This is a genomic window from Bradyrhizobium sp. B117 (assembly GCF_038969555.1).
Classification (GTDB): Bacteria; Pseudomonadota; Alphaproteobacteria; order Rhizobiales; family Xanthobacteraceae; genus Bradyrhizobium.
In genome coordinates, this window is the sequence record NZ_CP152414.1 from 3,793,672 (window position 1) to 3,851,342 (window position 57,671).

A 57,671-nucleotide genomic window follows, 5' to 3' on the forward strand; every position below is an offset into this window, starting at 1 on the left:
TTCGTGGGTGACATCTATTGGCCCTTTGTCGGTGATCGCGAACGGACTGATTTGATAGAGTATTTTGAACGGCATGGCGGGGAACGGGGCATTCGATGTGATATACGAGCCGGTCGATCTTCGCGAATGCCGCGCGGGGAATGGGCTGCGTTCCTCAACCGGTGCCGCACTTTGATAGGGGCGGAATCCGGCACATACTATCTCAATGAAAAAGGAGCATTGCTCGATCGCGCCAGAAGCTACAATTTGAAACAAAACCAGGCTGCCAGCTTTGAAGACGTGTTTGAAAAATTCTTCGCCGGCGTCCCGCGTGGAGTTTCAGGGAAGAGCATCTCGTCAAGGCACTTTGAGGCAATCGGCACGAAAACCTGTCAGATTCTGATCGAAGGAAGCTATAACGGGATACTCAAGGCAAACGAGCATTACATTCCCGTGCGGTCTGACCTCTCGAATCTAGACGAAGCAATCCGCGCTCTCCGCGACGAGGCGTTCTGCAGCGAAGTTGCGGAACGCGCTTTCGGCTTGGCGATGTCGGGACACACCTATGACCATCGCGTGGCCGGCATTGTGTCACGCGTCCTGTAGTTGACGAGCAAATAGTTCGAGATGTGTGGAATCGCAGGAACGCTGAACTTCGATCGGCAAAAACCGGTTGATCGCGAACTCGTTGTGGCGATGACAAGAGCCCTCGCCCATCGTGGCCCGGATGCAGAAGGCGTGTGGGTGAGTGGCTCGGTTGGATTAGGTCATCGCCGTCTTTCGGTTATCGATCTATCCGCGGCTGCCGAGCAGCCAATGATCTCCGACGATGGCCAGGTCTGCATCGTCTACAACGGAGAAGTCTACAACTTCCTGGAATTGAAGCGCGAACTGCAGGGAAGGGGCTTTACATTTCGAACCTCGTCCGACACCGAGGTCATCCTCCAGGCCTATCGATGCTATGGTCAGGATTTTGTGAAGCACCTACGAGGAATGTTTGCGCTTGCGATCTGGGATTCGGCACAAGGAACGCTGCTCCTCGCTCGCGATCGGGTTGGGATCAAGCCGCTCTACTATTATGTCGGTCGGGAGCACATACTATTCGCTTCGGAGTTGAAGTCTCTCCTGGCAGATCGCCGAATGCCGCGTGAAGTTGATCAGGCGTCATTGACAAATTTCCTTCATCTTCTCAGCATTCCGGACCCGCAATCAATTCTGAAGGGAGTTCGAAGGCTCGATGCCGGTCACATACTTCTAGTCAGCGGTCGTGACGTGCGAGACCGCCAGTACTGGAACGTGCCGCTGCCGGCCGCACCGCGATCGCTGTCGCTGGCCGACGCTTGTGCAGAGTTTGATGATCGGTTTGGTGATGCCGTTCGAACTCACCTTGTTGCAGACGTCCCAGTTGGGGCTTTCCTGAGTGGTGGTGTCGACTCGAGCGCGGTCGTGGCGCTGGTGGGCCCTCAGGCCAGTGCGGGGATGCGCACGTTCTCGATTGTATTTAGAGGCGACAACGTCTTTGACGAAGGGCCTTATGCGCGGCTCGTAGCTGAACGCTACGGTACGATACACCGGGAGATCGATCTCGGCGCCGAGGCGGGTGATTTTCTTCCAGAGATGGCCTGGCATTGTGACGAACCCTTTGCTGTTTCGTCAGCGCTCGGTATCTACTTTCTCGCCAAAGCGGCGCGAGAGGATGGAATCAAGGTCGTTCTGACGGGCGATGGGGGAGATGAAGTCTTTGCCGGCTATCCTTGGCGGCATCAGGACTTTCCTCCGCTGCTTGCTGCCGGAGCAAAGCCGCTGCGCCGCCTGCTTTCGCACGTTGGTGCGATCGGACATCGCCTCGCCCCAGAACTCCGGTTGTGGCGGGCGATGACGAGGGGCGAGAAAGAAGCAGAACGCTATATCGACAGCTATGCTTGCCTTCGAGACATCGACCTCGCCAATCTTGTTCAGCCCGACATTTGGACGAACCTAAAGAATGAATGGTCTCGCAACGTTACGGCCTCACACTATGAGTCCGCGGTCGGCCAGCCGGAACTGACGCGCAAGCTGTACACCGACATGAAATCTTCGCTGATCAGCGAGATGTTAACAAAGGTTGACAGGCTTACAATGGCAGCTGGTGTTGAAGCGCGCGTACCGTTCCTGGATCATGAGCTAGTCGAATGGGCATTCTCTTTGCCTGGTGACATAAAGCTAAAGGGCGGCGAGGGCAAATTGGTTGTGAAGAGAGCGATGGAGTCTCGCCTGCCCGCTGACATTCTCTACCGGCCCAAGGCGGGTTTCAATTTGCCGCTCGGCAAGTGGCTGCGCACAGGATTGAAGGAAATGGTGCACGATCTCCTCTCGCCGACGAGTGTTCGGCGAAGAGGCTATTTTAGACCGGAAGTCGTCTCGAGCATGGTGGATCGACACATGAAAGGCGGCGACGACATAGGTAATCGGTTGTTCGTGTTGCTCATGCTCGAGCTCTGGCACCGGCAAGTTCTGGATCGGTCTGCTTCTGCCATCACTATTGGCTCGGCGGTCTAATAAGGCGATCACTGCAATCACTATGGGCCGTCCACTGAAGATATTGGCGATTGGTTATGCTACCAGCACGCATGTCGTGAACAGAGTGCGTTGCTTTGGTGACTTGGGGCACGAGATTTATCTGCTTAGCACGCCTTCGGCCGGGCTCACCGAGATCAGCGAGCTCATGCCTTCAGTGCGTCCCGGAAAGGATGAATGGGTCTCGCGCCTTGCGCGTTGGGGCAGCAAGTTAGCCCGACGGGATTTGAGTGGTCTCTCAGATATGATGCGAATGTTTCTTGATTTTCGTCGTCTCGTCAAAACGACGAACCCGGACATCATCCACGTGCACTACGCATACAGCACTTGGGCCTGGCTGGCTGGAGCCTTAGGTTTTCGTCCGCTGGTGGTCAGTGTCATGGGCGGCGACGTGCTGTTTGAAGAGCAAGGAGCTCCAACGCCACGCGGAATTGCGCTAACCAAGAGGCTCTTTGCGGTAGCAGATTGTATAACTGCGAAATCAGATTTCCTGATTACCAAGCTCAATGAATTGGGTGGTTATGGCGTCAAAGCGACTCGCGTGGTCTGGGGGGTTGATCCCCAACAATTCCGTCCCTTGGATGCGTCAATGCTCCGGGCCGAATTAAAAATTCCGAATGGCGCTCGGGTGGTGCTAAGTCCGAAGATACTGCAGCCTTTTTACAACATTGACGTGCTCGTTGAGGCCATGGCCTTGGTGGTCAAGAAAGTTTCGACGGCCCATCTTGTCGTTACGGAATATGGAGCCGATCCGCAGTATCGCAGGGAACTCATGGAGCGGATTGAAACGCTAGGTCTCAAGGAACATGTCAGCTTTGTTGGCCGTATCCCGTATGATCGAATGCCGATATTCTATTGTCTTGCCGAAGTTGCGGTTGGCATTCCGCGCTCGGACGGCTTGCCGCAAACTCTACTTGAAGCAATGGCCTGCGGGGTTCCCAGTGTAATCGGCAGGCTCGATCGCTATGGAGAAATCGTAAAAGACGGCGATAGCGTTCTGTTTGCCGATGTGGATCCCGACGGAGTTGCTCGTGCCATTCTTCGACTGCTTGACGATGAGGAGCTACGTGGACGTATCGCCGCCAAGGGACGGGATATTGTGGTCCGAGTCGCAAACTTTCCCAACGATGTAAGGCGCGTCGAGGCGATCTATCGGGAACTGGCGTCTAAGCCCAAAAGACATGTCCGATATCGTCCTCTGATGCTCGTTGATGTGGCCCGCTATTGGCTGCGGATCTGATGTCAGTGCCTGAGGTCGCTCCCGTTCTTTCATTCGAAACCTTACTTTCCGTGGATACCTGCCAGCATGAAGTCGTTCGTCCCGCTCATCAGCCCGGAGACGGCTGAAACTTTGCAGCCGTCGCCGATCTCTGACGAAATCTCCGACCAAACAACGTCGCTACAAGCGAGTAGCGGACTCTCCTATCCCGTTGTGGGAGGAATTCCTCGATTCGTTCCCCCAGAGAACTACGCGGCGGCTTTTGGGCTTCAATGGAAGACATTCCGTAAGACCCAACTCGACTCGTATACGGGGACGTCAATCAGTCGAGATCGGCTGGAGCGTTGCCTCGGCGGCTTCGATGCTGTTCGCGGCAAGCGTGTGCTGGAAGCCGGCTGCGGCGCCGGGCGGTTTACCGAGGTGTTGTTGGCCGAAGGAGCGCAGGTTTTTGCCTGCGACCTCTCGACCGCGGTGGAAGCTAACCTGGAAAATTGCAGCGCGCACACTGGGTATTTCGTCTGCCAAGCCGACATCCGTGCACTCCCGGTTGCGCCTCGTTCCTTCGATGTAGTGATCTGTCTTGGTGTGATCCAGCACACGCCCAATCCCGAAGAAACCATTGAAGCCCTTGCCCGCTACGTTGCACCAGGAGGGCTACTGGTGATTGACCATTATCGCTATGGTCACGAAGACATGACGAAGATCCGACAGCGCCTACGAAGCTTGCTCATCAAGCAAAAGACCAGGTTCTCCATGGCTTTCATCAGAGCCATGGTTGCCGCCATCTGGCCTCTGCACAAGCTCGCTTGGGCGCGCCGTAATTCGCCGTTTGGGAGCAGCCTTCGACGTATGTTGCTTCGCGCCTCGCCAGTGTTGGACTATCACGATCAGTACGGAGAATTAGGTCCCGATTTGCTTTACGCGTGGGCAGTTCTTGACACTCACGATGCGCTCACTGACCGGTACAAACATAAGAGGTCGACCGATCAAATCGCGCAAGATTTACAAGCTTGCGGCCTTGTTCAAATCAGGGCGGAATACGGCGGCAATGGTGTCGAAGCCAGTGCTCGTGCACCGGAATGACTTCTCGCCTGCATCATTTCGTGCGTGGAGAAGCGTCTTCAACGCGGCCGGTACCAATGACCCGGCCTCGTGCGGGCGTCTGAGTGGGTTCCTCGAAAACTGAAAGGCATGCGGCAGCCACATGTGTGGAATTGCAGGTTTCGTATCCCTGACGTCTGAGCCTTGTCCTCAGAGAAATGCGGTGCTGCGTGCGATGTCTTCGCTGATCAGCCATCGTGGTCCCGACGGGAGCGGCGAATGGTCATCGAAAGACGGATGCGTCGGTTTCGTTCATCGACGGCTTGCGATCATTGATCTGTCGACGAGTGGTAAGCAGCCTATGACTGCGCCGAACGGCACAGCTATCACGTATAACGGCGAGATCTACAATTATATCGAACTGCGCAAGGAACTGTCGGCGCAATGGGTGTTCCGCTCGACTTCAGATACGGAAGTAATCCTGGCCGCTTACGATAGATGGGGTGATGACTGCGTATCGCACCTGCGAGGAATGTTCGCGTTCGCGATCTGGGACGAGAAAAAGAAAAAACTATTTATCGCGCGAGACCGCTTCGGCATCAAGCCACTCTACTACACGAGGCAGAACGGAAGATTATTCTTTGCATCGGAAGCGAAGGCTCTGCTGCCTCTGCTTCCCGACATTCGTACCGATTCGACCGCGCTCGCGGAGTACTTGACCTTCCAGTATACGATTGGCGCCAAAACGCTCTTTGAACAAGTCGATGCATTGCTGCCCGGACATTCGCTCACGGTGCAGGACGGAAATGTTCGCGTTCGTCGTTACTGGGATGTGCAATATGTCGTCGATTTCGACCACAGTCCTAGTTATTTCGAGGGGCGTTTCAAGGAATTGATCGCTGACTCGATGAACATTCATTTGCGGGCAGATGTTCCGATCGGGGGATATGTCTCAGGAGGGCTCGATTCGAGTCTCATCGCGTTGCTGGCTTCGCGTCATGATCACCGTAATCGCCTCGCGTTCCACGGCCGATTTTTGGAATTCCCTGGGTACGATGAGAGTCGATATGCTCAGGAGGTCGGAGACCTTGCCGATATGACCTTGCATATCGCCGATATCAATGCGGAAGACTTCAAGAACTCAATCAACGATGTCATCTACCATCTTGATTTTCCGGTTGCCGGCCCAGGTTCATTCCCGCAGTTTATGGTCTCGGCGCTCGCGGCGAAGCATGTGAAGGTCGTTCTTGGCGGACAGGGCGGGGATGAGTTGCTTGGCGGTTATGCACGATACCTGGTGGCCTACTTCGAGCAATCCATCAAGGCTGCAATGGACGGCACGTACCAACAAGGAAATTACGTCGTTACGATCGAGTCCATTGTGCCGAACCTTGGCTTGTTGCGTGAATACAAGCCCATGATCAAAGAGTTCTGGCGCGAGGGGCTATTCGAAGATCTGGATAAGCGATATTTCAGGCTCATTGACCGGTCCACCGACATGGTCGGCGAAATCGACTGGAGCTCACTGGACAAAGATCGCGTCTTCGACGCATTCCGCGAGATCTTCAACAATCAGGAGAACGTTAGAAAGGAGGCGTATTTTGACAAGATGACTCATTTCGACTTCAAATGCCTTTTGCCGGCGTTGCTCCAGGTCGAAGATCGGATGAGTATGGCGCACGGGCTTGAAAGCCGAGTGCCTCTCCTCGATCATCCTCTTGTCGAATTCCTGGCCACGGTGCCCGCCGACGTCAAATTCAAGGGCGGACAAATGAAGCAACTGATGAAAACCGCTTATCGTGACGTCTTGCCGGCTGATTTGCTGAAACGACGGGACAAGATGGGGTTTCCAGTTCCCGTCAAGGAATGGTTCGACGGATCGCTTCGTGACTTTATAACGGATATCTTTGGTCAACAGCGTGCGCGTGCGCGAGACTACTTCAACAGCGGTGTTGTGCTCGCTAACTTCCAAGCGGCTTCCCGGTTCTCGCGCAAGACTTGGGGGCTCCTATCCCTCGAGTTATGGCACCAACGCTTCCATGATCGTGCGGCCGAGTTCAGGGCCATGGTGCGATCGTAGATCCTGCGGGGGCTCCGGCGGTGGGCTGACGCTTCGCTCCAGAGTTTTGATAGTGCTCTTCAAAGTCGCTCCCGACGTGGCCTCGGACGGCTGGAGCAGAAGTAGTAAGGTTCAGATGTCGGACCGCATGGCACCCCGATGGCTCGGTCCGCATGGGCCGGTCCGGCAACCGAATCCGGAGGATGTCTTAATTGGCGTAATCCGGGGCCTCGGCCGATATTTGACAACGGCGGCTGCCATGTTATCTCCGCCGCTTCTTGAATTAGTTTTCACAAGTTGGGCCCGCGCCAAACCAAAACGGGACTGAAAATGGAACACGGACGCAACATCGCTGTAATTGGGTTGGGCTATGTCGGCTTGCCTGTTGCTGTGTCGTTCGCGCGATCGGGGGCGACGGTGGTCGGCTTTGATATCGACCAAAGGAGAGTCGCCGAACTCAAGGACGGGAATGATCGTACGCGAGAGGTTGAACAGAGTGATCTGCACCGGCCCTCGCTCATCTTTTCGTCCGATCCCGAGGCGATGGCGAGGTCCGACTTCTATATTGTCACGGTACCGACGCCGATCGACGAGGCAAGGCGACCAGACCTGAGCGCCATGATCTCTGCATCGCGGTCAGTTGGCGCGGTGCTGAAAAAGGGCGACATCGTTGTCTACGAGTCGACGGTCTATCCCGGTGCCGTTGAGGAAGAGTGCATTCCGATTTTGAATAAGACTTCGGGACTCAAGGCAGGGGAAGATTATTCGGTTGGCTATTCGCCTGAACGCATCAACCCGGGCGACAAGCAGCATCGGTTTGAAACGATCGCCAAGGTAGTTTCGGCGCAGGATGCGCACACCCTCGATATCGTGGCCGAGGTTTACGGATCTGTCGTCACCGCAGGCATTCATCGTGCGCCTTCCATCAAGGTCGCAGAGGCGGCGAAGGTCATTGAGAACACGCAGCGCGATTTAAACATCGCCTTCATGAATGAATTATCGCTGATTTTTCAGGCTCTCAACATCGACACCGTAGACGTGCTGGCAGCGGCGCGCACGAAGTGGAACTTCCTCCCATTCCAACCAGGGCTCGTCGGCGGCCATTGCATTGGTGTTGACCCCTACTACCTGACCTATCGCGCCGAGAAGGCAGGCTATCATCCGGAGGTCATCCTTGCGGGCCGACGCATCAACGATGGCATGGGGCAACGCGTAGCGCGGGAATGCGTCAGGGGTGTGTTGCGGCGCAAGGCACAAAGCGGCGTTGTCACGATCCTCGGTTTGACATTCAAGGAGGACGTTCCCGACACGCGCAATTCGCGCGTCATCGACATCGTGCGCGAATTGCAATCATTTGGTCTGACCGTACAGATGCATGATCCGCTCGCGGATGTGGTCGATGCCGAAGAAGAATACGGAGTGAGGCTCCTGCCGTACGATAAATTGCGACCTGCTGACGCGGTGGTCCTCGCGGTGGCGCATGAGGAATACGCCAGCGGTGGATGGCCGCTGATCCAGCGGCTTCTGGTCGGCGGCAGCGGCCTGGTCTTTGACGTAAAGTCGAAACTCGACCGCAGCTCGAAGCCCATCGGCATCGAACTGTTACGACTCTGAGTTCGAGCATGGCGAGCAACACGGTTCTTGTCACCGGAGCGGCCGGCTTTATTGGCTTCCATGTCAGTCAGCGTCTTCTCTCGGAAGGTTGCGGCGTCGTCGGCGTCGATAGCGTCAATCACTATTACGACCCGAAGCTGAAAGAAGCTCGTCTAGCTCTACTCAAGGGGGATCGAAAGTTCAGCTTCGAAAAGCTCGATCTTGCCGATCGGGAGGCGATGGAGGCGTTGTTTGCCCGGCATCGCTTCACCAAGGTGATCCACTTGGCTGCGCAGGCTGGCGTCCGATATTCAATCCAAGATCCGCACGCCTATGTCGACGCGAATATGCAGGGCTTTGTCAATGTCTTGGAAGGATGTCGACACAATGGATGTGAGCATCTCGTCTATGCCTCCTCATCGTCAGTTTATGGCGCCAATACCAAGCTGCCGTTCTCGACCGCTGATGCTGTAGATCATCCGATCAGCCTCTATGCTGCGTCAAAACGGGCAAATGAACTGATGGCTCATGCCTACAGTCACCTCTATCGCCTTCCTACGACAGGCCTGAGATTTTTTACGGTCTACGGTCCGTGGGGCCGCCCTGACATGGCGATGTTTATTTTTGCCAGATGCATTATGGCCGGTAAGCCAATCCAGCTCTTCAATCACGGCAAGATGCGCAGGGATTTCACTTACGTCGACGACGTCAGCCAAGGGATTGTCCGTCTCATCGATCGACCGCCACAAGGCCGCCTCAACGCATCGAATAACGCCGACCTTGATCCGGCGAGAAGCAGCGCGCCCTGGAAAATATACAACATTGGGAACAATAATCCGGAGGATCTGACTCACGTCGTTTCCTTGCTCGAAAAGGAGTTGGGCAGGAGGGCCGTGACGGAAATGTTGCCGATGCAGCCGGGCGACGTCGAAGCAACTTACGCCGATGTCAGGGATCTCGAGCAGGACATCGGCTTTCGTCCTGCAACGCCGATCGATCAGGGAATCGCTCGCTTCGTGAAGTGGTACCGGGACTATTACCGAATCTAGACGGTAGAGCCCACAACAGGTTTCGACACTGGATGGTCACATGAGAATCTTTGTCACCGGCGGAGCCGGACAAGTCGGATCAACCGTTATCGACATGCTTTTGTCGCGCGGCGACAAGGTGGTTGCGATCGACAACTATGCGACCGGCCGGGCCGACAACCTGACCAAACACGATAACCTGACGCTGATCGAGGACACGATCGCAAACGCGGAGGTGATCGACGGGCTGTTCTCGGATTTTCGTCCCGAGGTCGTGGTCCATACCGCGGCTTCCTATAAAGATCCGGATGACTGGGGGACCGATGCGCTGGTCAATGCGGTCGGCACGGCCAATATCGCCAAGGCCTGCAGGACCTTTGGCGTGTCGCGGCTGATCTATTTTCAGACCGCACTCTGTTATGGCACTAAGCCGCTGCAGTCGCCGATCTCCCTCGATCATCCGATCAATCCGGTGAACTCGAGCTATGCGATCTCAAAGACCGCCGGCGAGAACTACGTGCAGTTCTCCGGAGTGGAATGGGTAACGTTCCGCCTCGCCAATGTAATCGGTCCACGTAACGTGTCTGGCCCGCTACCGATTTTCTATGGTCGCCTCGCCAAGGGGCAGAAATGCTTCGTCACGCCGGCGCGGCGCGACTTCTGCTACGCCGGCGATCTCGCCCGCGTCGTGGTCAAGGCTGCCGACGGAGTCGGACGAGGCACGTACCATTTTTCGTCGGGCCAGGACGTCGCAATTAAAGAGTTGTACGACGCTGTAGTTCGGGCGATGAAGCTCAACGACTATCCTGAGGCGGAGGTGAAGCCGCTCGGTCCGGACGATGCAGCCTCCATTCTTCTCGATCCCGAGCGCACGTTCAACGACTTCGGTGCGATCGAGTTCACGCCGCTTGACGAGATCGCCCGCCTGTCCGTCGAACGCTGGCAAAGGGAAGGCGTCGTGGGGGGATACACGCACCTGAAGGAGGCGCGTGCAGAAATTCGCACCACCTGATCGGACGCTTTCGATGCGCATCATCATCACCGGCGGAGCTGGCTGTCTCGGCTCGAACCTTATCGAGCACTGGTTGCCGCGCGGTCACGAGATTCTCGTCATCGACAACTTTGCGACCGGCAAGCGAGAGGTCGTGCCTGCCGTCCCGGGTCTGGCGCTGATCGAAGGGTCGATTGCGGACCGCGACCTTGTAGCGCGTGCGTTCGCAGGCTTTCGCCCCACTCACGTCGTTCATTCCGCGGCATCCTACAAGGACCCTGCCAATTGGGGCGAAGATATCGCGACGAACGTGCAGGGGACCGCCAACGTAATCGAGGCCGCACGAAATGCTGGCGTCCGCCGCATCGTCAATTTCCAGACCGTCCTATGTTATGGGCGGCCGGAGGGCACGCCGATTCCGGTCGAACATCCGCTGCGTCCGTTCACGAGCTACGGCATTTCGAAGGTCGCCGGCGAGCAATACCTGGCATTGAGCGGACTGCCTTTTGTGTCGCTGCGGCTCGCAAACGTGACCGGGCCGCGCCTTGCGATCGGCCCAATTCCGACGTTCTACAAGCGGCTGAAGGCAGGGCAGGCGTGCTTCTGCACGGACGCTTACCGCGATTTCCTGGATATGTCCGATTTTATCGCGGCGGTTGACCTGGCGATGATGGATGGCGCTCCGACCGGAATCTTCAACGTGTCGAGCGGAACGGGACATTCGATCAGGGAGCTCTATGACTCGGTGCGCTCGCACCTTGGCCTGCCGCCCGACCCGGACGTCAAGGTGGTGCCTGTTGGCGATGATGACGTCCCGTCCGTCGTCCCAGATCCGACCTGGACGGACAATGTTCTCAGCTGGCAAGCGAAAGTGCCGTTCGATGAGACGATCCGGCGACTGCTAGCCTGGTATGACGCGCACGGTGTGACCGACGTTTACAGTCACCTGGCTGTACCCAAAGGTTAAAGATGAACTCTTTCAACGGATCGACCATACTCGTGGTCGGAGGAGCCGGCTTCGTCGGCTCGAACCTTGTCAAAAAGCTGCTGGAGGAGGGGCCCGCGCGTATTGTCGTGGTCGACAATCTGCTCTCGGCGGATGTCTCCAATGTGCCGGATGATGGGCGAATCGAATTCATCGCGCGGTCCATCACCGACGACGACGTGCTTGCGGCGTTGCCGGAAAACCTCGACTATGCGTTTCATCTCGCCTGCTATCACGGCAATCAGTCGTCGATCGCCGATCCCATCGCCGATCACGACAACAATACTCTCACCAGCCTCAAACTGTTCGACAGACTCAAGGACATTCGCTCGCTACGCAAGGTGGTATACGCGGCCGCCGGCTGCGCCGTTGCGGAGAAGACATTCGACGGAGCGAGCGCCACCAAGGAGGACGCTCCGGTTTCGCTGTTCCACGACAGCCCGTATTCCATTTCGAAACTGGTCGGCGAGATGTACGGCAACTACTACTTTGCCAGGTACAAATTGCCATTCGTGAAGGCGCGCTTTCAGAACGTTTACGGTCCCGGGGAGATCCTCGGAGCCGGCCATTGGCGTGGAACTGTCCACACAGTGTGGCGAAATGTTACTCCGACCTTCATATGGAAGGCACTACACGGCGAGGCGTTGCCCGTCGAAAACGGCGGCATCGCATCTCGCGACTTCATCTATGTCGAGGACATGGCGAAGGGATTGATGGCGTGTGCGCTATCAGGCGAGACCGGAGAGATCTACAACCTGGCCTCCGGCGTCGAAACGACGGTGCTGGAACTTGCAACGCGCGTGAATTCCATTGTCGGTAACAAGACGCCGATCGCGTTGAAGCCGGCGCGCGACTGGGACCGGTCGGGGCAGCGCTTCGGCGATCCGGCCAAAGCGCGCGAAAAGCTCGGTTTCACCGCAACCGTCGCCCACGAGGATGGACTGAAGCGAACCATCGACTGGACGCGACAAAACCAGGTGCGCATCGCTTCATGCATGCGAAATCACCTCGCGTATGTCCCCGATGTCGGAAAGTATTCCTGATGCTGAAGATTCTGACTGTCGTCGGCGCCCGACCTCAGTTCATCAAGGCGGCCGCCGTCAGCCGCGCCATCCGCGAGACCGAAGGTCTCTCCGAGGTGATGGTCCATACCGGACAGCATTTCGATTCGAATATGTCGGCCGTCTTCTTCGAAGAGCTGGGCATTCCGGAGCCGCAGCACCACCTCGATATCCACAGCGGCGGCCATGGTGATATGACGGGGCGGATGCTGATGGCGGTCGAGCCCATCTTGATCGAGGAAAAGCCGGACTGGGTCGTCGTCTATGGCGATACGAATTCGACGCTGGCGGGATCGCTGGCTGCGTCAAAACTGCACATCCCTGTCGCACATGTCGAGGCCGGGCTTCGTTCGTTCAATCGCCGTATGCCTGAGGAAATCAATCGGCTTGTCACCGACCATTTGTCTACACTGCAATTCTGTCCGACGACGACGGCGGTCGCCAATCTCGCTGCCGAGGGGATCAGAAAGGGCGTCCATCATGTTGGTGACGTGATGTACGACGCGACCTTGTTCGCGATCAAGAGGGCGGCGGAGAGTTCGAATCTCCTTTCAAATCTCGGCCTTGAGCCGAACGGTTATGCGCTCGCAACCGTTCACCGTGCCGAGAACACCAACACGCCGGGTCAATTACGCTCAGTCATCGAGTTCTTGCAGGAGAAGGCGCAACGGCGACCGGTCGTTCTGCCGCTGCACCCGCGCACTGGTCAGGCCGCATCTCGAATGGGTATCCGACTGGACGGATTGCAGGTGATCGATCCAGTGGGATATCTTGATATGGCGAAACTCCTGCACCATGCCGCCGCCGTTTACACGGATTCGGGAGGGCTTCAGAAGGAGGCCTATTTCCATCGGGTGCCCTGCGTCACTCTACGGGACGAAACAGAGTGGACCGAGACGATTGCCCATGGCTGGAACAAACTCTGGAAGGGGCCGGACTACGCCGCTCGCGGAGAAATAAGCGAATACGGAAACGGTCGCGCAGCGTTCATGATCGCCGATCTGCTGAAGGCCGCGAGCGTGACTGCATAGCCGTCGTGAGGCTTTGACGCGCGCGGCCGTGGCAAGCGCGTTGGCCTGGCGGTGAGGATCATGCACCTTTTGCAAGGTGCAGATGACCGATCCCCTGCCCAAGGTAGAAGATTGTGCCGTCTGCTTCAAACCTGGAAAGCATGCCCCAAAGACTGAGGCGGCCCGGGATGGGCTCGCCCACAGTCGTTGCCGTGACTAACGCGCCTGTCTTGCTGTCCGGACCGGAAAACGTCCAACTGTTTTTTTCACGTTCGTACCGTCCGTGATAGTTGGTGCCGCATGCGATCGAGCCCAAATTGAACACTACGCAAGTTTCAGGATAAAGCTTGATGACAACCTGCTTGCCTGCAAGGACCTCCGCTTCCAGCGGATTAGTCTTGGCGTAATCCACCTGATACTCGGCCTTGAAGATATCGACCGCAGCGGTGATAACAAGGATTGTCGCGAGCACCGCGGGCAAGATACCCCACCAGGCGCTCCTTCTCGCGATTCCGCGCATATCACTGAGGAGCAAGGGGCTAACTAACAGCCCCAGGAAGCATAGCTGACAGAAGACGAAAGTCACGCTCATGACGAGATCGCGCATCATCTAGCCTCGGAGGGATCTGCCGGTTTTGTATCCAGAAAGCGGATCTCGCGCACGGCGACCAGTCGGTTCGTCAATTCGTGGAAGACAATGCGCCACAGCCGATGATCACCCGCTCCTGATGGCAGGGTAAATTCGCTGGTCAGCGAAGATGCCGAATTCGCGGTGTCAATCGGGAAAAGGCCGGCAGAACGCCATTCCTGTCCCCAATCGGCGTATTCAATTTCGACCTGAGGGGCGACCAAGTCCGACTTGAGCCATTCGATTTTTACTCGAACTGGACTCTTTGTGACGCCGCCCCCGAAATCAAAACCAACCCACGGTTCTGGGTCAGCGCCATTCGGACTAGGCATCCAGTAGCTCTGCGTGTCACCGTCGAATGCATTCAGCGGACTGAGACCATCCCAGGATGAGCTGGCTAGGGGTTGAGAAAAGCCCTGTTCGGTTCCGGGCGGAATGACGCGAAAAACATGAATCGTCGGCCCATAGCTGGCGCAGATCTTCCCACGAATTGAATCGATCATGCGTCCCGCATGATTAGCGTACTGCGCCTGCGCGGAGATGCCTGCCGCGAACCATACACCGATCGGATTGGCTCCGAGCAACCCGATCACACTGCGGTAAAGCCGCTGCGGCACAGCCTCACCAAACCATGGCTCGTACATTTTTGGTTGGGACGGCTCCGTACAATCCCGAGCGCCTTCCGAGAAGCTCCGAACGTATTGGATACCCGATTTCGCAATAGGCTCGGAGGTCTCGCTGTTGAGGAGATCTTGATACAGCCTGACCGAAAACGGTCCTTCGTTCTGCATCGTGAACCGTTGGGTTTTGCGCATTTGGGCAAAATGCGGCGACCCGAACACCGAGGATGAGAGTATGACGTAGTCAGGCCGGTAGGCGTAAAGCTCGTTATATGTGAGTAGACCGTACATATAGCCATTTGGAAACTTGTTAAGGTCGAAGAACGCCGAGTCATCCCAGATTATTCGAGCATCGCGCGGAATGTTTCCTGCTTCCGCCCAACGCCCGATCTCGATTGAGGTCATCAATTCCGTCGCGCGCCAGGTGAGCGCCAGCGCAGCCGGGCTCCACCATCGCCCCACGATCACAGCGCCAATGGCAAGTGCGCAAACAATCTGCGCGCCGGCTCGGCCCGTCCCCTTGACGCGGGCCAGGAGCCGACCGAGCGCTTCCACCAGTTCGCCCGCGAACAGGGCCACCGCGACAAAAGTCCCCAGCATGTAGCCGAGCTCGACCCAGAGTTTGCCGTTTACCGAGTACCAAAGCAGTTGCGACAGCCCAAAAATGAGAAGCACGAACATGGGCCAGCGCACGGATCCGCGGATGGCGTTAATGCAAATGAGAATGGCGGCGGTCAATGCCATCGCCATGACAACCGCGCCGAAGTTCGTCCAAAGACCGGATATCCAGCTCAGTGCGTTCGTTGGTGTAAGCCAACTCTGGGACATCAGACCAAGTACAATCTTTGTCATGTAATAGAAGTCAGCGCTGAGGAACGCGTACGGTGTTGAAATGAAATACGTAACCAACGAAATGCCAGCAAGCAGGAGCACGCGTTTGACCAATTCACGAGCTGCTTGCAGAGTGAACAGATTCCCGCGTTCAAGCATGAGCCCCTTCACCGTCACCAGCGCGACCATGGGAATCATCCATGGGCCGCCCAATTTAGTTCCCTGTACGAGGCCGCTGATAAGCGCGAGGCCGCCGAGGCTTTCGAGGTCTCCCTTGCGCAGGTGACGAACCGCTACTGCCAATCCCAATATGGCCAGCATGAGCTGGGTCGTGTCGGGGTGAATGATGCTGCTGTAGTAGTTGAAATAGTGATCCGTTAGAAGGATCGCGGCGCCAACGGAAGCGCCGAACCGGCCGATGTGATAACGCCCGAAATTGTAGATCATCATCAGGGCGAGCAGGCCGGCCAAAAGGCTTAGTGAGCGCAAGATGATGGGAGCGGTTGGAAAGGGAGGAAGTCCCAGAGCTTGGAGCGGCGCATAGATCAGAAAAGCGAGCCCCATGTACACGCCGCCGTAGTAGTACCCGACACCGGCGTAATTGATTTTTCCCCAATAGGGGGGGAGCCGCTTCCCTTTGGAGGGCGCGAGGACGAAATTGAAGGGATCGCCGTAGGGAACATCGCGCATCCCGTCAAGCGCCATCGAAAGCGGAGCCTCATCGCTGATGCAGCATCTTAGAATGTAGGGGGTCTCTGTTACTCGGGAAATTACGGGCGCGAATGCCGCGAGATAGACGATCGCCATGATGGCCAGCGGGACATCGAGGCGCAGATGTCCTCGGGCTTCCTCAACGATGATGCGAATGCATGCCGAGAAGAAATGCCGGAAGGCCGAGAGCCAGCCGAGAGGAGTGTGGATGACAGCAACTAATGTTGGTTGTTTGATAGGCAACCGAATATTCTGAAGAAGTAACTTCAAGTTCATGCCACGTTTGGGTCCATCGCGCCCTCTCCAGCACCGCATCGTTAAGCCCAGCCCGCTATTTCGGACCCTACATTCAATGCGCCGTAATCCCGATATTTGGCTTTTACACGAAGAGGATCGGCCTTTCATGGCTTTTTTGAAATAGCGATAACCTCCAGCATCTCGGCAAACCCGAAGTTGCTTTTTTCGACCCAAGTGCGTCTTCGGGGTGCAAAATTGAATGGTCCGGTCCTGCCAACCGGACAGGGCGATGTGCCAATTCCACTTTAGTACCGGTGCTCTGGTTGTGTGCTTGACTGTAGGCTCTCTTCCTTCGAAGGTCCGGTAGATCAGTCAAATCCTTGCCGGCGAGGGCAGGCTCCTGTTGGAGAGGGATTTTGCAAGCTGATTGAACGCCGGTTGATACCCATGCTACGGTCCGCAGCGTGCTCGAAACTAGTAGTTTGTACCCCGATCAGCACGGAAGCATTGGCCTCGAAACCTGGGCGAGATTCGCTGGAAGCCCGACGGAGGCTGGGACGATGCATTGTGCGCGAGAAATGAGCCGGCAATTGAGGAGCAACGGGCAGAGTGAACGATATTACTGTCGGGCAGAATATTAAGGTTGTCATTTTGGCTGGTGGTCTGGGCAGCCGTCTTTCTGAGGAGACGGTTCTCAAGCCGAAGCCGATGGTCGAGATCGGAGGCCGCCCGATTCTCTGGCACATCATGAAGATCTACAGTCACTACGGATTTTCAGATTTCATCATTTGCCTCGGATACAAGGGCTACGTGATCAAGGAGTATTTCGCCAACTATTTCTTGCATACTTCTGACGTTACGTTCCATCTGGCGGAGGACCGCATCGATATTCACCGAAACACAGCGGAGCCCTGGCGCGTCACGCTGGTCGATACGGGAGATGCCACACAAACCGGCGGCCGCATCAAACGCATAATCCCCTACGTCGCCAATGATCCCTTCTTTGCCCTGACCTATGGCGATGGCCTTGCGGACGTTGATCTCGGCCAACAGGTCGCTTTCCACCGGAAGCATGGCCGGATGGCGACGATTACAGCGGTTCGGCCCGCCGCCCGCTTTGGTGCGATGCGCCTAGAGGGCGAGAGGGTTGTCAATTTCGCCGAGAAGCCGGCGAGCGACGGTGGCTGGATCAATGGCGGCTTCTTCCTGCTTTCACCCTCGGTGGCCGATTTGATTTCAGGCGACGATACGGTCTGGGAACACGGGCCGGTCGAGTCAATCGTTCGACAGGATCAGCTACGCGCATTTTATCACCATGGCTTTTGGCATCCCATGGATACTCTGCGTGAACGCAACTTCCTGGAAGAAGAGTGGGCACGCGGCACTGCGAGCTGGAGGATTTGGTGATAAACCGGAGCTTCTGGGTCGGCAAGCGCGTCTTTTTAACCGGGCATACCGGTTTCAAGGGAGCGTGGCTCTGCCTTTTGCTCTCGCAGCTTGGCGCAGAGGTCTATGGTCTCGCACTTGAGCCCGAGAGCGAGGACGGTCTCTTCGTGTCGGCTGCTGTGAAGGACATTGTTCATCATACGATCGGCGATATTCGTGAAGTCGATGCGGTGGGAAAAGCGGTCGATGCAGCACAGCCGGATATCGTCATCCACATGGCCGCGCAACCACTCGTGCGCCGCTCTTATCAAGCGCCCGTTGAGACGTACGCCACGAATGTGATGGGCACCGTCCATCTGCTGGAGTGCGTAAGATCGGTCCCAACGGTTCAGGCCGTTGTCATCGTGACCAGCGACAAGTGCTACGAGAACAGGGAATGGCCATGGTCTTATCGCGAAGCGGACCAGCTCGGAGGTCGGGATCCCTATAGCAACAGCAAGGGCTGCGCCGAAATGGTCACGGCCGCGTACCGCGACAGTTTCTTCCAGACCAAGACGGCTGCGCGGGTCGCGACTGTCCGCGCCGGTAACGTGATCGGTGGTGGAGATTGGTCGACGGACCGATTGGTTCCCGATGCAATGCGCGCGTTCATTTCAAAGCAGCCTCTTCGCATCCGCAATCCTTCATCAGTCCGACCCTGGCAGCATGTGCTGGACCCGCTCATTGGCTATCTGGTTCTGACGGAACGTCTGGTCAACGAAGGCAAGCGGTTTGAGGGGGGATGGAATTTCGGTCCTCAAATGGATGGCGAGGTTTCCGTTGCCGTGCTCGCGGATGCTCTGGTGCGCCATTGGGGCGAAGGATGCAGCTGGGAGCGGGAACACGGCGAGCAGCCCCACGAAGCCAACTATCTCAAGCTTGATTGTTCGAAGGCACGCAATCTGCTCGGATGGCGTCCTCTGATCGAGTTTGAAGATGTCTTGCGGCTTACTGTGGATTGGTATCGTGCACATCAACGAGGCGAGGATATGCGCCGTTTTTCGCTTGAGCAGAGCGCTCTAATGATCACAGTACCACGGATGTCGTCCTGACCCGAGGATAGATCCGTAGCGGTCGGAATACCCAAAGACAGCAGCAGTTAGCGCGGCCATCTCGGAGAGAATTACGATGTCACAGGAGTTGCACGAGATTACGCGATGTGAGGTGTGTGGCGATAGCAAGCTTGATCGCGTGATCGATCTGGGCAATCACCCCATGTGCGACGACCTTGTTCAGATCGGCGAAGCCCGTGTTTGCAAAGAATACCCGATCGATATTCTTTTTTGCAGCCGCTGCATTACGGCTCATCAGCGCTTTCAAGTCCCGAAACAAGATCTGTTTCCCCAGACCTATCACTACAGATCGCGCCATACCGCGGACGTTCTTAATGGAATGCGGCAATTGGTCGATGCAACTGAGCAGATGCTGGGAGACCTGCGGGGCAAGAAAGTTCTGGATGTCGGGTGCAACGACGGCAGCTTGCTCGCCATCTTTGCCGAGCGCGGTGCGGCGACGTTCGGTGTTGAACCGACGGGCGCGGCGAAGGACGCCTTGGAACGTGGGCACCGCGTCGTAGAAGCGTTTTTTGGCGAGGCCGTTGCCGCTTCTTTCGTAAAGGACTGCGGTCGGCCGGACGTGATCACGTTTACGAATGTCTTCGCTCATATCGAAGATCTTGCCCATGTGATCAGGGCCTTGAAGCTGCTGTCGGGGCCGGACACCATGATCGTGATTGAAAATCACTACATCGGCGCCATTTTGGAAAAGAATCAATTTGACACCTTTTATCATGAGCATCCCCGTACCTACAGTTACACATCGTTCGCATTCATTGCGAATGCTCTTGGAATGCGGATTGCCAAGGTTGAATTTCCCCAGCGCTATGGCGGCAACATTCGGATCTTTCTGACGGGGGCAACCGGTGAACATAGCGGCCACGATCGCTGGCAAGAACTGAGCGCGAAAGAAAAGGACCTTGGAGATGGATTCCGGCGTCTTTCGAAGCGGGTCGAGATCTGGAAGGCGAATAAGTCTGCGAAGCTGCTGAGAGAAATCGAGCGACACGGCAGGCTGGTTGCCAAAGCCTTCCCAGGGCGCGCGGCAATTCCGATCAAGATTCTCGGATTTGACGTGGATCAGATTTCGGCGGTTTACGAAAAACCAGGATCGGGAAAGATTGGACACTACGTGCCAGGTACCCGCATTCCCATTCTCTCGGATGACGACTTCGTTGAAGGGAAGGGGCCGCTTTTGAACTTGGCGTGGCACATTGCGCCTGAAATCCATGCCTACATGCGCGGTCGTGGCTTCAGCGGCGATATCATCGACATCATTTCTCCTGCGGACTTCGTGGACGGCGGCAAATGAAGGTCGGCATTCTCGGTTCCGGCTTCGGCCTCTACGGATATTTTCCTGCGATGCTGGCCTGCGGAAGCGAACCGATTTTTTTGCCGGAACGATACCGAGCGATTCTGCTGAAACGAGACGACGTCGGCCATCTGGTCGATAAGGTGCAGTGGTGCGCTGACGAGGAGACGTTATTGGATCGTGTGGACGCGATCATCATCGCCAGGCGTCCAGCGGACCAGGTCGAACTCGTGGCCGACTGTTGCCGGCGCGGAAATATCCGGCGAGTGCTTTTGGAAAAGCCGATCGCTCCGAATCCCGAAGCGGCAGACAGATTGGTCGAGGATCTGCTCGCAGCCGGCAAGAAGTTTCGGATAGCCTACGCTTTCCGCTACACCGACTGGGGAAAGCAATTGTTGCGGGCGCGGGTCAAAGGCGGTCTTGACGGTGCCATTAAGCTTGTGTGGCACTTCCTGGCGCATCATAGGAAAACCCGGGCGCCGACCTGGAAGCGCCACGTGTCGATGGGCGGTGGCGCGATGCGGTTTTTTGGGATTCACCTGATCGCGTTGTTGTCGGAGCTCGGCTATACCGACGTTTTGACTTCGCAAATTAGTTTTGAGCACCCCGACGAGGCCGATCGTTGGCAGGCGACTTTCACCGGGCCCAATCTGCCGTTGTTCGAGATCGACGTTGACGCGAACGCCTCTCGGGAAGGTTTTTCGGTCGGCTATTCCGCGAAGGCGATCAGCCTATCCGATCCGTTTCAGGCAGAGGACTCAGCCGGCAAGTTCGATCGACGGGTAAGGGGCCTTGCTGAGCTATGTTCGGATTTCCTGCAGGATGAGCCGGCATCACTTTCCTGGTATCGAGGGTCGTTGCGCCTCTGGTCGAAGGCCGAGGAGGTAACGCAGCGGGTGTCCGGAATCGGATAAGCGACCGCTAGATCCGCGAACCTGGCCGAGGTCGAAAGCCAAAACCCACGACAGCCATTTTGTCATCGCTGCGAGACGACAACCATGAAGACCATCAGCATCGTAACGCCCTGCTACAATGAAGAGGCAAGTATCGTCGAATGCGTGGAAACGGTTCGTTCGATCTTCAGACAGCAGCTCCCGGATTACAAGCTTGAGCAAATTTTTTGCGACAACTGCTCGACCGATCGAACGGTCGACATTTTAAAGGGACTCGCAGCGAGCGACCCAAGCATCAAGATCATCGTCAACTCGCGGAATTTTGGTATTCTCAAGAACACTTACAACGGTGTTCTTGCCGCAGGTGGGGACGCGGTTCTGCTATTCTTGCCGGTAGATCTTCAGGATCCGCCCGAGTTGATCCCGCAGATGGTCCGGTTGTGGGAAGCGGGCAATGAGATTGTGTATGGAATCAGGGCGGAGAGGGAAGAGAGCGCGGTTCTGAAGTTTACCCGCAAAGCCTACTACCGGATTTTGAGCCGGCTGACTTACGTGAGCTATCCGCCGGATGCAGGCGACTTCCAACTCGTCGATCGTCGGGTTATCGACGTAATGAAACAGATAGACGATGCGCAGCCGTTCATGCGCTTGATGACGTTTGACTGCGGGTTTCGCTCGACGGGCATTAAGTATACGTGGCGAGCGCGCAAATACGGACGGTCGCGCAATCGGCTTTCCCACATGCTCGATCAGGGAATGAATGGCATCATTAGTTTCAGTGGTGTTCCTGTTCGGCTTGCCTTGTTTGTCGGCATCATTGTGGCTGCCGCAAGCATACTATACGCGCTTGTTGTCATGCTGCTGACTCTGACGGGCCACGTCAATACGTTTCGCGGTGTGCCGACTATCATCGCCGCACTTTTCTTCTTTGGGGGGGTCCAGCTTTTCTTCCTCGGGCTGATTGGCGAATACATCTTGGCAATCTTCAATCAAGTCAGGCGCAAGCCTTTGGTTATCGAGCGTGAGCGAATTAATTTTCAATGAATGGATGGGAGTTGGAGGCAGTGCAATGACGACGGCTCCATATCAATTGGCTGGTTTCCGTATGACATCGATCGAAGAAGGTCGCCTACTGCGTTAGGGCGGATCAGCCCACTGGTCCTGTTCGGGGCGGCTCGTCTTTCTATCAGTCTAAAGGCGAGTGCAGACATGCGCGGCCATTCTTTTTAGCGCCGGTGCTTTTCTAGAAGAATGGCCGCTTCTGTGCAGTATTTTTCTCTAAGACTTTTTCTGCCAGCGCTTAGTCTTCTACTTGTCGTTGGTTATCAAGCGGCGCCCGGAAGGCTTTTGCGTTCGTTTCTGGCGCATTCGTGGCCCTTGCGAGCGAGTAATGGCTAGCTACGGCGTTGCCGTTGTCGCGCTGGCATGTTTCGCTGGGCACGACGCCGGAATGGTCTGCGTTTTTGCAGCGGCGTTGCCCCGACTTCGGCATGCAGGCTGAGCTCCTTAAGCAAAGTGGGGCTTGCTGGATCCGGTGGGCCAAATTGTGCAGTTGGCGCGCCGCTGATCTATGCCACTGAATCTCATAAGGACGCTGCAAAGTCCGGCCGAAGCGAGGTGAACCTAACGATGTTTTCGGAAGCTGTACCGTGCAGTGTTTTCCCGCCGAACGGGTAGGCAGCACGTCAGCTCTGATCAGCCGCGGCGCCTTGTTCGGCCTTGTCTCCGGGCTACCTCGGTTGCCGAGTTCGACGCTCGCGCAACCGGGGCCTGCGAGCCCGAGGTCTCGGCGCGGCAGTTCGTCCAGCTCGGGATGAGTTCTATTCTCGGTAAATGAGCTGGTTTCCCGGCACGCTCATGATTTCGAGCCCTTTCCACCCGCGCTCGCCGACAGCTTGCGTGCAAAGAACACGGAATTGATACAGGTCCGCGCCCTGTGCCACATCCTGAGTTGTTTCAGGGATTATGGTGTCCCATTGCCAAGACGCCTTGGCCAAGCCTTCATTAGTGTTCGCGTGGCGATAGATTACAAAAACCTCGCGCTTGCTCTCATGAGGAGCGTCGAGAGATAGCCTAAAACTGGATCCCCCCATCCTGACCGGATCCGTTGTCCGGCTGCAATTGGGGATCGTCCGGTCCGTCCAATCCATCCTTCCCAGCCATATCTCGCTGATTACAAGCCTGTTCTGGTCGTTGAATTTCGTTGCGGCTATTTTCACCTCCTTGGGATTCAGTTCGGCGAAGTGAAGGTATAGGTACCTTCGATCGCTCGTCTGATCGTAGGGGATCGGCCTGAAGTCTTGTTCTCCTTCGGATTTGATCTCGATTCGTAGATCGGTCGGATATAGTTCTTTGTTATACAGTCCAATCCGCAAGGTATTGATCGGCCCTGGCTTTTTTAACTTGACCAAAACTGTCGCGGGCCCCTCTTCGTCAGCGCCGAAATAGGTGTCGATATTTCCGTCAAACAGCTTGTCGGCGCCAAAGCCGGGGATCGAAATCGGGGTAACAGTCACTTCCTCGATATTACCCTTCAGCACGTCTTGGCCGCTGAACTTAGCGAGGCCTCCCGAAAGGCGATAGTAGCCATCGAGGTCGCGTTTCACCGTGCCGTGTGAATTGCGCGACCCCTCCTCATAGAAGGAGCCCCATCTGAGGCTTGTCGACAGCATTAACGGGTCGTGTGTGATCTCAAAAAGCTGCATCAAGAGCCGAACAAACGCCAGCCCGTACATATCGTGGGCGAGCGCTGGCGGGCGTGCGGAATATCGATCGGTATGGAACCAGCTGCCGGTATCATATTGCTTCAGTGAGGTTCTGAGGCTCGAAAAGATTATTTGAAAATCGCGCTCCGCTTGCGTGTCGTTAAAGGCGTCGGCAATTGCCCGCAATGCGAGCAACCCATCAATGTCGCCACCCAGCGCGAGGGAAGGTGGATCGGAAGGGAATTCTTCGATCCATGCGCCGCCTTCGGGCGTTTCCTGGAGAGTCCCGCCTTTTGCGACCGGTAACATCATGAAATTCTTCAAGCTTTGAATCAGGTGGACGACCGATTCGTCCTGCGTGTCGCGGAAGTATTCTACCAAAGCGCGGATCGCGCTTGACTGGGCGCTGCCGGAGTACCAGCCGGCTTTGAGGCCATAGTTCCAGACAAAGTGATGCTGGTAGCCGGCAAGGTTTGGGCCGATAAAAACGGCGTTGCTCATCAGCCAATGGATCTGCGCCAGCGCAACCGTCCATTCTTCGGCCTTGCGGTTTTGTCGAAAAGTGTTAATGCATGATCGTGCCAGTTGAGCGATATTGGTCGGATTATACTGCACCCCCATATTGCTGACATCGCCCCAGCTCTGGGCGCCATAGTCGAAAATGGCGACGCCGCTGTTGTCGAACTTCGACCCTTCCGTGCAGCTAGCGGCCCGTGCGGAAGTAGCAATACAAGCCAACCCTGAAACCAAAATCGCGAATATCGTTCTGCGCATCGACAGCGTCCCCCGTAGCCGCGTAATACACGGCTGTCCGTGCGCGATCAATCCGCGGATTTCCGGCGTCTTGCCACAGCTCGATGGATTCGATGCGTCGTTCGTTCTGCCTCGAGGGTTTCCGACTGTTGGCGGACAAGAGAGATGATGGACATCGGGCGTGCCCGAAGATGAGCTTGCCAGCAAGGCTTGCTCGGCTGGCTTGGTGAGCTAATGTTCGGGGGGCTGGCGTGGCGCCGTCATGGCGGCGCGAGGTGCGACGTACCACAGCAGGAAAAGAAGGGCGGCGCCGTTCGTCAACAGGGTCGTTGAAAGCGGGACATTGAGCAGAACGTGGGGGAGGAGCCCTGCTGAAAGAAGGATAAATCGCGGCGATAAGCCGGAAGACACGCGGTTTGCGAGAGCGATGACCAGTCCGCAACCGAACGCGGACAGCGGGGCCAGTGTTGGACCGAGGGAGGCAATACCTTCTGTTGCGAACAAGGAGGCGTTGAATGCACCGAGCTGATAGGCCTTCGACATCACGACGGATAGCGGCTCGTCATAGGGGCAAGTCATAACGAGCTTCGATACTTTGACCTGACAGAAATAGGTTAGCACGTGCTCCGAGAAGAAGTTGTTGTAGACCTCCAGCGCAACCGACGGCATCGCGATCAGACGGCCGTTGACGATTCCTGCGTAGAGCAGCCCGTAGCCGGATGGAATGGCGCCGGCCCTCGTCAGAAGAAACAATATGATTCCGATTAGCATCGGTAGCAACAGAGACAGGATGGTCGCGGTCCTAGCATGGGTCAACCTTGACAGGAGTGCGAGGAACAACAGCCAGAGCGGCGCAAAGAGCGTCAGCTTGGTTAGAGTGATCGGGTATAGAAGCAGAAGAAGCGCAAGGGATATTCCGGCGCGCCAGTAGAACTTGCGGTCCACAAAGCACGCGAAGGCGAACGGAAGGAGCGCGTTCGATGATATGCCGATCGCATACCGAACCGGCGCCGGAAATTCGATCTCTGCGCGATAAATGTATATCTCGGACAGGCCTATGAGTCTGAAGTTATAAACGGCGCCGACCGCAACGGTCGCCGTCCCTAGAAACAGGATAAGCGAAAGAAGCTTGTCGAAAGTATTCGCCGACATCACGAACCGATGTCTGATCGGCGACGTGATGAACAGAGCGGGCAGAACGAATGCCAATCCAGACAGGACAATCGAGATCTGAGCCAGCCGATGATGATACGAAAGGAGCGAGAACTCAATCAGCCAGAGATACCCTGCAATCATCGTGTAGAAATAAAAGCTTACAACGTAGCCGAAGCTGAATTGGGCGTAGACAAAGAGGACCGTGACCAAAGCGAAAATCGAGACGTTGAGTATCGCGGGTAGCAGGTGCGAGCTGTCGTACTCAAGCACGCCGGGAAAGGAGTTTATGGCCCAGGAAGAGGATACGCAGAGTACCACCGTATGGACCAAGAGCAGCAAGCCTAGCAAGCGGCGGTCGACGGCGAGTCTCGGCGATGCGGCAAAACTGTCCATTGGTTATTTTACCTATTCCGTGGGCGTAGCGAGGACTGTGCACTGACCGTCCATTTGTGCGCAAGGCTAGAGAAATTGAGTGATAGCTTCGATTACCTGGCAAGCCGTATATCAATTGCGCCGAAGGATATGTTCCCCGACTATCTTCGTGTTGAGCTGCACTGCTCGTAGGCTTGGCAGGGGGGCGAACCGGAGATGGGGGAACGAGGGGCTTAACCCGGCCGATCTTGCTGGTTGCGCTGGTGCCGTTTTTCCGAAGCGCGGTTATCGGTTTGCCTATGCGGAAGCGTTGAATGACTCGGGATTCTTTAGCCTTCGGTCAGGATGTTTTGCTATCTGGTTGCATTCGCTCAAGGGCTTTCTTGTCGGAATCGGAGCAGCAAGCGGGCGGTTTCGGCCAGCACGGATTGGCTAAACATGCAGAGATTGCCTCCGGTGACGCTTCCAGCACGCCGTCAATCAATCTCAGATCCTGAGGCCGAAAAAATGTCCGGCGTCCTCGTTGAGGACCCCGCCGGATCTGCGCGCGTCGGGAGTTATTTACTTTGCCTCAAGTTGTTGTAGAAGGCGGCCTTTCGAGGGAATACACGCATGTATGTGATCGGTATCAGCTCTGGCATCAAGCACGGCCACCACGATGGCGCGGCGGTGCTGTTGCGTGACGGTGAGCTGATTGCCGCCGCGGAAGAGGAACGATTCACGCTGGCCAAGCATGCGCGCGGCGAGCTGCCGCGCGGCGCCATCGGGTACTGCCTGAAGCAGGCCGGCATCACCATGCGCGACGTCGACTGGATCTGCTCGCCGCTGAAGACCTATACGAACTACACGCAGCGCCTCACCGAATATTTCAAGTACCAGTTCGGGAACAGCCCGAAGATCGAGCTCTACGACCATCACCTCTGTCACGCCGCGAGCTCGTTCTACGGCTCCGGTTTCTCCGAGGCGACCGTTGCCTGTTTCGACTTCTCCGGCGATTCCAGCTCCGGTCTCGTCGCCCATGCGCGCGGCAACGATTTTCGCGTGCTGACGCGGTTCGGCCGCCACAACAGTCTCGGACTCTATTACGGGATGCTGACGCAGTATCTCGGCTATCAGATGACCAACGACGAGTACAAGGTCATGGGCCTGTCGTCGTATGGCAGCCCCGAATATCTCGACAAGTTCGCCAAGCTGCTGCGCCCGGCCGGTATCAATTACGAGCTCGATCCCGAACTCGACAAGCGCAGGCGCGACGCCGACATCTTCACCAGCGATTTCTCGACGCGGCAGGAGCGCATCTTCACCGAGAAGATGGAGGAGATATTGGGCCCGCGGCGGCTGCGCGGCGCGCCGCTCGACCAGCGGCTGACCAACATCGCTGCGAGCGGCCAGAAGCAACTCGAGATCGTCACCACCGAGGTGATCCGCTCCGCGATCGCCGAGACGGGCTGCGGCGACGTCTGCATCGCCGGCGGCGTCGGGCTGAACTGCAAGATGAACATGGAGATCGCGGCCGAGCCGTCGGTGAAGCGTCTCTACGTCCCGCCGGTGCCGCACGACGCGGGCGTGGCGCTGGGCGCCGCGATGATGAAGTGCGCGGAGGCCGGCCATGCGATCGCACCGCTGACCCACGCCTACTGGGGACCGGAATATTCCAACGACACGATCCGGGAGACGCTGGACAAGATCGGCGCGAAGTTCGAGCTGCTCGACGATCCCGTGGCGCGCTGCGTCAGCGACCTGACGGAGCAGAAGACGGTGGGGTGGTTCCAGGGACGGATGGAATACGGTCCGCGGGCGCTCGGCAACCGCTCGATCCTGGCCGATCCGCGCCACGCGGGCATGAAGGATCGCATCAACCTCACGATCAAATATCGCGAGGAGTTCCGTCCGTTCTGCCCTTCGGTGCTGTACGAGCGCCAAGCCGAATATTTCGAGGACACGTTCGACGCGCCCTTCATGGTGGTGACGTTTCCGGTCAACGAGAAGGTCGCCGAAACCATGCCGGCGGTGGTCCACGTCGACAACACCGCACGCATCCAGAGCGTCCATGCGGACAGCAATCCGCTCTACAGCCGCCTGATCGGTGAGTTCGCGAAGGCGACCTCGTTACCGGTCCTGATCAACACCAGCCTCAACATCAACGAGCAGCCGACGGTGAACGCACCGCTGGAGGCTCTGCATACCTATTTTTGCTCCGGTCTGGACGTGCTGTATCTCGGGCCCTACCGGCTGTCGAAGCCGCGCTAAAGCGCGATGAGATTTGGATGAATCGTCATCGCGCTTTAGGTTGTTATTTACGCATGATTTTTCCGGAAAACCGCTTCGCACTTTTCCGGATCATGCTTTAGGTCGCAGTCCGTCCCTTGTGGCTTGGCTTCTCGCGAAGCGAGCCGCCTCACGTCGCAGGCTGCTCGATCTCGGTCACCTCGATGAGCCAGGTTGGCAGGCTCACTTGGGCTGAATCCCGCGGGTTCAGCGCATGGAGAGCGCTTGCCGCACGAAGGCTTCGAGGTTTCCGTCCTGGAACAAGAGGCCCTGAATGCCCGCAGCCTCGGCCGCCTCCAGGTCGCTTGGCTTGTCCCCGATCAGGATGCTTCTGTCGGCTGCCACCGGGAAGCGCTTGAGGAGGTCGGTGATCATGCCGGGCGCAGGCTTGCGACGGTCGCTTACGCGCCGATAACGCTCGATGATGGCTTCGGGATGATCGGGACAATATTCGAACGCGTCGATATGCGCGCCGATCATCGCCAGCTCCTGCGAGATCCAGCGGTGGAGAGCCTGGACGTCGCTCTCCTCGAAGAACCCACGAGCCACACCCGACTGGTTGGTGACGACAAAGGCAAAATAGCCCGCGTCGTTGACGAGCTTGACCGCTTCACGGGCGCCATCTCTCCACTCGAACCGGCTCGTCTCGAAGACGTAGCCGTGATCGTGATTGAGCACGCCATCGCGGTCGAAAAAGACCGCCGGGCGCACCATTGTCGCTGTCATCTGCCGCCCCTGATCGTTGTGATCTTTCCTCACAGCTCTTCAAGCGGTTTGTCAAGGAGGCGAAGCCGATCGCGAGCGGAGTCCGCGAGGAGCCTTCCGCTGCAATCTCGAGCGCCGAAACGCCAGCAGAATGGCGCGCCCTCTCGATGCTAGCGGATGGAATCACAGCCCTTGTCGGGGTCGTCGGATCGGCCGCGCTATCTCAGCAGCTTTTGGACGCGCCGCGCCATTGAACGGTTACCGCTCGTCCGCGATCATCTTGCCGTCGTTCGGCAGCGCGCCCGGGTTGACCAGCTCGACGGTGCCGCCGAGTTTCGTCACCGCGCGCAAGGTGGTGGCGATCTCTTCGCGTAACACATCGCTCGCGGTGGCCGTTTCCACTTTCAGCGTCATCGCGTCGGTCTCGCCCTGGCGCGTGACGACGAGGCGCAGGCGGCCGAGCGCGGAATGGCGGTTGCCGATCTCGGCGACCTGTTCGGGCCGGACGAACATGCCCTTGACCTTGGTGGTCTGGTCGGCGCGGCCCATCCAGCCCTTGATCCGCATGTTGGTGCGACCGCAGGGGCTGGCGCCCGGCAACACTGCAGTGAGGTCGCCGAGCGCAAGCCGGATCCAGGGATGGTGCGCGTCGAGCGAAGTCACGACGATCTCGCCGACATCGCCCGGAGCCACGGGATCTCCGGTGCCGGGCTTGACGATCTCCATGATCAGGTCCTCGTTCACGACCATGCCCTCGCGCGCTTCGGTCTCGAAGGCGATGAGGCCGAGATCGGCGGTGCCGAAGGCCTGGTAGGCGTCGATGCCGCGCGCCCTGATCTCGGCCTGGAGCGAGGGCGGGAAGGCCGCGCCCGAGACCAGCGCGCGCTTGATCGAGGAGACGTCGCGGCCCGCGTTTGCCGCTGCGTCGAGCAATATCTTCAGAAAGTCCGGTGTGCCGCTGTAGCCGACCGGGCGATAGGCCTCGATCAGCTCGAATTGCTGCTCGGTATTGCCGGGGCCGGCCGGGATCACCGCACAGCCGAGCGCGCGCGCCGAGGCGTCGAAGATGAAGCCGCCTGGGGTGAGGTGATAGCTGAAGGTGTTGAGCACGACGTCATCAGGGCGGAATCCGGCCGCAAACAGCGCCCTCGCGCCGCGCCAGGGATCGGCCTGCCGCCCCTCCGGCTCGAAAATCGGGCCGGGCGAGGTGAAGAGGCGGGCGAACGATCCCGGGGCCGCCGTGACGAAGCCGCCAAAGGGCTGGGAGGCCTTGTGCAGGGCCGGCAGTTCCGACTTGCGCAGCACCGGCAAGCCCGCCAGCGCCGCCCGGGAGGTCACGGCGGTGGGATCGATGCCCTTCAGCCGCGCGGCATAGGCGGGCGCTGCCATCGCGCTGCGCAGCACCTCCGGCAGGCGGGAGAACAGCTCTTTCTCGCGCGCGGCCGGTTCGCGCGTTTCGCGGGCGTCGTAATGGGCGGTCATGGCGGGTCTTTCCGGGTTGGCATCCGTTGCGCGCCGCCGCCGGCATGGGTATCAGACGGCCATTGGCTCGGCTTGAAGAGGACGTGATGGCGGACGAAGGAATGATTGCGGCGGACGTCGTCCCGCGCCTGAAGCGCCGCATGATCGAGGACGCCCTGCCGCTGTGGTCGACGATCGGCTGGGATGATGCCGCAGGCGGCTTCATCGACCGGCTGCACCGCGACGGCACGGCGGACGCCGCCGCGCCGCGGCGCGTGTTCGTGCAGGCGCGCCAGATCTGGTGCTACGCCAAGGCGGCGCAGATGGGCTGGTATCCGCAAGGCCGCGCCATCGCGCTGAAGGGGCTGGAGCATCTGCTGGCCAAGGCGAAGGCGCCCGACGGCAAGCCCGGCTATGTGCACCGGCTGACGCCGGAGGGCGCGGTGCTGGATGCCCGGCGCGATGCCTATGATCACGCCTTCATCCTGTTTGCGCTCGCGGCCGTCTACGCGCTCGACCAGGACGCCCAGGTGCGCGCCGAGATCGACGCGCTGCTCGCTTTCCTCGACGGCCACCTGCGCTCGCCGCATGGCGGCGTCCACGAAAGCCTGCCGGTCTCGCTGCCGCGGCGGCAGAATCCGCACATGCACCTGTTCGAGGCGATGATCGCGTGTTTCGACGCGACCCACGATCTGTCGTTCCAGAACCGCGCCGGCGAATTCTTCGCGCTGTTCCTCGCCAATCTCTACGACAAGCAGAAGCACATCCTGACGGAGTATTTCGAGGAGGACTGGTCGAAGATCGAGCCGGTCAGCGTCGAGGCCGGCCATCAGGCCGAATGGGTCTGGCTCTTGAAGGGATTTGAACGCATCACGGGCTGCCCGACCGGCCAGCGCCGCGCCGAGCTGCTCGCGACCGCGCTGCGCTATCGCGACGAGGCGACCGGTTGCCTCACTGACGAGGGCGATGCGAGCGGCGACATCCGCCGCAGCACGCGGCGGCTGTGGCCGCAGACCGAGATGGCGAAGGCGTGGATCGCGCAGGCCGAGTCCGGCGAGGCGGGCGCGGCGGACGAAGCGCGTGCGGCGCTGGTACGGCTCGAACGGCATTATCTCAGCCATCCCGTCAAGGGCGGCTGGTACGACCAGTTCGATCGCGACGGCAAATCGCTGGTCGACACCATTCCTGCGTCGTCGTTCTATCATGTTCTCTGCGCAGTCACGGAAGCTGAGCAGGTTTTGGAAGGTTAGAGCCACCGCTTGCGCCGCTTGAAGCTCTTGAGGTTCTTGAAACTCTTGCGCTGGTCGCCGGCGCCGCCGAGGTAGAACTCCTTGACGTCCTCGTTGTCGCGCAGCTCGTCGGCGGTGCCGTCGAGCACGACCTTGCCCTGCTCCATGATGTAGCCATGGCTCGCCACCGACAGCGCGGCGCGCGCGTTCTGCTCGACCAGCAGGATGGTGACTCCGAGGTCGCGGTTGATCTTCTGGATGATGGAAAACACCTCTTTCACCAGCAGTGGCGACAGGCCCATTGACGGCTCGTCCATCAGGATCATCTTCGGGCGCGCCATCAGCGCGCGGCCGATCGCGAGCATCTGCTGCTCGCCGCCGGAGAGATAGCCGGCAAGGCCAGTGCGCTCCTTCAGGCGCGGGAAATAGTTGAAGACCATGTCGAGGTCGGCATCGACCTCGCGGTCCCGGCGGGTGAAGGCGCCGAGCCTGAGGTTTTCCAGCGACGTCATGTCGGCGACGATGCGCCGGCCCTCCATCACCTGGAAGATGCCGCGGCGGACGATCTTGTCGGGATCGATGCCGTTGACGCGCTCGCCCTCGAACAGGATCTCGCCGCGCGTAACCTCGCCGTCCTCGGTCTTGAGCAGCCCCGAGATCGCCTTCAGCGTCGTCGACTTGCCGGCGCCGTTGGCACCCAGCAGCGCCACGATCGCGCCTTTGGGGACGTCGAGGCTGAGGCCGCGGAGCACCAGGATCACGTCGTCATAGACGACCTCGATGTTGCGCACGGCAAGGAGTGCGGCGGGTGCCACGGCGGTGGGAGTGGGACGGGTTGCTTCAATGGTTTGGGACATGCGTCTTCATTCTCCGCCGTCGTCACCCGCGAAGGCGGGTGACCCAGTATTCCAGAGACGCCTGACGTTCCCCGAGAGACCGCGGCGTACTGGATCCCCCGCTCCAGTGCGCGATGCGCACAAGGCGGGGGATGACAGTTGTCGTTGGGTGAGCGCCAGGCTCACCAGCCCAGCAGCTCCGGCTTGCGCGGCAGCTCGACGGTCTTGACCTTCTCGAGCTTGATCGTGCCCTTGGCCATGAGGTCGTTGAGGTCGCCGTCGGTCGCGCCCGACACCTTGGTGCGGTAGAGGTCGACCTTCAGCGTGCCGCGATGGTCCTTGTCGGTCCAGGTCGAGGGATTGCAGACGCCCTCCATGCCGGCCGGCACCCAATCCTTCTTCTGGTAGAAGCCCTTGGCGACGTTCTCGCCTGTGGCGCCGCCGTTCTTGGCGGCCCAGTCGAGCGACTCCTTCATGTACAGCGCCGAGCAGACCGCCGCGATGTAATGCACCGGGCGATAGACCTTGCCGGTGGGGTCCGACATCTTGGAGATCTCCATCACCGTCTTCATGCCGGGCGCATCGCCGCCCCAGCTCACCGCGGTGCGCAACGGGAAGATCACGCCATTGGCGGCGTCGCCTGCGGTCTTGGCGGCGTTCTCGTCCATGCCCCAGACATTGCCGAGGAACTGGATGTCGACGCCGGCGGTCTTGCAGGCCTTCATCACCGAGATGTTGGAGGCCGCGGTGTTGCCGAGATAGGCGTAGTTGGCGCCCGAGGATTTCAGGCTCAGGCACTGGGCGCTGTAGTCACCCGGCGAGAGCGCGAACACCAGCGGCGGCAGCACCTCGAAGCCGAGCTCCTGCGCCATGGCTTCGCCGGCGGCCTTCGGCGCGTTCGGATAGGGATGGTTGGCACCCATGTGCACGAATTTCGGCTTGCCGGACTTGCCTTTGGCCTTCCAGTCCTCGGCGGCCCATATCAGCATCGCGCGCAGCGAGTCCGAATAGCTCGGGCCGTAGAAGAAATTGTACGGCGCGGGCTTGGCCTTGCCGCTGACTCCTTCGGGATCGGTGAGAGCGGCGGCATAGGAACCGGAAAGATCGGGGATCTTGTCCTGCGCAAGGAAGCCGGTCAGCGCCTCGGTATCGGCCGTGCCCCAGCCCATGATCGCGGCGACCTTGCTGTCCGGCGCCGACCATTTCTTGTACAGCGCGATCGCGCGCGGCACCTGGTAGCCATAGTCGTTGGTATCGACATTGAGCTGCTTGCCATTGACGCCGCCATTCTTGTTGACCCAGGCGAAGGTGTCGGCGACGGCCTGGCCGTAGGGCGTGCCGACGTCGGAGGTACCGCCGGAATAATCGGCGAGGTGGCCGATCGCGATCTGCGCCTGCGCGCCCGCCGAGAATGCGGCAATCGCGATCGCGAGCGACGCGGTGCTCAAAAAGGATTTTGTCTTCATTGGTTGCCTCCTGCTGTTTTATTCGTTGGTTCGTCAGTTTCCGTGCTCAGTGCGAGAACGGGTAGAGTTTCCAATACGCCTTGATCTGCCGCCAGCGATGCGCAAGCCCGTCGGGTTCGAACATCAGGAACGCGATGATGATCACCCCGATCGCGATCTCGCGCAGGAAGGTGATGTTGTTGTTGAGCGACAGCGCCTTGTCGATCGCGCCGCCCTTCAAATAGAGGCTGATGAACTCCATCGTCTCCGGCAGCAGCACCACGAAGGCGGTGCCCATCAGCGTGCCCATGATCGAGCCGGTGCCGCCGATGATGATCATGGCCAGGAACAGGATCGAGCGCTCGATGCCGAAACCCTCCTGCGACACCACGAGCTGGTAATGTGCATAGAGCGCACCGGCGATGCCGGCGAAGAAGGCGGCGAGGCCGAACGATAGCGTGCGGTATTTGGTGAGGTTGATGCCCATGATCTCGGCGGAGAGATAATGGTCGCGGATCGCCACCAGCGCGCGGCCGTCGCGCGTTCGCATCAGATTGGTGACGAGGATGTAGCTCGCCAGCACGTAGGCCAGCACGACGTAGAAATACTGCTTATCGCCGCGTAGCGTGTAGCCGAAGATCGAGAACGGCTCGGCGCTGGCCGGCACCGAGCCGCCGGAGAACCATTCGGCGCGGGAGAAGAAGTCGAGCAGGATGTATTGCGCGGCCAGCGTCGCGATGACGAGGTAAAGGCCCTTCAGCCGCGCCGCGGGGATACCGAAGATCAGCCCGACCAGCGCGGTGACTACCCCTGCGAGCGGGATCGCGAAGAACACCGGAATCGGCGCGTTGTTGGAGATGTAGGCCGAGGTGAAGGCGCCGAGCAGGAAGAAGGCGGCGTGCCCGATCGAGATCTGGCCCGTGAAGCCGACCAGGATGTTCAGCCCGAGTGCCGCGATCGAGAAGATACCGATCTGGATCAGGATGCTGAGCCAGTATCCGCCAAGGAATTGCGGCACGAGGCAGAGCAGCAGCACGCCTGCGATCGCAAAGTTGCGGCTGGTGTTGGTCGGAAAAATTGTGGTGTCGGCCGCATAGGAGGTGCGGAAATCACCAGCGGGAATGAGGGCAGGGCCGGCCATGGGATCAGATCCGCTCGATGTCGTGAGTGCCGAACAGCCCGTAGGGCTTGATCATCAGCACGATGATGAGGACGTAGAACGGCGCGATCTCGTAGAGATTGCCCCAGTGCAGATATTGGCTGTCGACATATTGGGCGACGTTCTCGAGCAGCCCGATGATGATGCCGCCGAGTACGGCGCCGCCGACTGAATCGAGCCCGCCGAGGATCGCCGCCGGGAATACCTTGATGCCGTAGGCGGCGAGGCCCGAGGACACGCCGTTGACGACGGCGACGACGACGCCGGCGACGGCCGAGACCGTCGCCGAGATCGCCCAGGCCATCGCGAACACGCTCTTGACGGAAATGCCGAGCGACTGCGCGACCTGCTGGTTGAACGCGGTGGCGCGCATCGCAAGGCCGTATTTCGAGGCACGGAAGAACCAGGCCATGCCGATCATCATGGCGATCGAGACGACGAGGCTCATCACGTAGACGGTCTGGATCTGGAGGCCGAACAGGCTGACCGACTGGCTCTCGAACACGCGCGGGAACGGCTGCGGGTTGACGCCGAACATCCATTTCAGCGTCGCCTGGAGCACGGTGGAGAGGCCGATCGTCACCATGATCACGGAAATGATCGGCTCGCCGATCATCGGCCGCAGGATCAACACCTGGACCGCGATACCGAACACGAACATGAACACCAGCGTGATCGGCATGCCGATCCAGAACGGCACCTGGTATTTGGCGAGCAGCGCCCAGCAGACCCAGGCGCCGACCAGCAGCAATTCACCTTGCGCGAAGTTGACGACCTGCGTCGCCTTGTAGATCAGCACGAACGACATCGCGACCACGCCATAGAGCGTGCCGACCACGAGGCCGTTGACCAGGAGCTGGATGAGGAAGGCGGTGTTCATGTATGGTGGACCTTTCGCCTCTCCCCGCTTGCGGGGAGAGGCCGACGCGCAAAGCGCGGCGGGTGAGGGGGAGCCTCCGCATGCGAGGTGCTGATGAGGTTAAGACAGAGCGCGCCAGGCACTTGCGCGCCGCATTGACTGACGCGGAGCGGACGCTCTGGTATCGCCTGCGCGCCCGCAGGCTGAACGGCTACAAATTCGTCCGACAGGAGCCTATCGGGCCGTACACTGTCGACTTCATCTGCCGCGAAGCCCGGCTGATCGTCGAGGTGGACGGCGGGCAACATGCCAACAATCCGCGCGATGCCGTGCGTGACAAGTGGCTCGCCGACCGCAACTATCGAATCCTGCGGTTTTGGAACAACGACGTGTCTCGCAACTTGGCTGGCGTTCTCGAAACGATTGTCACCGCCCTCGCGGAGGCTCCCCCTCACCCGGATCGCTGACGCGCTCCGGCCTCTCCCCGCAAGCGGGGAGAGGCGAAGGGCAGCGCCGCGCTCGGCGATCACCAGGCTCACTCCGCAGCCTCCGCCATATGCCCGTGTCCGCCGAGATCGACGACGCGCAACGTGGTGCGCACTCTCTGCGTGGTGCCGTCCTGGAAGCGGATCACGGTGTCGACGGGGATGTCGGCATCGCCGTGGTAAATGGCGTCGATGATGCCTTCGTATTTCTCGTTGATGACGCCGCGGCGCACCTTCCTGGTGCGGGTGAGCTCGCCGTCGTCGGCATCGAGCTCCTTGTAGAGCAAGAGGAAGCGCGAGATGCGCTGGGCCGGCGGCAGCGTGGCGTTGACGGTCTCGACCTCCTTCTGGAGCAGCGCATAGACCTCGGGCCGCGAAGCGAGGTCGCTGTAGGTGGTGAAGGAGAGGCGGTTCTTCTCCGCCCATTTCGAGATGATAGAGTAGCGGATGCAGATCATCGCGGCGAGCGCGTCGCGGCCGGCGCCCAGCACCACGGCTTCGGCGATGTATGGCGAGAACTTCAGCTTGTTCTCGATGAACTGCGGCGAGAAGCGTTCGCCGCGCGAGGTCTCGGCGAGATCCTTGATGCGGTCGATGACGACGAGCTGGCGGTTGGCGTTGAAATAACCGGCGTCGCCCGACAGCATCCAGCCATCCTTGATGTCCGCGACGCTCGCCTCGGGGTTCTTGTAATAGCCGAGGAACATGTTGGGATGCCGCACCACGATCTCGCCGACGCCGTGGACGTCGGCATTGTCGATGCGGATCTCGACGCTGTCGGCCATCGGCACCCCGGTCGTGTCGGGATCGACCTTGCCCTCGGGGTGTAGCGTATAGGCGCCCAATAGCTCGGTCTGGCCGTAGAGCGTGCGCAGCGGCACGCCCATCGCCTGGAAAAACTTGAACGTATCAGGGCCGAGCGCGGCGCCGCCGGTCGCGGCCGAGCGCAGGCGGGTGAAGCCGAGCCGGTCACGGAGCGCACGGAACAGGATCGCGTCGGCAAAGCCCGAGCGCTTGCCCTGTTCGAGCGCGGCAAGACCCGACTTCATGCCGATGTCGAACAGGCGCTGCTTGAAGGGCGTCGCGTCCATCACCTTGGCGCGGACGTCGGCGGCGATCGACTCCCAGACCCGTGGGGCAAAGAGCACGAAGGTTGGCGCGATCTCGCGCAGATCGTTCATCATTGTGTCCGGCTCTTCGACGAAGTTGATCTTCATCCGGCAGAGCAGGCCTTTGCCGAGCACGTAGACCTGCTCCATGATCCAGGGCAGCGGCAGCACCGAGACGTATTCGTCGTCCGGGCCCTTCGGATCGAAGGCGAGATAGGTCGCGCAATGGCCGAGCACGCGCCCGGCGGCGAGCATCGCGAGCTTGGGATGCGAGGTGGTGCCCGATGTGGTGCAGAGGATCGCGACGTCCTCGCCCCTCGTGGCATCGACGAGCTTGTCGTAGAGCTCCGGCTCCCGTGCGGCCCGCGCGCGGCCGAGCTCGGCGAATTTTTCCGCCGACATCAGGCGCGGGTCGTCGTATTTCCGCATCCCGCGCGGGTCGGAATAGATGATGTGCCTGAGTTTTGGCACGCGGTCGGCCAGCGTAAGCAGCTTGTCGACCTGCTCCTCGTCCTCGGCGAAGACGAGCTGCGCTTCGCCATAGTTGAGAAGATAGGAAGCCTCTTCATCCAGCACATCGCGGTAGAGACCGAGGCTCAATCCGCCGATCGCGTGCGTCGCGACTTCCGCCGCGACCCAGTCCGGCCGGTTGTCGCCGATGATGCCGATGACGTCACCGCGCACGAGACCGAGCTCGACTAGGCCGAGAGCGAAATCGCGCACCCGCGTCTGGTAGTCGTTCCAGGTGAACAGGCGCCAGAGGCCGAGATCCTTCTCGCGCAGCGCGATCTCGTTGCCATGCTCCTTCGCGTTGAGCCGGAGCATTTTTGGATAGGTGTTGGCCTGCGCGACGCGCCCTGCGTAATCCATCATGCCGCGCTCTCCTGTGCGGGCGGGGCATCGTCGGGATCGACCAGCACCTCGTCTTCTTCACCGAGATAGGCGCGCTTGACGTGGGGATCGGCGAGCACGGTCGCCGGATCGCCCTCGGCGATCTTGCGGCCGAAATCCAGCACCATGACGCGATGGGAGATGTCCATCACCACGCCCATGTCGTGCTCGATCATCACGACCGTCATCCCGAACTCCTCGTTGAGATCGACGATGTAGCGGGCCATGTCCTCCTTCTCCTCGAAGTTCATGCCGGCCATCGGCTCGTCGAGGAGGATGAGGCGCGGCTCCAGCGCCATGGCGCGGGCGAGTTCCACGCGCTTGCGCAGGCCGTAGGGCAGGGTGCCGGCGGTCGCCTTGCGCACCGACTGGAGGTCGAGGAAATCGATGATTTCCTCCACCTTGCGGCGGTGCTCGAGCTCCTCCTTGCGCGCGCCGGTGAGCCAGTACAGCGAGCCCGTGAGGAAATTGTTCTTCAGGAGGTGATGGCGCCCGACCATGATGTTGTCGAGCACGCTCATGTGGTGGAACAACGCCAGATTCTGGAAGGTGCGGCCGATGCCGAGGGTCGGACGCGCATTCGGCGTCAGGCCTGTGATGTCGCGGCCCTGGTAGAACAGCTGGCCTTCGGTCGGCTTGTAGCGGCCGGAAATACAGTTCACGATCGAGGTCTTGCCGGCCCCGTTGGGGCCGATGATCGAGAACAGCTCGCCCTCCCTGATGGCGAAGCTGACATCGGTCAGCGCACGGACGCCGCCGAATCGCAAGGACACGCCGCGCACTTCGAGACTGGTAGCCACCAAACAAATCCCTCCCGGTGATGGCGCATTCAGTGGCGCTCTTCGTCCGTTCGTCGGTGCGATCCTAGTACGGCCGAGCCGGCGAGGCCATGCAGCGATTGGTCCCGTCCGGAGCCGCGCCACTCTGATCCCGAACGGGATCAAAAGCCGCATCGCCCAAGGTGGCTCTCAATAGGGGAAAGCGCTATTTTGAAATGTCTCCGGCCTGACAATTCTGCGACAAAGTTTTTCGGACCGAGGCGGCCTCCATCTTTCGTCGGATGGCAGCGGAATTAATCATGTTGCAGTGCAACAGAAGGGTGGAGTGACAAGACGGTGCGGCTGGCCTCGGGATCATGATTTCAGAGGATCATCTGAAGCGCGTCGCCGCCTGGTCGCGCGAGCTCACGCCAGTGGAGATCGAGGTCGCCCGCGCCGGGATCACGGAGCGGTCCTACGGCACCGGCGAGACCGTGTTCATGCGCGGCGACACATTTGCCTATTGGGCCGGCATGGTCAGCGGTCTCGCGCGGATGGGCGGGGTCTCGCGCGACGGCAAGGAGACGAGCCTTGCCGGGCTGACGGCGGGGGCCTGGTTCGGGGAGGGCAGCGTGCTCAAGAACGAGCCGCGCCGCTACGACGTGGTCGCGCTGCGCAACAGCCGCGTCGCGCTGATGGAGCGCAGCGCCTTCATGTGGCTGTTCGAGAACAGCGTCGGCTTCAACCGCTTCCTGGTGCGCCAGCTCAACGAGCGGCTCGGCCAGTTCATCGGCATGCTCGAGGTTAATCGTACGCTGGACGCCACCGCGCGTCTCGCCCGCAGCATCGCCTCGCTGTTCAATCCAATCCTGTATCCGGAATCGACCCGGCATCTGGAGATTACCCAGGAGGAGATCGGCGCGCTCTCGGGCATGTCTCGCCAGAACGCCAATCGCGCGCTGAACAGGCTGGAGAAAGAAGGTCTGCTGCGGCTCGAATATGGCGGCGTCACCATCCTCGATATCGACCGGCTGCGCGGTTACGGGGATTAGAGCGTTTTCGAGCAAAGTGGATACCGGTTCGCGTCAAGAAAACGCGCCCAAACGAGAATCTAGAGCCCGTTCCGATTCATCGGAGCGGGCTCTAGCGCGCGTTCGCCGGTGCGTGCACCGGCCAGAGGTCGGCGCGCCAGCGGATCGCGATCGCCAGCATCGCGACGAAGCCGGCTGCGGCGTAGAGCGAGCCCGTCGCGGAATAGCCGATGATGTCGATCAGGCTGCCGGCCGCGAGCAAGCCGATCGGCAGGCCGTAGATCACCATCATGCGCACGCCCATCACGCGGCCGCGCAGATGCGCGCTCGCGGTGCGCATCAGGATCACGGCTGCCGAGATCATCGACATGCTCTGGGCGATGCCCGCGAGCACGAGGCAGGCCATCGCCACCGGCATGGTCCTGATCTCGACGAACACCAGCAGCATGGCGTACCAGGCCAGCGTCGCGCCGATCAGCAGCCGGGCGATGCGCAGTCCGCTGACGAGGCTGAGCGTGATCGAGCCGATCAGCGAGCCGACGGCGAAGCTCGCCGAGAGGTAGCCGAGGCCGGTCTGGTCGGTGTGAAAGATCTCCCGCGCGATGTAGGGCAACAGTCCACCGGTGAAGGGAAACGCGGTGAGATTGGCCAGGAAGGCAACGCAGAGCGCCGCGCGCATTCCCGGGCCATTCCAGGCGTAGACGATCCCTTCCTTCAGATCGTCCAGCAATCGCGACATCGCGTGGCCGTTTGCCGGAAGATCGCTCGTGGCGACAATCCTTTTGGGCCGGGTCAGGCAGAGCATGAGAAGCGCGGCCACGAGATAGAGGCAGGCGATCGCGACATAGACGAGGCCGATGCCGAGCACGGCGAACAGGCTTGCGCCCGTCAAGGCTCCGGCGATGCGCGCGCTGTCCTGGGTCGTACGTGCCACGCTAATGGCGCCCACGAGGTGCTCGGCCGGCATGATGTCAGCGAGCAGCGCGCCGCGCACGCCGAGATCTGAGGGCCGGATCAGGCCCATGATCGCGACGATGATCATGACGCTCAGCGGCGACAAATGACCGGTCAGCGCCAGAGCCATGATGGTCGACGAGAGCACGGTGTAGGCAAGACGCATCACGACCAGGAGATCGCGATGACCGATGCGGTCGCCGATCATGCCGAATACCGGCGCGACCAGGGTCCCGACGAACTGGAGCGAGGCAAGCACGGTCAGCAGCAATACCGAGCCGGTCTCGACCATGATGTACCAGCCAAGCACCAGCGTCTCGACCTCGAACGCCCAGGAGGTGAGCAGATCGGATGGCCACTGGAAACGATAGTTGCGGATGCGGAACGGCGCGAGCGCGGAAGGTCTCGTGGGTGTGCTCAAGATGCGTTGACGGGTTTCAGGGCGATTCCCGGTCCTTATTATTTGTTCTTCTGTTCGGCAGGGTAGCCCCGGCGATGCGTCTGTCAATTGGCGCTACAGCATGCCGCCATGCTTGCCGATGATCTACGGTGCGTCTGTGCGTCTGCAGCATTGCCTCGTTGCCCAGCCGATACGAAGAGGTAGACGAGCCACCGCTTGCTCTTCCGGCACACAAAGCCCATTCTGGTCCGCAATTGAGGCCCGTTTGAACGGGCCAACAGATCGCGCCATCGCGGCTTCCGCGAGGTCTTGGGCCATGAACTGCTCCGGTTGCGGTTTCGAGGTTCAGAGCGGCTTTGCCTTCTGCCCGAAGTGCGGCACGAAGCAGCCGAACGCGTGCCCCGGCTGCGGCTTTCCATGCGCACCGGATTTCGCGTATTGCCCGAAATGCGGCGCGCTGGTCGGCGAGGTCCCTCAACCCCGAGCAGAGGCGCGGCCGACCGCGCCGGTCAGGGCATCCTCGCCGCCACTGGCGCCGACAGCAGACCCTCAACAGGCATTTCGACCGCAGCCGGACAAGATCGACAGCGAAGCCAATCGCCGCACCATCACCGTGCTGTTTGCCGATCTCAGCGGCTTTACCGCAATGAGCGAACGCCTCGACCCCGAGGTCATGCAGACGCTTCAGAACGAGTTGTTCGAGGAGCTGACGGCGGCCGTGCAAGGCTTTGGCGGCTTCGTGGACAAGTTCATCGGCGATGCGCTGCTGGCGCTGTTCGGTGCGCCGGCCGCGCACGAGGACGATCCGGAGCGGGCGGTCCGCGCTGCCATCGACATGATCGAGCGGACGGCGCAGCTCAGCGAACGGGTGAAGGCGTTTGCCGGTTCACCGCTGCTGCTCCATGTCGGCATCAACACCGGGCACGTGGTCGCGGGCGGACTGGGTGTGGGCGTTGCCAAATCCTACTCGGTGACCGGCGACACGGTGAATACCGCTCAGCGGTTGCAGTCGATGGCGCCGCCGGACCAGGTGCTGGTCGGGCCGTTGACCTACCGTCTGACCCGGCACGCATTCGCGTATGAATCGCTTGGCGAGATCTCGCTCAAAGGCAAGATGGGCAGCGTCCTGGTCCATCGTCTCAAGGGGCTGCTCGACATGCCGCGCGCGGCACGAGGCCTCGACACGCTGGGCCTCAGTGCGCCCCTGATCGGCCGCGACGCCGAACTTGCCCGCGTGATCAGCAGCCTCGATCGCGCGTGCGGCGGGGCGGCGCAATTGGTGCGGCTGGTCGGCGAAGCGGGCATCGGCAAAACGCGCCTGGTGAACGAATTCGTCGCCCGTATCCGCGATGAAGACCGCTTCGAAGGCGTGGCGATCCGGCAGGCGGTCTGCTCGCCGCTCGGCGAACAATCCTACGGCACGCTCGCCGCAGTGCTGCGCAGCGCCTATGGCATCGCGCAGAAGGCCAGCGCCGCGGAGACTGAGGCCAAGCTGACTGAAGCGCTGTCAGATCTCGGCCTTGCGGCCGAGGAGGCCGAGCGGTTGATGCCGCTCTATGTCCACGTTCTCGGTCTCGGGGGCGCGGACGCCGTATTGCAGCATATCGAGCCCGAACAGCTCCGGCGGCAGATATTCTTTGCGATCCGGACCGTCTTCGAACGGCGCCTGGCCTTGTCGCCGCTCCTGATCATTGTCGAGGATCTGCACTGGGCGGATGCCGTATCTCTCGAAGCGCTGCGATTCCTGATGGACCGGCTGGAGCGCACGCGGCTGATGCTGCTGTTTACGCATCGGCCAATGCTGGAGCTGGATCAGTTCGGTTCGGGTCGGATCAGCCACACGACCATCCGATTGCCTCCACTCGGTGACGCCGACGGGCAAAAGCTGCTCTCGGCTTTTTTCAGTCTCGGTTGGCGTGAGCCGCCCGGAAGTCTGTTCAGTCGCATCCTGGAGCGCGCGAGCGGCAATCCACTTTTCCTCGAGGAGATCATCCGCGGTCTCATCGAAGCTGGCGCCCTGGAGTGCGACGGCTCGCAATGGCGGATCAAGTTGGATGAAGCCGCCGCCGATATCCCGGCGAGCATTCAAGCTCTGTTGTTGGCGCGCCTGGATCGGCTGCCGCAGGAGGTGCGTCGGTTGGCGCAGGAGGCCGCGGTGATCGGCCCCCGCTTCGATGTGGCTCTGCTCGGCGCGGTAGCAACCGGGCAGGCGAAGGTCGAAGTGGGAGTAGAACGTCTGTGCGACGCCGAGATTGTCGAGGAAGTCGCGGGCGCTAATTCGATTTCGCTGCGATGCTACCGTTTCACGCAGACCATGCTTCAGGACGTGATCTATCAAAACCTGCTCTTGCAGCGGCGGATCGAGCTTCATGGACGCATTGGTGCCGCGCTGGAGCAGCTCTACGGCAGCGAGCCCGAGCGGCTCGAAGACCTCATCCTGCTCGGACACCACTTCAGCCTCAGCGCGCGCAAGCCGAAAGGCGCGCGTTACCTGCGCGCGGCCGGCGATCGCGCGCGCACAACCTATGCCAATGACGATGCCATCCGCCTCTACCAACAGGCCCTCGCCGTGCTGTTGACCGGTGGCGAATGCGACCCGGAGCGGCTGGTTCTGTCCGAGCGGATCGCGGAACTCTGTGGCGCGGCCGGCCGTCGCAACACGGCCGAGGAGCACTACCAGAGCGCGCTGGAAGGGTATCGCGTCGCTGCCGATCGCATCGGCGAAGCGCGAATTCTTCGCAAGCTTGGCCGGTTGTTGTGGGACGCCGGCAAGCGGATCAAGGCCGAGACGCATTACGCCGAGGCGGCGGAACGGCTTGGAGGGACCGAAGCGCCCATCGAGCGCGCGCACCTGTCGCAGGAACGTGGCCGTCTCGCTTTTCGCATGGGCGATCATACGGCCGCCGCGAGATGGGCAGACCAGGCGCTTGGCTACGCCCGATCCGCGCCTGCGGCCGCGGACGAACAGACCGGACTCGAGGCAGCGCGCGCCATTGCCGAGGCCCTCAATACCAAGGCGGTTGCCCTGGCGCGCCTTGGACGACACCAGGATGCGGTGCGCGAAGTGGAGCAAAGTGTCGCGGCAGCCGAAGCCGCCGGCCTTCTCAACGTGGCATGCCGCGGCTATACCAATCTCGCGGTGCTCTACACCATTGTGGACCCGGCGCGGGCCATGGAAGTTTGTCGGCGCGGGCTGGATGTCGCGCATCGTATTGGCGACCTCGGGTTCCAGGCGCGCCTTCTTGCCAATTTTGCCGTCGCCTGTTGCACCTTCACGGATAAATGCACCGACGAAGGCGTGCCCGCTGCCGAAAAGGCGATCGAGATCGACCGGGCGCTCGATCAGCGCGAGCATCTCCCTGTACCCTTGATCGTACTCGGGCAAATCCATCAATGCCATTTCCGGCCCGATCAGGCTGCCCGCTGCTACAATGAGGCCATCGAGGTCGCGAGCGAAACCGGCGAGCCGCAACAGCTCTTTCCATGCTATGATGGCCTAGCGACATTGAACCTTGATCGCGGCGACATGCCTGAAGCCGAGCGCTATTTCGCGCTGGCTGATGATGTCTGCACCAGGCACGGGCTTGATCCCGCCGGACTGATTGTACTGCCATTTCTCGACTAGGTCATGTGAAGGAGTTCAACCATGTCAGAACGCCATGTCGATGGACCGCTTCAACCGGGCGATCGCGCACCCAACATCGTGCTGGACGCCATCACGCGCGAAGGGAAGGTCGCACTCGAGGATTTTCGCGGGCGCAGTCCGATATTGGTAGGCCTGTTTCGAGGTTTGCATTGCCCGTTCTGCCGCCGCCATATTGCGGCACAGGCGCAGCTTGACGCAGCCCTGCGCGACAAGGGTGTCGAAAGTCTCACCGTCGTCAATACGCCGACCGATCGGGCGCGGCTCTACTTCCGATATCACCCGTTGCCCAATCTGCTCGCCGCGTCTGATCCCGAACGGGTCTCGCACCGCGCGTTCGGCCTGCCAAATCTCGAATTCACGGAGAACGAAACCGAGTGGCCGCGCAAGGTGGCCGTGGACGCGGTCATGAGCATGCAAGTGGATATGCCCGGCGAACTGCCCAGCCCGATGAACCGGCCGGCGGCGGCAGAGTACCTCAACAACAAGGACGGTTACGAGATGACGGAGGCCGATCAGCGCATGGCGGCAACCGGCACGGGCCAGCTGTTCGGCCAGTTCCTGCTCGACCGGGAAGGGATCGTACGCTGGACCTTCACCGAGGTACCCGAAGGCGGCCATCGCATGTTCGGGATGCCGAGCCCGCAGGAGTTGATGTCGGCTGCCTCGCAGGTGGTAGGTTAGAGATCTCAGCGATTAACGCGCCACCTTCGGGCGTTTCTCGGCGAGCGCTGCCGCCATCGCCGAGATCAGCGGGCGCATGAAATAAGCGTCCTCGGGAGGCGAGACGTCGGCGCGCAAGCCATGTCCGGTGAGTTCGCCGGACACCGCGGGCCCCACCGACGCGATCAGCGTCCGCGCGAAGCCCTTGCGCAACTTCGCCTCGCTGCCGCCGGCCTTCGCCGCTTCGATCAGGCGGCGGACCTGGCCGAGATTGGTCAGAGCGATGCAATCGATCCGTCCCTCAGCCATGTCGTCGATGGCAGCGATGATGTTGGCATCCGCGGCCTTGGAATCGTAGACATAGGGCAGCACGCTATCGACCTCGGCCCCCTGCGCCGAGAGCGCGCCGGTCAGCGCGCCGTGGTCCTTGTCCGGATAGAGCTGGAGGCCGAGGCGATGCCCCTTCAGGTCGAGCTTGCCCAGCATCTCGATCACGCCCTCGGTGGTCGGCTTCTCCGTGGTCTGCTGCGCTTCGAGCGAGACCTCGCGCAGCGCCTTGCCGGGCTTCGGCCCGCGGGTGAATTTTCGCGATTTGGCGAGCGAGGTGACAAGGGGCTGGTCGAGGCCGCGAGCGCGCGCGAGCTTCATGATCCGCCGCAGGCCTTCGCCGGTCATCAGCACGAGATCGTCGAGTGGCTCGTCGATGGCGCGGCGGATCCAGGCTTCGACCGGGGCGGGGTCCGGCGCATCCTCGATGGTGAACATCGGACATTGCACGACCTCGGCGCCTTGCTCGGCCAGAAGCTTGGAAAACTGAGCCTCCTCGCGCGTTTCCAGGATCAGGATGCGGGTGCCATTCAAGCGGTCGGCCATGGGCGTGCTCCGGTCAGTCAAATCGCAATGGACCATTCATCCTGACTCCGCGGTCGGGATTGGCGCAAGGGCAGGGTCGGTGCTAGAGCAGGGCGCAAATCGCGGAGCGTTCCGCAGCCCTTGCACAAACCTTCATCAAGAGCCATGCCCGACCATCAATATGTGCTGACCCTGTCCTGTCCGGATCGCCCCGGCATCGTCTCGGCGGTGTCGACCTTCCTGGCTAATTCCGGACAGAACATTCTCGACGCCCAGCAGTTCGACGACGTCGAGACCAAGAAGTTCTTCATGCGCGTGGTGTTCACCGCCGCCGATCTCGCCGTGGAACTGTCTGCGCTTCAGACCGGCTTTGCCGCGATCGCGGAGCGTTTCGGCATGGACTGGCAGATGCGCGATCGCGCTGCGCATCGCAAGGTGATGCTGCTGGTGTCGAAGTCGGACCATTGCCTGGTCGACATCCTCTATCGCTGGCGCACCGGCGAATTGCCGATGACGCTCGCCGCGATCGTCTCCAACCATCCGCGCGAGGTCTATGCCGGGCTCGATTTCGGCGGCATCCCGTTCCACCATCTGCCGATCACAAAGGACACCAAGCCCGAGCAGGAGGCGCAGATCCTCGATCTCGTCGCCCAGACCGGGACCGATCTCGTCGTGCTCGCCCGCTATATGCAGATCCTGTCCGACGATCTCTCGGCAAAGCTTTCCGGGCGCTGCATCAACATCCACCACTCGTTCCTGCCGGGCTTCAAGGGCGCAAAGCCCTATCACCAGGCGCATGAGCGCGGCGTCAAGCTGATCGGCGCGACCGCCCATTACGTCACGCGCGACCTCGACGAAGGCCCGATCATCGATCAGGACGTCGAGCGCATCAGCCATCGCGACACGCCGGAAGATCTCGTCCGCAAGGGCCGCGACATCGAACGCCGCGTGCTCGCGCGCGCGATCCGCTATCATCTCGATGACCGCGTGATCCTCAACGGGCGCAAGACCGTGGTGTTCGTGGATTAGCGAATAGTGAGTGGCGAGTAGCGAATAGAAGCGTGGCCATTCGCCACTTTTATTCGCCATTCGCTCCCTTAACGCACCGCACCGCCCGAAGTGGACCCCATCGCGCCCTTCTGCGCCTGCTCTTCCTTCTCGCGATCGGCCGCCGGCATCAGTCGCTTGCGTTCGCGTTCCTTCATGTAGGCGTCGTATTGCGGTGTGCCCGGCCGCGGCGGGGCATCCGCCGGCAGGCCGCCGGCCCATTGCGGAATGTAGTCGCCCATGCCGGACGACAGTCTCTCGTTGACCGTGCCGCAGCCGCACAGCCCCGCGGCGAGCACGGTGAGGGCGAGGACGGAGCGGAAAGGCTTGGGCATTGTGGGAGCGCGGCTTCTGTCATGGAACGCCAGCTTAGGCCAGCGTCTGGAGAGTAGCCTTCAACAAGGTAAAATAGGCTTATTCGAGGTAGGTAATTCGTTACCGAGTCTTAACCACCACGACCTCGCCGATGTCCGAATTCTGCAAAAGGTGGACGAAATCCTCCATCCACGCGGCCGCTCACGTTCCTAGACTGCGACGGAAGGCTCGCGACAAATTGGCTTGGGCAGCGGAGGGGCTTTTTCGTTGACAGGTCCATTTTATTTGTACAATCGTCCAAATGGAGGCGGGCACGAGCGGGAAACTCAGTTACCCTAACGTAACCGCGACACCGCTCCTTGCCGTCGGCAAATCGGAACGCTCGGCTTGCGCCGAAGGGTCGCCAAACGTCCGATTGACAATGAGGGCGCGAAAGACGCCATGTGGCGCGCGATATCGCGCGTGCGTGAGCTAAACTGAGGCAAGGACCGGGCACTCGGTCCGCCGCACAAGAGGTCAGGAATGAAGGGGAGGGACATTTGATGTTCGAACGCAAAGTGTTTTCGCGCACCGCAGCAGCGGCCGCTATCGCAGGCCTTGCAGTGCTCGCGCCGGCCAAGGCCGAGGACACCGTCAAGGTCGGCCTGATCCTGCCGATGACCGGGGGCCAGGCCTCGACCGGCAAGCAGATCGAGAACGCGATCAAGCTCTACATGCAGCAGAAGGGCGACACCGTCGCCGGCAAGAAGGTCGAGATCATCCTCAAGGATGACGCTGCGATTCCCGACAAGACCAAGACGGCCGCGCAGGAGCTGATCGTCAACGACAAGGTCAATTTCATCGCCGGCTTCGGCGTGACGCCGGCGGCTCTTGCCGCTGCGCCGCTCGCCACGCAGGCCAAGATTCCGGAAGTCGTGATGGCGGCCGGCACCTCCATCATCACCGAGCGCTCGCCCTACATCGTGCGCACCAGCTTCACCCTGGCGCAGTCTTCCACCATCATCGGCGACTGGGCGGTGAAGAACGGCATCAAGAAGGTCGCGACGCTCACCTCCGACTACGCGCCGGGCAATGATGCGCTCAACTTCTTCAAGCAGAATTTCACTGCCGGCGGTGGCGAGGTGGTCGAAGAGGTGAAGACGCCGCTGGCCAATCCCGATTTCGCGCCGTTCCTGCAGCGCATGAAGGATGCCAAGCCCGACGCGATCTTCGTGTTCGTGCCGGCCGGCCAGGGCGGCAACTTCATGAAGCAATATGCCGAACGTGGCCTCGACAAGGCCGGCATCAAGGTCATTGGACCGGGCGACGTCACCGACGACGACCTGCTCAACAACATGGGCGACGCCGTGCTCGGCACGGTCACCGCGCACCTCTACTCGGCGGCGCATCCCTCGCAGATGAACAAGGACTTCGTCGCGGCCTACAAGAAAGCCTTCGGCAACCGTCCTGGCTTCATGGCGGTGAGCGGCTATGACGGCATCCACCTCATTTACGAGGCGCTGAAGAAGACCAATGGCGATACCAACGGCGACAAGCTGATCGAGGCGATGAAGGGCCAGAAGTGGGAGAGCCCGCGCGGCCCGATCTCGATCGACCCCGAGACCCGCGATATCGTGCAGAACATCTACATCCGCAAGGTCGAGAAGGTCGACGGCGAGCTCTACAACGTCGAGTTCGCGACCTTCGAAGCCGTCAAGGATCTCGGCAAGACCAAGAAGTGACGCGCGAAAGCGCGTCATCCCGGGGCGCGCTTAGCGCGAACCCGGGATCTCGAGATTGTTGAAACGAGATTCCGGGTTCAGCGCTGCGCGCTGCCCCGGAATGACGAACGACTATCAGGATCAATCCAGCCTCGATGACCGCGATCCTCACCAACCTGTTCGATGGCGTTGCCTATGGCATGCTGCTGTTCGTGCTTGCATGCGGGCTCGCGGTCACGCTCGGCCTGATGAACTTCGTCAACCTCGCCCACGGCGCCTTCGCCATGGCCGGCGGCTATGTCTGCATGGTGCTGGTCAACAGGATGGGCTGGCCGTTCTTCGCCGCGCTGCCGCTCGCCTTCGTCTCGTCGGCCGCGATCGGCATCTTGCTCGAGCGCACGCTCTACCGTCATCTCTATACGCGCAGCCATCTCGACCAGGTACTGTTCACCATCGGCCTGACCTTCATGTCGGTGGCAGCGGTCGACTACATCCAGGGCTCCTCGCGCGTCTTCATCAACCTGCCGGCCGCGCTGCAGGGCCAGTTCGACGTGTTCGGCGTCGGCATCGGCCGCTACCGGCTGATGATCATCGTGATCTGTGGGCTGCTCACCATCGGCCTGCAGATGGTGCTGGCCAAGACGCGTTTCGGCAGCCGCCTGCGCGCCGCGGTCGACGATCCCCGCGCCGCGAGCGGCCTCGGCATCAACGTGCCGCAGGTGTTCGCCTTCACCTTCGCATTTGGATGCGGCCTCGCCGGCCTCGGCGGCGCGCTCAGCGCCGAGATCCTTGGCCTCGATCCGTATTTCCCGCTGAAGTTCATGATCTACTTTTTGATCGTGGTCACCGTCGGCGGCTCGTCTTCGATTACAGGCCCGTTCCTGGCCTCGCTCCTGCTCGGCATCGGCGACGTCGCCGGCAAATATTACGTGCCGAAGATGGGCCCCTTCGTGATCTACACCATGATGATCGTGATCCTGATCTGGCGCCCGAACGGCCTGTTCGGCCGCACGGCCGCGCGTTGAGTTTGCCGATGAGCGCTTCTTCCGACGTCGGTTATCACGCCCAGCGCCAGGCGCGCTGGCACTATGGCGAAGTCGCCTTCTGGCTGATCGTGCTGGCCTGCGGCTTTCTGTTCCCCACGCGCTACCTGATCATGACCGACATCCTGCGCCTGGCGCTGTTCACGATGTCGCTCGATCTGATCCTCGGCTATGCCGGCATCGTCTCGCTCGGCCATGCCGCCTTCTTCGGCGTCGGCGCCTATGCCGCGGGACTGCTTGCGCTGCACGGCATCGTCAAGGAGCCCGTGCTGGCCCTCATCGTTGCCGGCCTTGCCGCGATGGTGCTCGGCTTTGCAACCAGCTTCCTGGTGATCCGCGGCGTCGACCTCACGCGGTTGATGGTCACGCTCGGCATTGCGCTGCTGCTGGAGGCGCTCGCCGAGCGCTTCTCCAACATCACCGGCGGCACCGACGGCCTGCAGGGGATCGAGATGCAGCCGATCTTGGGCGAAATCCCGTTCGACATGTTCGGCAAGGCCGGCTTCTTCTATTCATTGGCCGTGCTGTTCCTGCTGTTTCTGTTCGCCCGCCGCGTCGTGCATTCCCCGTTCGGCCTGTCGCTGCGCGCGATCAAGAACAATCCGCTGCGGGCAGCTGCGATCGGCATCCCCGTCAACCGCCGCCTGATCGCGATCTACACGTTAGCTGCGTTCTATGCCGGCATCGCCGGTGCGCTGTTCACCCAGACCACGGCGATCGCCTCGCTCGACGTGTTCGCCTTCGAGCGCTCCGCCGATCTGATGCTGGTGCTGGTCATCGGCGGCACCGGCTATCTCTATGGCGGGTTGATCGGCGCGGTGATCTTCCGCATGCTCCAGGAGGTGTTCTCCACCATCACCCCGCAATACTGGCAGTTCTGGATCGGCCTCGTGCTGGTGGTGATCGTGCTGGTCGGCCGCCAGCGCCTGCATCGCTGGGTGCTGTATGTGCCGAATCTCGTCATCAAGCAGGTGGCCGGGCGCAAGGCCGTCGTCGCCGTGCCGGAGAGCGACGCATGACCATCGCGCTCGAGACCCAGAACCTCGAAAAGACTTTTGGCGGCCTGCGCGTGACGCGCGACCTGTCGCTCAAGGTCAAGCAGGGTGCCCGTCACGCGTTGATCGGCCCGAACGGCGCCGGCAAGACCACGGTCATCAACCAGCTCACCGGCGTGCTGAAGCCGAACTCCGGCCGCATCCTGCTCGAAGGCCAGGACATCACCGACCTGCCGGTGCACAAGCGCGTGCTGCGCGGCCTGTCGCGCACCTTCCAGATCAACCAGCTCTATCCCGACCTGACGCCACTGGAGACCATCGGCCTTGCCGTCTCCGAGCGCCTTGGTCATGGCGGCGACTGGTGGCGGCGGATGGGCACCCGCAATGATGTCAACGACGAGATCGCCGATCTGCTGACGCGCTTCCATCTGCTCGACGTCATGAACGAGCAGACGGTCACGCTACCTTACGGCAAGCAGCGCCTGCTCGAGATCGCGGTCGCGATCGCCGCCAAGCCGCGCGTGCTGCTCTTGGACGAGCCCGCCGCCGGCGTGCCCGAGAGCGAGCGCCACGACATTCTCGCCGTCGTAGGCAGCCTGCCGCGCGACGTCACGGTGCTGCTGATCGAGCACGACATGGACCTCGTGTTCTCCTTTGCCGACCGCATCTCGGTGCTGGTTTCGGGCGCACTGCTGACCGAAGGCCCGCCTGAGCAGGTCGCGCGAGACCCGCAAGTGAAGGCGGTCTATCTCGGCGAGGAGGCGGTCAATGTCTGACCTGCTCGCGATTGACTCGCTGCGTGCCGGTTACGGCGAGGCGGTGGTGCTGCCCAACATGTCCCTGCGCCTCGCCGAGGGACAGGTGCTGGCGCTCCTGGGCCGCAACGGCACCGGCAAGACCACGCTGATCAACTCCATCGTCGGGGTCACCCGCCGCTTCTCCGGCACTGTCGGGCTCGCCGGCACCGACGTCACGGCCCTGCGGCCCGACCAGCGGGCGCGCGCCGGCATCGGTTGGGTGCCGCAGGAGCGCAACATCTTCCGCTCGCTGACGGTCGAGGAGAACATGACCGCGGTGGCCCAGCCCGGCCCCTGGACGGTCGAGAAGGTCTACGAGATGTTTCCGCGGCTGAAGGAGCGGCGGAGCAACTTTGGCAACCAGCTCTCCGGCGGCGAGCAGCAGATGCTGGCGATCGGCCGTGCGCTGACCCTCAACCCGAAGGTCCTGCTGCTGGACGAGCCGACCGAGGGCCTTGCGCCCATCATCGTTGAGGAGCTGCTGAAGGCGATCGGGACCATCACCCGGGCCGGCGGCATCTGCTCGATCATCGTCGAGCAGAATGCGCAAAAGATTCTGGGGCTTGCCGACCGCGTTGTGATATTGGAGCGCGGAACGATCGTCCATGACGCCCCGAGCGCCGCGCTGAAGGCCGACCCTTCGGTCCTGGAGCGCCACCTCGGGGTCGCAGGGGCGTCGGCCCACTAGAAAATACCCGGGAGTACCAAATGCAGCGAACGAAAGCCCCCTTCCGCGCCGACGAAGTCGGCAGCCTTCTGCGTCCCGCCAAGATCAAGGACGCCCGAGCCAAGCTCGATAAGGGCGAGATCTCGGTCGACGATCTGCGCAAGATCGAGGACATGGAGATCGAGAAGGTCGTGCACAAGCAGGCCTCGATCGGCCTGAAGCTTGCGACCGACGGCGAATTCCGCCGTTCCTGGTGGCATTTCGACTTCCTCGCCAAGCTCACCGGTTGCGAGCTGTTCCATCCCGACACCGGCATCCAGTTCACGGGCGTGCAGACCCGTCATGACGCGGTGCGCGTGATCGACAAGCTCGATTTCCCCGACAGCCACCCGATGCTGGACCACTTCCGCTTCCTGAAGAAGGTCGCCGACCAGGCCCACGTCACCGCCAAGATGACGATCCCGTCGCCGGCGGTGCTGCACTTCCGCGGCGGCCGCAAGTCGATCTCCAAGGACGTCTATCCCGATCTCGACGCCTTCTACGAGGACCTCGGCAAGACCTACCGCAAGGCGGTCAAGGCGTTCTACGACGCCGGCTGCCGCTATCTCCAGTTCGACGACACCGTGTGGGCCTATCTCTGCTCGCAGGACGAATTGCAGAAGGCGCGCGAGCGCGGCGACAATCCGGACGGTCTCCAACAGATCTATGCCCGCATCATCAACTACGCGCTGGCCGAGAAGCCGGCCGACATGGTGGTGACGACGCATGTCTGCCGCGGCAATTTCCGCTCGACCTGGATCTCCTCGGGCGGCTACGAGCCGGTGGCGGAGACCATGCTCGCCGGCACCAATTACGACGGCTACTTCCTCGAATACGACTCTGACCGCGCCGGCGGCTTCGAGCCGCTGCGCTTCCTGCCCAAGGGCAACAAGGTCGTCGTGGTCGGCGTCATCACCTCGAAGTTCGGCGAGCTCGAGAAGAAGGACGACATCAAGCGCCGTCTGGAAGAGGCCGCCAAGTTCGCCCCGCTGGAGCAGCTCGCGCTGTCGCCGCAATGCGGCTTCGCCTCGACCGAAGAGGGCAACATCCTCTCCGAGGAAGAGCAGTGGGCCAAGCTCGGCCTCGCGGTCGAGATCGCCAAGGAAGTGTGGGGCCAGTAAGCCTCCGCATGCTCGCCGTCATTCCCCGCGAAAGCGGGGAATCCAGTACGCTGCGGCTTCTCGGTGAAGCACTGGCGTCTCGGAATACTGGATCGCCCGGTCAAGCCGGGCGATGGCACTGAGTATGTAGCCGATGGCAGCGCCATCCTGACGTGGCGGCGCATCCGCGCCCTCACTTCTCCGCCAGGTAAACCTCGCCCAGCAGCGACGAGTTCGACCACGGCACCTGCTTGTTCCTGGTGCTCGACACCACCTCGGCCCGCACCCGTGTCAGCATCTGCTGCACCTCGAGGCCCGGCGTGCCGATGTGGCGCGAGAGCGCGGCGGAGAACGGCGAGTTGGCGCCTTCGCCGTCGAGCGCGACCTGGCCCGGTGCGGTGGCGAAGGCGATCAGCGTGCCGGCGCCCAGCGTCGCGCCAGTGCCCAGGCTCGCCGGCGCTGCGAGGCCCGAGGCGCCCTCGATGGCACGATTGGTGCCGGCGCTCGCCATCTGCTGAGCCATCGGATTGTTGCGACAGGCGTCGAAGATCAGGATGTTGGTGCGGACCTGGTCGTCGAGGCCGGCCATGATCGTGTCCATATCGATCATCGCCTCCGTCATGTTCGTGCCCGGCTTGAGTTCGACGTCGACGGGAATGAGGTAGTTGCGGCCATCGACCTGCACGCCGTGGCCGGCATAGTAGACCAATGCGACCTGCGCCCGTGCCGCGTCACGCAAGAAGTCGCGCGTCATCTTCTGCATCGCGGCGCGGTCGAGATCGACGCCCTCCGACACCGTGAAGCCGATGTCGCGCAAGCTCTTGGCGACGGCGCGCGCGTCGTTGGGCGGGTTGGGCAGCGCCTTGACATGCGCATAGGCGCCGTTGCCGATGATCAGCGCCATGCGCGTGCCGCGAACCGCCGGAGCAGGCGAAGGGGCGGGTGCGGCAACGGTTTGCTGCGGAGCAGGGGCCGCCGCCGGCTGCGTTGCGGGTGAGGGCGCATCGCGCGGGATCGGCGCGGCTGCGTCCGTCACCAGCGACAGCCGCACCTTTGGGGTGGCCTGATTGGCCTTGCTGACGGCATCGGAAGCCACGATCGCCAGCGTCGCGTTGTAGTCCTCGCGTGCGCGGGCGTAGTTGCCTTTCGCCTCATAGGCCAGCGCGCGATGGGTGTAGCCGGAGATCAGCACGCTGTTCGGCGGCGTCATGATGTTGACCGGCGGCTTCTCCTTGGCAAGCCGGATCGCCTCGCTGCCGTCGGCGATGGCGCGATCGAGCTCGCCCTTGGCGCGCCAGATCGAGGTGCGGTTGATCAGCGGCTGCGGCAGCGTCGGATCGAGCCGGATCGCCTGGTTGATGTCGGCGAGCGCGCCGTCGAGATCGCCGAGCGCCTCTTTCGAGATGCCGCGGTTCTGGAACGAGAACGCCGATTTCGGATCGGCCTTGATGGCGGCATCGTAGTCGACGATCGCCTTGGCATAATCGCGCTTGCCGCGCCAGGCATTGCCGCGATTGTGGAAGATGATTCCGCTTGGTCCGCCGAGCTTCAGCGCGTCGTCGAAATCAGCGATCGCGATGTCGTAGTCGCCCTTGTCGTAGTAGGCCGATCCCCGCAAATTATAGACGGCCTGGCTCGGCTTCAGCCGGATCGCTTCGGTGGCATCCGCGATGACCTTGGCGTAGTCGCCCTTCTTGTTCCAGCCCACCGCGCGCCAGAAATAGACGGTCGCGAGCTGCTCGCCCTTGAACACCTTCAGGGCGATGATCTTGGTGCAGGCGTCGACCATCTGGTCCGCCGGCGTGGTCTCGGTGGTGCAGAGCGGGCCAAGCTGGCTGCGCGCCTGCGCCAGCGCGGGTGCGGTCCAATGCGCGGCGGTGAGCAGGCAGAGTGCGGCGAGCAGGCGACGCATGGCGGTGGTCCCATGAGAGGAGAGGCGCTTGTTTGTTGCCCGGCGGTGCCCCGGGGTTCACGCGCTCGTCATTGGACGTGGAGTAAAGCAGGGCGGGCTATTCCCTCAGTGGGCAGAATTTGCTACGAGGTGGAGCCCAACGCCGCTGCCCACCGACTTCCCACCGATGAAAAACGACGAAATCCTGAGCCAGATCACCGAGTTCTGCCGCAAGGCGGACATGGCGGAATCGACCTTTGGCCGCCGCGCGGTGAACGATGGGAAGCTCGTGCATCGCCTGCGCGAGGGCAAACGCATCACCATCGACACACTGGAGCGGATCCAGGCCTATATCGCGGCATCGACGACCGGCGGCCTGCCGCCGCCGCGGGGCCTCCAGGTGCCGCCGGAAAAGCGCGATCCGCGCGGCAATTTCCGCTTCTTCGAGAACCGGCAGAAATATTTGCTGTTCGTCCATACCTGCAGCGAGAAGCGGGTGATCGCAGACCGCGTGGCGCTGGAGCTCTCCACCATCCATCCGCGCCCGCCGGCGCTGCGCATCTTCGATGCAGGCGTCGGCGACGGCACGGTGCTGGCGCGGGTGCTGCGCGCGACGCATCAGCGCTACCCGCACATGCCGTTCTATGTCGCCGGCAAGGAGCTGAGCCTCGAGGATCTGCGCCTGACGCTGGAGAAGGTGCCGGACCGCATTTTCGAGCATCCGGCGTCGGTGTTTGTCTTCACCAACATGTTCTACTCGGAGGCGCCCTGGCTGACGCCGGCGTCGCCCGCGGCGGCCGCCGCCACCGTCTGGCACGAGGTCCCGCTGAGGGGCGCTTCATCGGGCGAGTTCGAGCAGCAGATCGCCGAGCTCAGGCCGTTCCTGGAGCAGAACTGGCGCGCCGCGATCAGCCCCCGCACGGCCATGCCGCTCTATGAGCGGCCCGTCGTCCTCGTGCTCTATCGCGAGGATCACCGGTTCCTGCTGGATTCGACCATTCCGCGGCCGGGCCAGACCGAGGCCAATTTCGACCTCGTCATCGCCTCCCAGCCCTACCGCGCCCTGTCCTCGGTCAATTTCCGGGCAAAACGGATCATTGCGCCCCTGGC

General features: G+C 60.8%; 46 protein-coding genes (2 of these 46 only partly in view). 30 read left to right on the forward strand and 16 right to left on the reverse strand.

Features of this window, described 5'->3' with window-relative positions:
- From AAFG16_RS18570 to wecB, 11 genes are all read left to right on the forward strand, one after another.
- On the forward strand, nucleotides 1–585 hold the 3' portion of the coding sequence (locus AAFG16_RS18570) for a glycosyltransferase (protein ID WP_342740130.1). The gene continues 606 nt to the left of window position 1, outside the view; only the last 585 of its 1,191 coding nucleotides appear in the window; the start codon falls outside the window, past its left edge; its stop codon occupies nucleotides 583–585.
- Between the two features lie 21 nt (nucleotides 586–606).
- Entirely contained in the window at nucleotides 607–2,517 is a 1,911-nt protein-coding gene (gene asnB, locus AAFG16_RS18575) for an asparagine synthase (glutamine-hydrolyzing) (protein ID WP_342740131.1), read from the forward strand.
- A 22-nt stretch (nucleotides 2,518–2,539) separates the two neighbouring features.
- Complete coding sequence (locus AAFG16_RS18580) at nucleotides 2,540–3,775, forward strand: glycosyltransferase family 4 protein (RefSeq protein ID WP_342740132.1); 1,236 nt, start codon at nucleotides 2,540–2,542, stop codon at nucleotides 3,773–3,775.
- Nucleotides 3,776–3,841: 66 nt separating this feature from the next.
- Nucleotides 3,842–4,837 (forward strand): class I SAM-dependent methyltransferase, encoded by a 996-nt coding sequence (locus AAFG16_RS18585; RefSeq protein WP_342740133.1) that lies wholly within the window; start codon nucleotides 3,842–3,844, stop codon nucleotides 4,835–4,837.
- Between the two features lie 181 nt (nucleotides 4,838–5,018).
- Nucleotides 5,019–6,875 (forward strand): asparagine synthase (glutamine-hydrolyzing), encoded by a 1,857-nt coding sequence (asnB, locus tag AAFG16_RS18590; protein WP_342740134.1) that lies wholly within the window; start codon nucleotides 5,019–5,021, stop codon nucleotides 6,873–6,875.
- Between the two features lie 309 nt (nucleotides 6,876–7,184).
- Nucleotides 7,185–8,468, forward strand: coding sequence for a nucleotide sugar dehydrogenase (locus tag AAFG16_RS18595; RefSeq protein ID WP_342740135.1), 1,284 nt, complete (start codon nucleotides 7,185–7,187; stop codon nucleotides 8,466–8,468).
- A gap of 8 nt (nucleotides 8,469–8,476) precedes the next feature.
- The gene (locus AAFG16_RS18600; RefSeq protein WP_342740136.1) at nucleotides 8,477–9,496 is read left to right on the forward strand and encodes an NAD-dependent epimerase; all 1,020 of its coding nucleotides are present in this window, start codon (nucleotides 8,477–8,479) and stop codon (nucleotides 9,494–9,496) included.
- 40 nt (nucleotides 9,497–9,536) lie between these two features.
- Nucleotides 9,537–10,487, forward strand: coding sequence for an NAD-dependent epimerase/dehydratase family protein (locus tag AAFG16_RS18605; protein WP_342740137.1), 951 nt, complete (start codon nucleotides 9,537–9,539; stop codon nucleotides 10,485–10,487).
- A gap of 13 nt (nucleotides 10,488–10,500) precedes the next feature.
- Nucleotides 10,501–11,433, forward strand: coding sequence for an NAD-dependent epimerase/dehydratase family protein (locus tag AAFG16_RS18610; protein WP_342740138.1), 933 nt, complete (start codon nucleotides 10,501–10,503; stop codon nucleotides 11,431–11,433).
- A 2-nt stretch (nucleotides 11,434–11,435) separates the two neighbouring features.
- Complete coding sequence (locus AAFG16_RS18615; RefSeq protein ID WP_342740139.1) at nucleotides 11,436–12,494, forward strand: NAD-dependent epimerase/dehydratase family protein; 1,059 nt, start codon at nucleotides 11,436–11,438, stop codon at nucleotides 12,492–12,494.
- Nucleotides 12,494–13,543, forward strand: a complete 1,050-nt coding sequence (wecB, locus tag AAFG16_RS18620; RefSeq protein WP_342740140.1) for a UDP-N-acetylglucosamine 2-epimerase (non-hydrolyzing) — start codon at nucleotides 12,494–12,496, stop codon at nucleotides 13,541–13,543. The genes AAFG16_RS18615 and wecB overlap by 1 nt, the downstream gene beginning before the upstream one ends.
- Nucleotides 13,544–13,601: 58 nt before the next feature.
- Here the strand turns inward: wecB and AAFG16_RS18625 are convergent, their stop codons facing one another.
- Nucleotides 13,602–14,132 (reverse strand): hypothetical protein, encoded by a 531-nt coding sequence (locus AAFG16_RS18625; protein ID WP_342740141.1) that lies wholly within the window; start codon nucleotides 14,130–14,132, stop codon nucleotides 13,602–13,604.
- A complete protein-coding gene (locus AAFG16_RS18630) occupies nucleotides 14,129–16,588 on the reverse strand; it encodes a discoidin domain-containing protein (RefSeq protein ID WP_342740142.1) in 2,460 nt (819 codons plus the stop codon). The genes AAFG16_RS18625 and AAFG16_RS18630 overlap by 4 nt, the downstream gene beginning before the upstream one ends.
- Before the next feature lie 597 nt (nucleotides 16,589–17,185).
- Between AAFG16_RS18630 and rfbF the strand changes: the two genes are divergently transcribed.
- The 5 genes from rfbF to AAFG16_RS18655 all read left to right on the forward strand — a co-directional run bounded on the left by rfbF (nucleotide 17,186) and on the right by AAFG16_RS18655 (nucleotide 22,278).
- The gene (rfbF, locus tag AAFG16_RS18635) at nucleotides 17,186–17,956 is read left to right on the forward strand and encodes a glucose-1-phosphate cytidylyltransferase (RefSeq protein WP_342740938.1); all 771 of its coding nucleotides are present in this window, start codon (nucleotides 17,186–17,188) and stop codon (nucleotides 17,954–17,956) included.
- Entirely contained in the window at nucleotides 17,920–19,026 is a 1,107-nt protein-coding gene (gene rfbG / locus AAFG16_RS18640) for a CDP-glucose 4,6-dehydratase (RefSeq protein WP_342740143.1), read from the forward strand. The genes rfbF and rfbG overlap by 37 nt, the downstream gene beginning before the upstream one ends.
- 163 nt (nucleotides 19,027–19,189) lie before the next feature.
- Complete coding sequence (locus tag AAFG16_RS18645) at nucleotides 19,190–20,341, forward strand: class I SAM-dependent methyltransferase (protein WP_342740939.1); 1,152 nt, start codon at nucleotides 19,190–19,192, stop codon at nucleotides 20,339–20,341.
- Nucleotides 20,338–21,255 (forward strand): Gfo/Idh/MocA family oxidoreductase, encoded by a 918-nt coding sequence (locus tag AAFG16_RS18650; protein WP_342740144.1) that lies wholly within the window; start codon nucleotides 20,338–20,340, stop codon nucleotides 21,253–21,255. Before AAFG16_RS18645 ends, AAFG16_RS18650 begins: the two co-directional genes overlap by 4 nt.
- An 84-nt stretch (nucleotides 21,256–21,339) precedes the next feature.
- Nucleotides 21,340–22,278 (forward strand): glycosyltransferase family 2 protein, encoded by a 939-nt coding sequence (locus tag AAFG16_RS18655; protein WP_342740145.1) that lies wholly within the window; start codon nucleotides 21,340–21,342, stop codon nucleotides 22,276–22,278.
- A 776-nt stretch (nucleotides 22,279–23,054) separates the two neighbouring features.
- Here the strand turns inward: AAFG16_RS18655 and AAFG16_RS18660 are convergent.
- Nucleotides 23,055–24,713: a D-glucuronyl C5-epimerase family protein gene (locus AAFG16_RS18660; RefSeq protein WP_342740146.1), complete on the reverse strand. Its 1,659-nt coding sequence runs from the start codon at nucleotides 24,711–24,713 to the stop codon at nucleotides 23,055–23,057.
- Between the two features lie 210 nt (nucleotides 24,714–24,923).
- Entirely contained in the window at nucleotides 24,924–26,240 is a 1,317-nt protein-coding gene (locus tag AAFG16_RS18665) for a hypothetical protein (protein ID WP_342740147.1), read from the reverse strand.
- Nucleotides 26,241–26,831: 591 nt separating this feature from the next.
- Between AAFG16_RS18665 and AAFG16_RS18670 the strand changes: the two genes are divergently transcribed.
- Nucleotides 26,832–28,469 (forward strand): carbamoyltransferase C-terminal domain-containing protein, encoded by a 1,638-nt coding sequence (locus AAFG16_RS18670; protein ID WP_342740148.1) that lies wholly within the window; start codon nucleotides 26,832–26,834, stop codon nucleotides 28,467–28,469.
- 225 nt (nucleotides 28,470–28,694) lie between these two features.
- On the opposite strand, the gene AAFG16_RS18675 is transcribed toward AAFG16_RS18670, so the two are convergent.
- Entirely contained in the window at nucleotides 28,695–29,201 is a 507-nt protein-coding gene (locus AAFG16_RS18675; RefSeq protein ID WP_342740149.1) for an HAD family hydrolase, read from the reverse strand.
- A 249-nt stretch (nucleotides 29,202–29,450) separates the two neighbouring features.
- Nucleotides 29,451–30,674, reverse strand: a complete 1,224-nt coding sequence (locus AAFG16_RS18680; protein WP_342740150.1) for an AMP-binding protein — start codon at nucleotides 30,672–30,674, stop codon at nucleotides 29,451–29,453.
- Between the two features lie 86 nt (nucleotides 30,675–30,760).
- Between AAFG16_RS18680 and AAFG16_RS18685 the strand changes: the two genes are divergently transcribed.
- On the forward strand, nucleotides 30,761–31,903 hold the full coding sequence (locus AAFG16_RS18685; protein ID WP_342740151.1) for an AGE family epimerase/isomerase: 1,143 nt from the start codon (nucleotides 30,761–30,763) through the stop codon (nucleotides 31,901–31,903).
- Here AAFG16_RS18685 and AAFG16_RS18690 read toward each other — a convergent pair.
- The 4 genes from AAFG16_RS18690 to AAFG16_RS18705 all read right to left on the reverse strand — a co-directional run bounded on the left by AAFG16_RS18690 (nucleotide 31,900) and on the right by AAFG16_RS18705 (nucleotide 36,202).
- Entirely contained in the window at nucleotides 31,900–32,739 is an 840-nt protein-coding gene (locus tag AAFG16_RS18690) for an ABC transporter ATP-binding protein (protein WP_342740152.1), read from the reverse strand. The two genes, AAFG16_RS18685 and AAFG16_RS18690, sit on opposite strands and share 4 nt — an antisense overlap.
- A 161-nt stretch (nucleotides 32,740–32,900) precedes the next feature.
- Nucleotides 32,901–34,184, reverse strand: coding sequence for an ABC transporter substrate-binding protein (locus AAFG16_RS18695; protein WP_283085772.1), 1,284 nt, complete (start codon nucleotides 34,182–34,184; stop codon nucleotides 32,901–32,903).
- A gap of 46 nt (nucleotides 34,185–34,230) precedes the next feature.
- Nucleotides 34,231–35,304: a branched-chain amino acid ABC transporter permease gene (locus AAFG16_RS18700; RefSeq protein ID WP_283085773.1), complete on the reverse strand. Its 1,074-nt coding sequence runs from the start codon at nucleotides 35,302–35,304 to the stop codon at nucleotides 34,231–34,233.
- Between the two features lie 4 nt (nucleotides 35,305–35,308).
- Complete coding sequence (locus AAFG16_RS18705; protein WP_342740153.1) at nucleotides 35,309–36,202, reverse strand: branched-chain amino acid ABC transporter permease; 894 nt, start codon at nucleotides 36,200–36,202, stop codon at nucleotides 35,309–35,311.
- 80 nt (nucleotides 36,203–36,282) lie between these two features.
- Between AAFG16_RS18705 and AAFG16_RS18710 the strand changes: the two genes are divergently transcribed.
- On the forward strand, nucleotides 36,283–36,648 hold the full coding sequence (locus tag AAFG16_RS18710; protein ID WP_342740154.1) for an endonuclease domain-containing protein: 366 nt from the start codon (nucleotides 36,283–36,285) through the stop codon (nucleotides 36,646–36,648).
- A 68-nt stretch (nucleotides 36,649–36,716) separates the two neighbouring features.
- On the opposite strand, the gene AAFG16_RS18715 is transcribed toward AAFG16_RS18710, so the two are convergent.
- Both AAFG16_RS18715 and AAFG16_RS18720 read right to left on the reverse strand, forming a co-directional pair.
- Entirely contained in the window at nucleotides 36,717–38,648 is a 1,932-nt protein-coding gene (locus AAFG16_RS18715) for a long-chain fatty acid--CoA ligase (protein ID WP_342740155.1), read from the reverse strand.
- Nucleotides 38,645–39,466, reverse strand: coding sequence for an ABC transporter ATP-binding protein (locus tag AAFG16_RS18720; RefSeq protein ID WP_283085776.1), 822 nt, complete (start codon nucleotides 39,464–39,466; stop codon nucleotides 38,645–38,647). The genes AAFG16_RS18715 and AAFG16_RS18720 overlap by 4 nt, the downstream gene beginning before the upstream one ends.
- 335 nt (nucleotides 39,467–39,801) lie before the next feature.
- Here AAFG16_RS18720 and AAFG16_RS18725 point away from each other — a divergent pair, with 335 nt between their 5' ends.
- On the forward strand, nucleotides 39,802–40,476 hold the full coding sequence (locus AAFG16_RS18725) for a Crp/Fnr family transcriptional regulator (RefSeq protein ID WP_342740156.1): 675 nt from the start codon (nucleotides 39,802–39,804) through the stop codon (nucleotides 40,474–40,476).
- Between the two features lie 91 nt (nucleotides 40,477–40,567).
- Here the strand turns inward: AAFG16_RS18725 and AAFG16_RS18730 are convergent, their stop codons facing one another.
- On the reverse strand, nucleotides 40,568–41,830 hold the full coding sequence (locus tag AAFG16_RS18730; protein ID WP_342740157.1) for an MFS transporter: 1,263 nt from the start codon (nucleotides 41,828–41,830) through the stop codon (nucleotides 40,568–40,570).
- Between the two features lie 295 nt (nucleotides 41,831–42,125).
- On the opposite strand from AAFG16_RS18730, the gene AAFG16_RS18735 reads away from it, so the two are divergent.
- Nucleotides 42,126–45,434: an adenylate/guanylate cyclase domain-containing protein gene (locus AAFG16_RS18735; RefSeq protein ID WP_342740158.1), complete on the forward strand. Its 3,309-nt coding sequence runs from the start codon at nucleotides 42,126–42,128 to the stop codon at nucleotides 45,432–45,434.
- 21 nt (nucleotides 45,435–45,455) lie between these two features.
- Nucleotides 45,456–46,136, forward strand: a complete 681-nt coding sequence (locus AAFG16_RS18740) for a redoxin family protein (RefSeq protein WP_342740159.1) — start codon at nucleotides 45,456–45,458, stop codon at nucleotides 46,134–46,136.
- A gap of 12 nt (nucleotides 46,137–46,148) precedes the next feature.
- Here AAFG16_RS18740 and AAFG16_RS18745 read toward each other — a convergent pair whose 3' ends face one another.
- Entirely contained in the window at nucleotides 46,149–46,988 is an 840-nt protein-coding gene (locus tag AAFG16_RS18745; RefSeq protein WP_342740160.1) for a uroporphyrinogen-III synthase, read from the reverse strand.
- A gap of 144 nt (nucleotides 46,989–47,132) precedes the next feature.
- Between AAFG16_RS18745 and purU the strand changes: the two genes are divergently transcribed.
- On the forward strand, nucleotides 47,133–47,996 hold the full coding sequence (gene purU / locus AAFG16_RS18750) for a formyltetrahydrofolate deformylase (RefSeq protein WP_283085782.1): 864 nt from the start codon (nucleotides 47,133–47,135) through the stop codon (nucleotides 47,994–47,996).
- 68 nt (nucleotides 47,997–48,064) lie between these two features.
- Here purU and AAFG16_RS18755 read toward each other — a convergent pair whose 3' ends face one another.
- Complete coding sequence (locus AAFG16_RS18755) at nucleotides 48,065–48,349, reverse strand: hypothetical protein (RefSeq protein WP_342740161.1); 285 nt, start codon at nucleotides 48,347–48,349, stop codon at nucleotides 48,065–48,067.
- Between the two features lie 522 nt (nucleotides 48,350–48,871).
- Between AAFG16_RS18755 and AAFG16_RS18760 the strand changes: the two genes are divergently transcribed.
- From AAFG16_RS18760 to AAFG16_RS18785, 6 genes are all read left to right on the forward strand, one after another.
- Entirely contained in the window at nucleotides 48,872–50,050 is a 1,179-nt protein-coding gene (locus AAFG16_RS18760; protein WP_283085784.1) for an ABC transporter substrate-binding protein, read from the forward strand.
- A 134-nt stretch (nucleotides 50,051–50,184) separates the two neighbouring features.
- Nucleotides 50,185–51,054, forward strand: a complete 870-nt coding sequence (locus AAFG16_RS18765; protein ID WP_027564908.1) for a branched-chain amino acid ABC transporter permease — start codon at nucleotides 50,185–50,187, stop codon at nucleotides 51,052–51,054.
- 8 nt (nucleotides 51,055–51,062) lie between these two features.
- On the forward strand, nucleotides 51,063–52,091 hold the full coding sequence (locus AAFG16_RS18770) for a branched-chain amino acid ABC transporter permease (protein WP_283085785.1): 1,029 nt from the start codon (nucleotides 51,063–51,065) through the stop codon (nucleotides 52,089–52,091).
- Nucleotides 52,088–52,843 carry an ABC transporter ATP-binding protein gene (locus AAFG16_RS18775; RefSeq protein ID WP_283085786.1) on the forward strand — a complete coding sequence of 252 codons (756 nt, stop codon included), beginning with the start codon at nucleotides 52,088–52,090 and terminating at the stop codon, nucleotides 52,841–52,843. Before AAFG16_RS18770 ends, AAFG16_RS18775 begins: the two co-directional genes overlap by 4 nt.
- Complete coding sequence (locus tag AAFG16_RS18780) at nucleotides 52,836–53,552, forward strand: ABC transporter ATP-binding protein (protein ID WP_342740162.1); 717 nt, start codon at nucleotides 52,836–52,838, stop codon at nucleotides 53,550–53,552. The genes AAFG16_RS18775 and AAFG16_RS18780 overlap by 8 nt, the downstream gene beginning before the upstream one ends.
- A gap of 20 nt (nucleotides 53,553–53,572) precedes the next feature.
- Entirely contained in the window at nucleotides 53,573–54,691 is a 1,119-nt protein-coding gene (locus AAFG16_RS18785; protein ID WP_342740163.1) for a cobalamin-independent methionine synthase II family protein, read from the forward strand.
- A 172-nt stretch (nucleotides 54,692–54,863) separates the two neighbouring features.
- Here the strand turns inward: AAFG16_RS18785 and AAFG16_RS18790 are convergent, their stop codons facing one another.
- Nucleotides 54,864–56,582 (reverse strand): caspase family protein, encoded by a 1,719-nt coding sequence (locus tag AAFG16_RS18790; protein WP_342740164.1) that lies wholly within the window; start codon nucleotides 56,580–56,582, stop codon nucleotides 54,864–54,866.
- Nucleotides 56,583–56,748: 166 nt separating this feature from the next.
- Here AAFG16_RS18790 and AAFG16_RS18795 point away from each other — a divergent pair, with 166 nt between their 5' ends.
- Nucleotides 56,749–57,671: the 5' portion of a hypothetical protein gene (locus tag AAFG16_RS18795; RefSeq protein ID WP_342740165.1), read on the forward strand. The gene runs 433 nt beyond the window's last position; the window shows 923 of its 1,356 coding nt (coding positions 1–923); it begins with the start codon at nucleotides 56,749–56,751; its stop codon lies beyond the right edge, outside the window.

Coding starts and splice junctions, on each gene's coding strand:
- asnB (WP_342740131.1), top strand. CDS start 607: ATGTGTGGAATCGCAGGAACGCTGAACTTCGATCGGCAAAAACCGGTT.
- AAFG16_RS18580 (WP_342740132.1), top strand. CDS start 2,540: ATGGGCCGTCCACTGAAGATATTGGCGATTGGTTATGCTACCAGCACG.
- AAFG16_RS18585 (WP_342740133.1), top strand. CDS start 3,842: ATGAAGTCGTTCGTCCCGCTCATCAGCCCGGAGACGGCTGAAACTTTG.
- AAFG16_RS18595 (WP_342740135.1), top strand. CDS start 7,185: ATGGAACACGGACGCAACATCGCTGTAATTGGGTTGGGCTATGTCGGC.
- AAFG16_RS18600 (WP_342740136.1), top strand. CDS start 8,477: ATGGCGAGCAACACGGTTCTTGTCACCGGAGCGGCCGGCTTTATTGGC.
- AAFG16_RS18605 (WP_342740137.1), top strand. CDS start 9,537: ATGAGAATCTTTGTCACCGGCGGAGCCGGACAAGTCGGATCAACCGTT.
- AAFG16_RS18610 (WP_342740138.1), top strand. CDS start 10,501: ATGCGCATCATCATCACCGGCGGAGCTGGCTGTCTCGGCTCGAACCTT.
- AAFG16_RS18615 (WP_342740139.1), top strand. CDS start 11,436: ATGAACTCTTTCAACGGATCGACCATACTCGTGGTCGGAGGAGCCGGC.
- wecB (WP_342740140.1), top strand. CDS start 12,494: ATGCTGAAGATTCTGACTGTCGTCGGCGCCCGACCTCAGTTCATCAAG.
- AAFG16_RS18625 (WP_342740141.1), bottom strand. CDS start 14,132: ATGATGCGCGATCTCGTCATGAGCGTGACTTTCGTCTTCTGTCAGCTA.
- AAFG16_RS18630 (WP_342740142.1), bottom strand. CDS start 16,588: ATGAACTTGAAGTTACTTCTTCAGAATATTCGGTTGCCTATCAAACAA.
- AAFG16_RS18645 (WP_342740939.1), top strand. CDS start 19,190: ATGTGCGACGACCTTGTTCAGATCGGCGAAGCCCGTGTTTGCAAAGAA.
- AAFG16_RS18650 (WP_342740144.1), top strand. CDS start 20,338: ATGAAGGTCGGCATTCTCGGTTCCGGCTTCGGCCTCTACGGATATTTT.
- AAFG16_RS18655 (WP_342740145.1), top strand. CDS start 21,340: ATGAAGACCATCAGCATCGTAACGCCCTGCTACAATGAAGAGGCAAGT.
- AAFG16_RS18660 (WP_342740146.1), bottom strand. CDS start 24,713: ATGCGCAGAACGATATTCGCGATTTTGGTTTCAGGGTTGGCTTGTATT.
- AAFG16_RS18665 (WP_342740147.1), bottom strand. CDS start 26,240: ATGGACAGTTTTGCCGCATCGCCGAGACTCGCCGTCGACCGCCGCTTG.
- AAFG16_RS18670 (WP_342740148.1), top strand. CDS start 26,832: ATGTATGTGATCGGTATCAGCTCTGGCATCAAGCACGGCCACCACGAT.
- AAFG16_RS18675 (WP_342740149.1), bottom strand. CDS start 29,201: ATGGTGCGCCCGGCGGTCTTTTTCGACCGCGATGGCGTGCTCAATCAC.
- AAFG16_RS18680 (WP_342740150.1), bottom strand. CDS start 30,674: ATGACCGCCCATTACGACGCCCGCGAAACGCGCGAACCGGCCGCGCGC.
- AAFG16_RS18685 (WP_342740151.1), top strand. CDS start 30,761: ATGGCGGACGAAGGAATGATTGCGGCGGACGTCGTCCCGCGCCTGAAG.
- AAFG16_RS18690 (WP_342740152.1), bottom strand. CDS start 32,739: ATGTCCCAAACCATTGAAGCAACCCGTCCCACTCCCACCGCCGTGGCA.
- AAFG16_RS18695 (WP_283085772.1), bottom strand. CDS start 34,184: ATGAAGACAAAATCCTTTTTGAGCACCGCGTCGCTCGCGATCGCGATT.
- AAFG16_RS18700 (WP_283085773.1), bottom strand. CDS start 35,304: ATGGCCGGCCCTGCCCTCATTCCCGCTGGTGATTTCCGCACCTCCTAT.
- AAFG16_RS18705 (WP_342740153.1), bottom strand. CDS start 36,202: ATGAACACCGCCTTCCTCATCCAGCTCCTGGTCAACGGCCTCGTGGTC.
- AAFG16_RS18710 (WP_342740154.1), top strand. CDS start 36,283: ATGCGAGGTGCTGATGAGGTTAAGACAGAGCGCGCCAGGCACTTGCGC.
- AAFG16_RS18715 (WP_342740155.1), bottom strand. CDS start 38,648: ATGATGGATTACGCAGGGCGCGTCGCGCAGGCCAACACCTATCCAAAA.
- AAFG16_RS18725 (WP_342740156.1), top strand. CDS start 39,802: ATGATTTCAGAGGATCATCTGAAGCGCGTCGCCGCCTGGTCGCGCGAG.
- AAFG16_RS18735 (WP_342740158.1), top strand. CDS start 42,126: ATGAACTGCTCCGGTTGCGGTTTCGAGGTTCAGAGCGGCTTTGCCTTC.
- AAFG16_RS18740 (WP_342740159.1), top strand. CDS start 45,456: ATGTCAGAACGCCATGTCGATGGACCGCTTCAACCGGGCGATCGCGCA.
- AAFG16_RS18745 (WP_342740160.1), bottom strand. CDS start 46,988: ATGGCCGACCGCTTGAATGGCACCCGCATCCTGATCCTGGAAACGCGC.
- purU (WP_283085782.1), top strand. CDS start 47,133: ATGCCCGACCATCAATATGTGCTGACCCTGTCCTGTCCGGATCGCCCC.
- AAFG16_RS18755 (WP_342740161.1), bottom strand. CDS start 48,349: ATGCCCAAGCCTTTCCGCTCCGTCCTCGCCCTCACCGTGCTCGCCGCG.
- AAFG16_RS18760 (WP_283085784.1), top strand. CDS start 48,872: ATGTTCGAACGCAAAGTGTTTTCGCGCACCGCAGCAGCGGCCGCTATC.
- AAFG16_RS18765 (WP_027564908.1), top strand. CDS start 50,185: ATGACCGCGATCCTCACCAACCTGTTCGATGGCGTTGCCTATGGCATG.
- AAFG16_RS18770 (WP_283085785.1), top strand. CDS start 51,063: ATGAGCGCTTCTTCCGACGTCGGTTATCACGCCCAGCGCCAGGCGCGC.
- AAFG16_RS18775 (WP_283085786.1), top strand. CDS start 52,088: ATGACCATCGCGCTCGAGACCCAGAACCTCGAAAAGACTTTTGGCGGC.
- AAFG16_RS18780 (WP_342740162.1), top strand. CDS start 52,836: ATGTCTGACCTGCTCGCGATTGACTCGCTGCGTGCCGGTTACGGCGAG.
- AAFG16_RS18785 (WP_342740163.1), top strand. CDS start 53,573: ATGCAGCGAACGAAAGCCCCCTTCCGCGCCGACGAAGTCGGCAGCCTT.
- AAFG16_RS18790 (WP_342740164.1), bottom strand. CDS start 56,582: ATGCGTCGCCTGCTCGCCGCACTCTGCCTGCTCACCGCCGCGCATTGG.